Raw genomic sequence first — 45,198 nt, 5'->3', positions numbered from 1 at the left:
ACAACAGCGGCTACCCCATGCCAGCCACACCCGACTCCCCTGGGTGTCCCGATCTTACGAATGACCCGAATCAACCCACGAAGAAAGGTATGGACACCCCCCATGCACCTCGACCACGCCGTGACCTACCCCCACCGGCACACCCACGGCGCCGCCCCGCTCCGCGCCGACGGCACCCGGCGCGCCCTGCGCATCGGCCTCGGCGGACCCGTCGGCTCCGGCAAGACCGCCACCGTGGCGGCCCTGTGCCGCGCGCTGCGCACCGAACTGTCCATGGCCGTCGTCACCAACGACATCTACACCCGCGAGGACGCCGAGTTCCTGCTCCGCGAGGCCGTCCTGCCGCCCGAGCGGATCACCGCAGTCGAGACCGGCGCCTGCCCGCACACCGCCATCCGCGACGACATCTCCGCCAACCTGGAGGCCGTCGAGGAGCTGGAGGACGCCTTCCGGGAGAACGGCCCCCTCGACCTGATCCTCGTCGAGTCCGGCGGGGACAACCTCACCGCCACCTTCTCGCGCGGCCTCGTCGACGCCCAGATCTTCGTCATCGACGTGGCCGGCGGGGACGACATCCCCCGCAAGGGCGGCCCCGGCGTCACCACCGCCGACCTCCTCGTCGTCAACAAGACCGACCTCGCCCCCTACGTCGGCTCCGACCTCGGCCGGATGGCCCGCGACGCCGCCGCGCAGCGCGGTGAACTGCCCGTCGCCTTCCAGTCGCTGCGCGGACCCGAAGGGGTGGCCCCCGTGGCCGCCTGGGTGCGCGGCCGGATCGCCACCTGGACCGCACGGTGACCAGCGCACCACCCCTCTCCGCGCCCCGGGTCCCCCCGCACCCGGCGCCCACCCCCGTGCCCGTGCCCGCGTCGGGCCTGCGGGCCACCGCCCGCATCCACGCCGTCGCCGACGGGCGGGGCGGCACCGCCCTCCCGCTGCTGGCCGGCGAGGGTCCCCTCGCGCTGCGCCGCACCCGCGGGCCCTCGGCCGAGGCCCGGGTCATGCTGGTCGGCGCGATGAGCGCCCCGCTGGGCGGGGACCACCTCACCGTCGAGGCCACCGCCGGGCCCGGCGCGCGCCTCGCCCTCGCCTCGGCCGCAGCCACCCTGGCGCTGCCCGGCCGCGGCGGCGAACCCGCGCGCTACGACGTACGCCTGACCCTGGAGGACGGGGCTTCGGTGCGCTGGCTGCCGGAGCCGCTGGTGTCGGTGCGCGGCAGCGAACTGCGGGTACGCACCCGGGTCGTACTGGCCCCCACCGCCCGGCTGCTGCTCCGCGAGGAGCAGGTGCTCGGACGCGCGGGGGAGGACCCGGGCCTGCTGAGCAGCCGGCTCACCGTCACCTGCGGCGGCCGTCCGCTGCTGGACCAGGAACTCGCCTGCGGCCCCGGTGCGCCCGGCGGCTGGGACGGCCCCGCGGGCCTGGCCGGCCACCGGGCCCTCGGCCAGCTCCTCGTCGTGGACCCCGACTTCGCCGACGACCCGCCCGCGGCCCGGGTCCTGGGGGAGTGCGCGGTCGTGACACCGCTGGCCGGGCCCGCGGTCCTCGTGACGGCCCTGGCCCCGGACGCCCTGCGGCTGCGCGAGGTGCTCGACGCGGCCTGCCGTACGTACCACGGCTGAACGGGGGACGAATCAGGCACCGCTCAGCGGTACACGCCTTTCCGGTTATCGGGTTGGCAAAGAAGTCGATCGAGCTCTGTCGCCGGTCCCGGATCAGACGACAGGATCCCCCTGCACGCCGACGACCGAATCCGACCAACCCGGCCGCCCACGGCGGCACCTGACGCAGGGGGAACAACCACGTGATACGCAACGCGACGCTGGGGAGCGCCGCCACACTGATCACCGGCACATTGGCGGCGGGCCTGCTGCTGGCCCCGCCGGCCGCCGCGGCCCAGGCCGACAACGGCCCGAAGCTCCCGGAGGTGCTCGGCGTCCAGATCGCCGCCGCCCGCGCCGCCCGTACCGGGATCGACTGGAAGGACTGCCCCGCGGACTGGGGCCTGGAGAAGCCCATCCAGTGCGGCTGGGTGAAGGTCCCGCTCGACTACGCGAAGCCGTACGGCAAGACCATCGAGATCGCCGTCGACCGGATCGGCAACACCGGCACGAAGCAGGAGCGCCAGGGCGCGCTCGTCTACAACCCCGGCGGCCCCGGCGGTTCCGGCATGCGCTTCCCGCGCCGGGTCACCACCAAGAGCCCGCTGTGGGTCAACGCCTCCAAGGCGTACGACTTCGTCGGTTTCGACCCCCGCGGTGTCGGCCACTCCGCGCCCATCTCCTGCATCGACCCGCAGGAGTTCGTCAAGGCCCCCAAGGCCGACCCGGTCCCGGACAGCGAGGCCGACAAGCTCGCCCAGCGCAAGCTCGCCGCCGAGTACGCGGACGGCTGCAAGGAGCGCAGCGGCGAGATGCTGCCGCACATGACCACGCCGAACAGCGCCCGCGACATGGACGTGATCCGCGCCGCCCTCGGCGAGGCGAGGCTGAACTTCCTCGGCGTCTCCTACGGCACCTACCTCGGCGGGGTCTACGCGAGCCTCTTCCCGACCCACGTGCGCCGCATGATCGTGGACAGCGTGGTCGACCCCTCGCAGGACAACATCTGGTACGAGGCCAACCTCGGCCAGGACGTCGCCTTCCAGATGCGCTGGAACGACTGGCAGGACTGGGTCGCCAAGAACGACGGGGTCTTCCACCTCGGCGACACCCGCGCCAAGGTCGAGGCCAAGTGGCAGGAGCTGCGCGCCAAGGCGAAGGCCAACCCGATCGGCGGGATCGTCGGACCGGCCGAGCTCATCGGTTTCTTCCAGGGCGCCCCGTACTACGACTCCTCCTGGGTGCCCGTCGCCCAGACCTGGGCCGCCTACGCCGCCGGTGACGAGCAGGCCCTCGTCGACGCCATCGCCCCGGACATGACGGACACCAAGGGCAACGCGGCCTCGGAGAACGGCAACGCCGTCTACACCGCGGTCGAGTGCGCCGACGCCAAGTGGCCCACCAGCTGGGCCACGTGGAACCGGGACAACTCCAAGCTCCACGAGAAGTACCCGTTCCTGACCTGGTCGAACGCCTGGATGAACCTGCCCTGCGCGACCTGGAAGGCCAAGCAGAGCACCCCGATCGCGGTCGGCGCCAAGCGCGTGCCGCCGATCCTGATCGTCCAGTCCGAGCGGGACGCGGCCACGCCGTACAAGGGCGCGGTCGAGCTGCACCGCCGCCTCGCCGGCTCGCGTCTGATCACCGAGCAGAACGCCGGTTCGCACGGTGTCACCAGCCTGCTGAACCCCTGCGTCAACACGCGGGTGGACACCTACCTGCTGACCGGCAAGGTCGACGCCCAGGACGTGACGTGCGCTCCGCACGCCACGCCCGTCGCCCCGGCCCAGGCCGCCGCGCGCTCGCTCGACCAGGGAACGGGCAGCGCATGGCCCGCCCGTGAGGAGCTGCCGGCCGTCCGCTAGAGCGGACCGGCCGTACGGGAGGAGGCTCAGCGCGCGGAGCGCCGGGCCTTCTTCCGTTGGTCCTTCTTGCGCTCGGCCTCCTCCTCGGCCTTCACCTCGGCCGCGTACCGGTCGACGTACTCCTGGCCGGACAGTTCGAGGACGGCGTACATGATCTCGTCGGTGACCGCCCGCAGGATCGCCCGCTCGCCCTCCATGCCGGCGTACCGGGAGAAGTCCAGCGGCCGGCCGAAGCGGATCGTCACCCGCCGGATGTTCGGGATCTTCTGCCCGGGCGGCTGGATCTCGAAGGTGCCGACCATCGCGCAGGGGATCACGGGCACCCCGGCGCCCAGGGCCATCGCGGCCACGCCGACCTTCCCCTTGTAGAGCCGCCCGTCGTGCGAGCGCGTCCCCTCCGGGTAGATGCCGAGCAGCTCGTCCTTGGCCAGCACCGCCAGCCCCTCGCGCAGGGCCGCCTGTCCGGCGTTCTTCCCGGAGCGGTCCACCGGGATCTGTCCGGCGCTGCGGAAGAAGGCGGCGGTGAGCCGGCCCTTGACGCCGGGGCCGGTGAAGTACTCGGCCTTCGCGAGGAAGGTGATCCGCCGCTTGAGGATGGCGGGCATCAGGAAGTGGTCGGAGAAGGACAGGTGGTTGCCCGCGATGATCGCGGCACCCTCCGCCGGGATGTTCTCCAGGCCCTCGATCCGGGGCCGGAACAGCAGCCTCAGCAGAGGACCGATCAGCACGTGCTTGAGCAAGTGGTAGAACACCAGGCCGCTCCCGTCGATATCCCGTTGTCACCGCCATTTTACGGACGGTGAGTCACGGGCTGGAGGGGGCGGAGGGAACAACCTCAGACATTGCGCGAGGCGGCCATCCCGGCGGTCAGCAGCCCCAGCACCACCCAGCCGAACCACAGCCAGCCGTTGCTGCCGAGGGCCACGGAGTACGTGGCGACGGCCACCAGTGCGGCGAAGGTCATGACGGCCATCGCCTTAACGGATCCGGTCATGCCCCATGGTCGCGCGCGACAGGGTGGTTCCGCTACTGGCCACGCGCTTGGAGCGAGGCGAGATACGAGTTGTACGCCTCCAGCTCCTTGTCGCCGTTGCGGTCCTCGGCCCGGTCGGAGCGCTTCGCCGCCCGCTGCTCGGAGTGGTACCACTGGTAGACCAGGGCGATCAGCACCAGCACCGACGGGATCTCGCTGAAGGCCCAGGCGATCCCGCCGCCCCACTGCTGGTCGAGCAGCGGGTCGATGTCGAGGGAGGCCGGCGGGTTCGCGTACGTCCTGATCATCGGCTCGCTCGCCATCATCAGGGCGATGCCGAAGAAGGCGTGGAAGGGCATGCCGGCGAAGAGCTCCAGCATCCGCATCACGTAGCCGGGACGGTGCGGACCCGGGTCGATGCCCATGATCGGCCAGAAGAAGACGAGGCCGACGGCGAGGAAGTGGACCATCATCGCGATGTGCCCCGTGCGGCTCTCCATCAGGAAGTCGAAGAGCGGGGTGAAGTACAGGGCGTAGAGGCTCGCGATGAACAGGGGGATGGTGAAGGCGGGGTGGGTGACGACCCGCATGTACCGGCTGTGCAGCAGAGCCAGCAGCAGCTCGCGCGGCCCCTTGTGGCCGCGTGCGGCGGGCGGCAGGGCGCGGAGCGCCAGGGTCACCGGGGCGCCCAGCAGCAGCAGGATCGGGGTGATCATGCTGATCACCATGTGCTGGACCATGTGCACGCTGAACATGACCATGCCGTAGTCGTTCAGCTTGGTGCACATCACCAGGACGACCGTCAGCACGCCCGCGGTGAAGGCGACCGTACGACCCGGCGCCCAGGCGTCCCCGCGCCGGCGCAGCCGCAGCACCCCCCACCCGTACAGGGCGAGTCCCGCCAGCGAGCCGATCAGGAAGAACGGGTCGAAGGAGAACTCCAGCCCGCGTCCGAGAGTGAAGGGCGGCAGGTCCATGTTCATGTCCATGCCGTGCCCGCTGTGATCCATCTCTTCACTCCCTTGACCGTGGCGCCCCACCACAGTAATGCCGCCCCCGTACGCTCCTGCGCGCGGGGGCGGCCGTAACGGGCATACGGTTACAGAACCGTCTGGGCCTCGTCGTAGCGGTCGGCCGGCACCGTCTTGAGGGTCGAGGTGGCCTCGGCGAGCGGCACCATCTCGATGTCCGTGCCGCGCAGCGCCGTCAGCATGCCGAACTCGCCGCGGTGCGCGGCCTCCACGGCGTGCCAGCCGAAGCGGGTGGCGAGGACCCGGTCGTACGCGGTGGGCGTGCCGCCGCGCTGGACGTGGCCCAGGATCACCGGCCGGGCCTCCTTGCCCAGGCGGTGCTCCAGCTCCACGGCGAGCCGGTTGCCGATGCCGGCGAACCGCTCGTGGCCGTACATGTCGACGCCGCCCTCCTCCAGGTCCATCGACCCGGGGCGCGGCTTGGCGCCCTCGGCGACCACGACGATCGCGAAGCGCTTGCCCGCGGAGAAGCGCTCGCCGACGATCGCCGTCAGCTCCTCGATGTCGAAGGGACGCTCCGGCACGACGATGGCGTGCGCCCCCGCCGCCATGCCCGAGTGCAGGGCGATCCACCCGGTGTGGCGGCCCATGACCTCCACGACCATCACGCGCTGGTGGGACTCGGCGGTGGTCTTCAGGCGGTCCAGGGCCTCCGTGGCCACGCCGACGGCGGTGTCGAAGCCGAAGGTGACGTCGGTGGAGGCGATGTCGTTGTCGATGGTCTTCGGGACGCCGACGATCGGCAGACCGGCCTGCGACAGCAGGTTCGCGGCCTTCAGGGTGCCCTCGCCGCCGATCGGGATGATCGCGTCGAGGCCGAGGTCGGCGACGTGCCCGCGGGCACGCTCCACGCCGTCGCGCAGGTGCGCGGGCTGGACCCGGGAGGAGCCGAGGATGGTGCCACCGCGGGCCAGGATGCCGGCGACGGCGTCGAGGTCGAGCTTGCGGTAGTCCGCCTCCAGCAGGCCCTTCCAGCCGTCGAGGAAGCCGATCACCTCGTCGCCGTGGTCGACGACGGCGCGGTGCACGACGGAGCGGATGACGGCGTTGAGGCCGGGGCAGTCGCCACCGGAAGTGAGCACACCTATGCGCATGGCAGGAACGGACCTTTGCAACGTGGGCCGACGACCGGACCACGTCGTCCGGTTGGAACTACGGCCACCCTACAAGCGGTGGAGCAGTGGGCTGAACCATCCTCCACATGCTGGTCGTACGCGTCGTACGAAACCACGTCGGCCCGGTTCCCCCTAGGGAAAACCGGGCCGAACACATGATGGCGGGGCCGCCCCGATGAGCGGTCCGCCGGGCGCTACGCGGGCTGCGTCGCGGTGGCGATGCGCTCCGCGCGCAGCGCCTCGTACCACCGGTCGTCTATGGCCGGCAGGGCGTTCACGTCGAGGGCCAGCTTCAGCAGCAGGTCCGCGATCTGCGGGTTGCGGGCCATCACGGGGCCGTGCATGTAGGTGCCGAACACCGTGTCGTTGTAGGCGCCTTCGGTGCCGTCGCCGGTGCCGTTGCCGCGGCCCATGGTGACCCGGGCGAACGGCTTGGCCGTCGGGCCGAGGTGCGTCACGCCCTGGTGGTTCTCGAAGCCCGTCAGCTGCGGCAGGCCCAGCCGCGGGTCGATGTCGGCGAGGACGTCGCCGACGCACCGCTCGCCCTCACCGCGCAGGGTGACGACGTCCAGCAGGCCGAGGCCCTCTTGGCGCTGGCCCATGTCGTTGACGAACTCGTTGCCGAGGATCTGGTACCCGGCGCACACGGAGAAGACGATCGCCCCGTTCGCGACGGCGCGCTCCAGCCCGCCGTCGCGCAGCAGGCGCTCCGCGGCGAGGCGCTGCGGCCGGTCCTCGCCGCCGCCGATCAGGTAGATGTCGCCCGAGGTGGGGATGGGCTGGTCGCTGCGCACGTCCACGCGCTGCACGTCCAGGCCGCGCTGGCGGGCCCGGCGCTCCACGACGAGGGCGTTGCCCTGGTCTCCGTACGTGCTGAGCAGGTCGGGGTAGACCCACACCAGACGCAGGCTGTTGTCGCTCATGCTCTTGTCCTCTGCGTTTCTGACGGGCCTAGTTGCCGACGCGGCGGCGGACGTCCTGGAAGGCGGTGTAGTTGGCGATCAGCTCGATCTGACCGGGCGGCGCGAGCTGCACGGCCTCGTCGAGGGTCTCGCACACCCGGAAGTCCAGGCCCGCGACCTCGAGGCGGACCGCGAGGTCCAGCTTGCGGTCGCCGATCACGAAGATCGGGTGGCCGGCCAGGCGCGTGTAGTCCACGTCCCACAGCCAGGAGGTGTCCGTGCCGTCGGCGCCGCGCGCGTTCACGGAGAGGATCACCGGGGTCGGCGGCGGGTCGATCAGCGAAAACGTTTCGAGCCAGCCCGCCGGGTTCTTCGCGAGCAGCAGCCGCAGCTCACGGCCCTGGAAGTTGACCACGTCGTAGCGGCCGGCGACGGCCTGCACCTGGTACATCCGCTCCAGGGCGACCTGCGGCGGCACGCCGAAGACGGCGGCCACGGCGGCCGAGGTGGCGGCGTTGGCCTTGTTGGCGCGGCCGGGCAGCTGGAGGTGGATCGGCCAGGCCGAGCCGTGCGGGTCCAGCACGTGGTCCCCGGAGAGCACCCAGGTCGGGGTCGGGCGGCGGAAGCCGCACTCGCCGCAGAACCAGTCGTCGCCCGGGCGCTGCATGACACCGCCGCAGGAGGGGCACGACCAGGCGTCGTCCTTCCACTCCTGGCCGGCGGCGACCCACACGACGTTCTGCGAGGAGGAGGCGGACCACACGATCAGCGGGTCGTCGCAGTTCGCGACGATGACGGCCTTCGAGCCCTGGAGGCCCTCGCGCCACTTCTCCGCGAGCATGCGGGTCTCGGCCGCGCGGTCCAGCTGGTCGCGGGAGAGGTTGAGCAGGGCGATCACCTTGGGGGTGACGTCCCGGGCCACTCCGGCCAGGTACTTCTCGTCGACCTCGATGACGCCGTACTTGGCGTCCGAGCCGCCCGCCAGGGCCGAGGTGATGCCGGCCGGCATGTTGGCGCCGAGGGCGTTGGAGACGACCGGACCGCTGGCCCGCAGGGCCTCCGCGATCAGCCGGGTCGTCGTGGTCTTGCCGTTCGTCGCGGAGACGAGGACGACGTCGAGGTGTTGCGCCAGCGCGCCGAGAAGATCGGGGTCGAGTTTGAGTGCGACCTTGCCACCGATCACCGATCCGCTTCCGCGTCCCGCGGCCCGCGACACCGCCGCCGCGGCCTTGCCCGCCGTCACGGCCAGCTTGGCCCGCGGCGAAAGCGGCTCCGTGTTGCCTGCCATCGTCCCTTGTCCTCCTTGCGTCGGTCGGCCCCAGCCTATCCAGTACCGGCCGCAGCCTTGACCGCGGCGCCCCCGCCCCGCCGCGGATCTCCTCATATAGTCGCCCGTCGTACGCTTACGGCCATGCGACAGCGCCCCATTCCCGGTACCACCGGACTCGTCCGCACCATGAGCCTGTTGGGTGCTCCGGTGCTCCACTCCCCCTGCGCGGAGGTCACCGCGTTCGGCCCGGAGCTCGACCGGCTCATCGAGGACATGTTCGCGACGATGTACGCCGCGCAGGGGGTCGGCCTCGCCGCGAACCAGATCGGCGTCGGACAGCGGGTCTTCGTCTACGACTGCCCCGACGACGAGGACGTCCGCCACGTCGGGCACATCGTCAACCCGAGGCTGGTCGAGGCCGACGGGGACGAGTTCCTCGGGCCCGAGGGCTGCCTGTCCCTGCCGGGGCTGGAGGCGGGGACGGCGCGCTTCGACCGGGCGGTCGTCGAGGGGGTCACCTCGCGCGGGGAGCCCGTGCGGATCGTCGGTACGGGGTTCTTCGCGCGCTGCCTGCAGCACGAGTGCGACCACCTCGAAGGGACCGTGTACGCGGACCGGGTGACCGGCCTGCGAGCCCGTCGCCTGCGGCGGGCCATCCGCAAGACCCCCTGGGGCGCGGAAGGCCTGTCGAGCCTCGCCGGGGTCTGAGGCGCGTGGCCTGAAGATGGCCCGGCGGGGCCGGCCGGGCGCGGCTAGAAGCCGGGGCCGTCCACGCGGTTGCCGGCGGAGGAGAGGCGGCCCCAGAGGAGGTCGGTGAGGCCGGCGACGAGCTCCGCGCGTTCGCAGGGGCGTTCGCCGAGCCACCAGTCGCCGGCGGCGTGCATCATGCCGACGATGCCGTGGCCCCAGACCCGGGCCAGGCGTTCGCCGCCCGGGCCGAGGTCCACCCGCTCGCCGATCACCTCGGCCAGTTCCTCGCCGAGCCTGCGCAGCAGCGGCGCCGAGTGCAGGCCCACGTCGAAGCCGCGCTCCGCGCTGTGGGAGTCCTCGGCGGGGTGCATGAGGAAGCGGTAGACCTGCGGGCGGGCCTCGATGGCGGCGAGATACGTGTCGAGGGTCGCCTCCACCCGGCGGCGCCGCTCGGCGGGTGCGTCGAGCGCGGCCCGCAGCGAGTCGAGCAGGGCGTCGGTGTGCCGTACGGCGAGCGCCTGGTAGAGGCCCGCCTTGTCCCCGAAGTGCCGGTACAGGATGGGCTTGGTGATGCCGGCCTCGGCCGCGATGGCGTTCATGGAGGCTTTGGGGCCGTCCCTGAGCACGACCCGGTCCGCGGCTTCGAGCAGCTCCCGCCGGCGGCGTTCGGCCGCTCCCGGTTCGCCGGCCTGCTGAGTGGTCTCCATGACGTGTTTCTCTCCCCGCCCTTGCGATGTGCGTGACGCCCACGCAACGTAACACCCGGTGCACCCCGAGGATCGAATCGGCAGCCGTCCCGGTCGGAATCTTCCGTGCTTGACAGGCCTTACTCGCCGGTAACAGACTGTGCCTTCGTGGTGGTTACCGCTAGTAACCTCCGCAGCGACGAGCACAGACAGGTGGAGGGGACATGGCGGAGTTCACCATGGAGCTGAACGACGACCAGAAGCAGGTACGGGACTGGATCCACGGCTTCGCCGCCGATGTGATGCGCCCCGCGGCCGCCGAATGGGACGAGCGCGAAGAGACTCCCTGGCCCGTCATCCAGGAGGCCGCGAAGGTCGGCATCTACTCCCTGGACTTCTACGCCCAGCAGTTCTTCGACCCGACGGGCCTCGGCATCCCGATGGCGATGGAGGAGCTCTTCTGGGGGGACGCGGGCATCGCCCTGTCCATCGTCGGCACCGGACTCGCGGCCATCGGCGTCGTCGCCAACGGCACCGAGGAGCAGATCGGCACCTGGATCCCGCAGATGTACGGCACCCCGGACGACGTGAAGGTCGCCGCCTTCTGCTCCTCCGAGCCGGACGCCGGCTCCGACGTCGGCTCGATGCGCACCCGTGCGGTCTACGACCAGGCCAAGGACGAGTGGGTGCTCAACGGCACCAAGACCTGGGCGACCAACGGCGGCATCGCCAACGTCCACATCGTGGTCGCCGTCGTCGATCCCGAGTTGGGGACCAAGGGGCACGCCTCCTTTATCGTGCCGCCGAACACCCCGGGACTCTCCCAGGGCCAGAAGTTCAAGAAGCACGGCATCCGCGCCTCGCACACCGCCGAAGTGGTGCTGGAGGACCTACGGATCCCCGGGTCCTGCCTGCTCGGCGGCAAGGAGAAGCTGGACGAGCGCCTCGCGCGGGCCCACGAGCGCGCCCGCAGCGGCGGCGGGGAGCGCGTGAAGAACGCGGCCATGGCCACCTTCGAGGCCTCCCGGCCGGCGGTCGGCGCGATGGCCGTGGGCACCGCGCGCGCGGCGTACGAGGTCGCCCTCGACTACGCGAAGACCCGCACCCAGTTCGGCCGCCCGATCATCGACAACCAGGGCGTGGCCTTCCAGCTCGCCGACATGCGCACGCAGATCGACGCGGCCCGGCTGCTGGTGTGGCGGGCCTCCTGGATGGCGGTCGCCGGCCGGCCGTTCGACTCGGCCGAGGGCTCGATGTCGAAGCTGTTCGCGAGCGAGGTCGCCAAGAAGGTCACCGCGCAGGCGGTCCAGATCCTCGGCGGCAACGGCTTCACCCGGGAGTACCCGGTGGAGCGCATGCACCGGGACAGCGCGATCTACACCATCTTCGAGGGGACCAGCGAGATCCAGCGGCTGGTGATCGCCCGCACGATCTCCGGCATGCCGATCCGCTAGGCCGTCTCTTCCGGATCTTGCCTCGCCCGCAAGATCCGAAAGAGACGACCTAGGCACAAGGCCTCGGCGGGGGGTGCGGGACCCCGGGTCCCGCACCCCGGCCGGGGTCTCAGTGCAGCGACGTGAGGCAGGCGCTGGTGAACTCGTCGGGGCCGTACTTGGGATCGGCGAGGTAGTCCAGCGGGGCGCAGTGCGCGCCGGGCGTGTCCAACACGGCGGTGACCTCGTACTGGGCCCGGGACGAGCCGCAGGGCACGACCTCCAGGTCCTGGTCGGTCCAGCTGCCCTCGTTGCGCACGCACTGCCCCACGGACAGCCGCTCCGGGCCGTCGACCACCAGGCCGATCACGAGCAGTGCCTGGACGGCCAGGAAGACGAGCAGCACCGGTGCGAGGAGGAGCAGCGCCGGAGGCCGGCGCCACAGCGGTCTGCCCGGGTCGAGCGACGGGCGGAAGCCGCCCGCCGGGGGCGCCAGCTTGCGGAAGGCCGCCCGCGGGCCGAGGTTCATGAGCAGGGTCACCGGCGTGACGAAGAACGACAGCGGGCCCCACCAGCCCTGCCACAGGGTGTCCGAGGACATGCGGCGGTAGGTGGCGAGTCCGCAGTCGCGGCAGAACGGCCCGCGCTGGCTCAGGAACCGCATCAGCACGATCAGGCCCTGGTGGCCGCGTACGGTCGCGTGCGCGGCGGGCCAGGACCCGCACAGGGTGCAGCCGTACCGGCCCGGCTGCGGGTGGGCGGCGTACGCCCCGTACGGCTGCTGCGGTCCGGTGAACACGGGGCCGCCGGCCCCCTCGGGCTGCCGGGGTACGTAGGGGCCCGCCGGGCTGTACGGGCCTCCGGCGCCCTGCTGCGGCGGTGGCGGAGTGGCCACGGGGATTCTCCTCGGTCGCTCGGTGATCACCGGTGCGGTGATCACGGCACCCTAGCCCGCGACCTCAGGTCCGCAGCAGCCGGGCGAGGGCCCGCCCGAAGAGCAGCCGGCCCGCCGCCGCCACCACGGGGTCCAGGGCGCGGGGGAGGCCGCGCACGCGCAGGTCCTCGCGCCAGTGGACCTCGGTGCCCCCCGAGGCGAGGGGCCGGATCTCGATCTCCGCCCAGCCCGTCACGGCCCGGCCGCGCTTCTCCAGCCGGACGAGCCCCGGTGAGCCGCCCGCCGGGGGCTGCCAGACCACGACCTCCATGGGGTCGTCGAAAGTGATCCTGCCCACACCCGTGCGGGCCGTGAAGATCGTTCCGACGCGCGTCGGGGGCGCGGTGGAGATGATCGTCCGCGTGAGGGGGACCTGCGCGCCGTGGCGCTCCCAGTCGGTGAGCCGAAGCCAGGTCTCGGCGGCCGGCCGAGACGTACGGTGAATGATCCGGATACCGGGCATGAGCGCATGGTAATCGGGCATACACACCCTGAACTGGACGACGGATATGGGTTCCGTCCGGGGGTGGCGATCGGCAATACTCACCAGCCACCGTGGATCGCGGAATCGACCGGGTGACCACCGGCCCTCCCGCCCCACTTTGCGAGGAGGTGCGCCATGTGCTCCCACCAGCCACCCTGCCCATCCGCCGACCGCGCCGATCACGACGCCGCGCGCATCGTGGCCTCCCATCCCGAACAGGGCTGGAGCCTGCTGTGCAACGGGGTCGTGATGTTCGACGACACCGGTGAACTGCTCCCCGACCGCCGCACGGTGGAACCCCGCCGCCCGGCCCTGGTCTGAGCGAGGAGGCAGCATGCGCCAGCAGCTGATCCGCAAGCCCGTCCCCAAGCCCGCCCCACGAGACCTGGACCTGCGCACACCGTCGGGCAGACCCCTCCCGTACTGACGGGAGCCCCGACGAAGCCCATCCGGTACGCACCGCGTCCACCGGCCGCTGATCAGCCGGTGGACGTCGCCGCGCCGCCCAGGAACGCCGTCTCGTACGCGGCGTCGCCGATCGCGGCCCGGGCCCGCCGCTCGCCCTGGTCCCGCAGGGCCGTCAGCGAGGGAGAGCCCATCTGCGGCCGCCCCACCGAGCGCCACCAGGCGTGTCCGGTGCCCAGCAGCCGCGCCGCCAGTTCCCCGTCGCCCAGCCCGGCCACCGCCGCGGCCAGTACGTCCAGGCCCAGCGCGATGCCGATGCGGTCGCCCAGCAGCCGTTTGCCGGAGAGCATCGCCCGCACGTGCCGGGCCGCCTCCCCGTGGTCGCGCAGGCCCAGCGCGGCCACCGCCAGGATGTAGTCCGCGTACGCCCGCAGCCAGCGCTCGCCGAGCTCCGCGCACGCCTCCCGCAGGGCCCGTGCCTCGTCGGCCGCCTCCTCGAACCGCCCCTGGTCGCACAGGGCGTAGCCGGTGGCCAGCTTGCACAGCAGCCAGCCCGGACCGCTCGTCCGCCCGCCGTGGCCCGCCCTGGCCCGCGGACCCGCCAGCCCCAGCGCCCGTACGGGGTCGCCCGGCATGAGGACCGCCACCGCCTGCAGGTAGGCCGCGCGCAGCTCCCGTTCGGGGTCCGCGAGCCGGGCCGCGCCCCGCGTGCACTCCTCGGCGATCCGCCCGGCGGCCTCCATGTCGCCCTGGAGCAGCAGCGTGAGCCCGAGGGCCCACTGGGCCTGGTTGTACGCGGCCCCCGTGGGCGCGGCGGCCCGCAGGGCCCGTTCCAGGAAGCCCCGGCCCTCGTGGGCGTGTCCGCAGGCGAACCAGTGGAACCACAGCGCCCCGGCCATCTCCAGGGCCGCCGTCGGGTCGGCGGTGAGCAGGTGCTCCAGCGCGGTGCGCAGCTGCGCCTGCTCGGCGGTGATCCTGCGGTACCAGTCCACCTGTCCCGGGCCGAGCCAGCCCCGGTCGGCGGCCTGGGAGAGCGCCGCGTACCAGTGGGCGTGCCGGTCGCCCAGGAGCCGGGCCTCGCCGAGTTCGCACAGCCAGTCCTGCCCGTACTCGCGGATCGTGTCGAGCATCCGGTAGCGGGCGCCGGCGCCCCGCTCGTCGGTGCGCAGGACCACCGACTTGGCGGCCAGCCCCGCCAGGACCCGCTCGACCCGCGCGGCGGGCAGCGGTCCCCCCGCGCAGACCGCGCGGGCCGCGGCGATGTCGAAGTCCCCGGTGAAGACCGAGAGCCGGGCCCACAGCAACCGCTCCAGCGGCTCGCACAGTTCGTGGCTCCAGCCGATGGTGGTCCGCATCGTCTGGTGCCGGGGCGGCAGGGCGGCGCGGGAGCCGGAGAGCATCTCGAAGCGTCCGCCGATCCGCTCGGCCGTCTGCTCCAGCGTCCACAACCGCAGCCGGGCGCCGGCGAGTTCCAGCGCGAGCGGGATGCCGTCCAGGCGCCGGCACACCTCGGCCGCGAGGGCGGTCCGTACCGGGTCCGTGAAGACGGCCGCCGTCCGCGGGGTCGCGGCGAGGGCGCGGGCCCGGAAGAGGGCGAGGGCGTCGCTGTCGGGTCCCTCGCAGGGCAGCGGCCGGACCTCGACGACCTCCTCGGTCGGGGAGCCGAGCGGCTCGCGGGAGGTGATCAGGACCGTCAGCCCCGGTGCGGACTGCAGGAGTTCGCCGACGAGGTGGCGGCAGGCGGCCACCAGGTGCTCGCAGGTGTCGAGGACGAGGAGGAGCCGCCGGCCGGCCATCCACGCGCACAACTCCTCGTCGAGCGGGCGCGGGGAGTGGTCGGCGAGGCCGACGGCGTGCGCGACCGTCGCGGTGAGCAGGCCGGGATCGCGCAGCGGGGACAGCTCCACCCACCAGACGCCGTCGGGTCGGGACTGGCGGCGATCGGCGACGGCCCGCAGGGCGAGCCGGGACTTGCCGACCCCGCCCACCCCGGTGAGGGTGATCAGCCGTCGTTCCAGTAACAGGTCTCCGAGCAGCCGGAGTTCGCGTTCCCGGCCGACGAAGCTCGCCGGTTCCGGTGGCAGGTTCCCCCGCGTGCGGGAGCCCGGCGGGGGGTCGTCGTCCGCGGAATCTGCCTGATTGTCATTGACCGAGTACTCACCGAACACGGATGTATTGTGCGTGATCTTCTTATCCCACCGTGCCGTTCGGGCCGGATCGGTGTCGTAATTTCACGCCACGAGGGTGATCCGCCGTTCCGCGGAGAAGGCGCCCCAGTTGCCGTCGGGCAACCTGGCCCGCAGTTTGACGGCCCATTCGGTGCCCGTGGGCTCCGCCACCGTGAGCCGGTGCTCCACCCGTCCGGCGGGCACGGCGCCCGCACCGAACTGGATGACGGTCGTGGCCCGTCCGTTGACGTACAGCTCGTACTCGGTGGTCTCGCGGCCGGTGTCCGGGGCGGTCCAGGCGAGGGTGACCGCCCCGGGAGAAGCCGCCGCGACGAAAGCGGAGGGGGCGGTGCCGGGACCGTCGCCGGAGGCGGGCGGGGTCGTCACGTCCACGGCCGGTCCGTCGGGGGAGGAGTTGTCCGCCCCGTCCCGGGCCCGGACGGTGAAGGTGTAGACGGTGTCCGGCTGGAGGCCGCTCAGGGTGGTGCCGCTCTCGCCGTGGCCGACGGTGTGGATCCGGACGCCGCCCTGGTAGACGTCGTACGCCGTCACGCCCGTGTCGTCCGTCGCCGGCGTCCAGGACACCCAGGCGGCCCGGGGGCCGCTCGCGCGTCCGGTGGTGGCGGCCGGAGCGGTGGGCGCCGCGCGGTCCTCGGCCTTGGCCGCCGGGGTGGTCGCCCGGACGGCGGGGGCGGGCTCGGAGAGGTTCCCGGCGGCGTCCTCGGCCCGGACCGTGAAGGCGTAACCGGTCTGCGGGGCGAGGCCGGTGACGTCCACCATCGTCTTCTCGGCCGGGAGTTCGCGGACCAGCCGGTCGCCTTCGAAGACCCGGTAGCCGCTCACCCCGTCCCGGTCCGCCGCGGTGTCCCACATGACGTGCACGGTGGTGGCGCTGCCGGCCTGCGCGGTCAGTCCGGCCGGGGCGGGCGGGGGCCGGGTGTCGGGTGCGGTGCAGGCGGTCAGGTCGGTGAGGCCGGTGAGGGCCAGGCAGAGGGCGAGCGTGGGGGCGTCGCTGCGTCGCACGGGGGTGCCTTCCTCCGCTCCGTAAAGGTCTAGACATATATGGCACGGAGGGCGGGAGCCCGGCAAGACCCCTGCGGTCGGTCGTCGGGGATGTGCCCCGGTTCGTCTTCTTCCGATCCTGTCTGGCATTATTGCGAGCTCTTTGCAATAGCGGATGATTTTGAACAGGGATGTGCAGAGCATGACGGCCCGGACAGTACGGGGAGCGGCCGGCGCGACGCTGGCCGCCGCACTCATCACGGGCGTGGCGGCCTGTTCCGGCCCCGGCGTCGGCGCCGCGGCCGCCGACGCGGTGGTGGTGGGCATCGCCACCGAGCCCGAGAGCCTCAGCCCGCTGCTGGGCTACGGCAAGGACGGCAATTCGAAGATCTTCGACGGACTGCTCACCCATGACGCCGACATGAGGCTGAAGCCGGCGCTGGCCGAGGCCCTGCCGGAGGTCTCCGCCGACGGCCGCACGTACACCTACAAGCTGCGCCCGGGCGTGAAGTTCAGCGACGGAGCGCCCTTCTCCGCCAAGGACGTCGTCTTCACCTACCGGACGATCCTCGACGCCAGGACGAACAACGCCTCCAAGACCGAGCTGGACGCGATCGAGGGCGTCGAGGCGCGCGGCGAGGACACCGTCGTCTTCACCCTGAAGTACCCCTACGCCCCGTTCGCCGAGCGGACCGTGCTGCCGATCGCCCCCGAGCACGTCGCGGGCGCGCAGGACGTCAACAGCGGCGACTTCACCACCCGGCCCGTCGGCACCGGCCCGTACGTGCTCACCGCCTGGTCCAAGGGCGAGAAGCTCAGCTTCAGGGCCAACCCCGGCTACTGGGGCGGCGAGCCCGCGGTCAAGAAGTTCACCATGGCCGTCGTCAAGGACGACGACGTGCGCGCCACCCGGCTGCGCTCCGGCGAGCTGGACGGGGCGATCCTGCCGCCCCGTCTCGCCCGGGGCTTCGAGAAGGACCCCGCGCGCAGCACGTACGCGGCGAAGACCTTCGACTACCGCAACGTGACCCTCCCGACGCACCACCAGGTCACCGGCGACGTGGCGGTCCGGCGGGCGCTGGACATCGCCGTGGACCGCACGGCCATGGTCGACGGGCTCCTGGAGGGCGCGGGCAAGCCCGCCTTCGGCCCGGTGCCCGGCGACAGCCCGTGGTTCACGGCCGGCACCGAGCGCCGTCACGACCTCGACGGGGCGAAGAGGATCCTCGACGAGGCCGGCTGGAAGACGGGCGACGACGGCATCCGCGTCAGGGACGGGGTCCGCGCCTCCTTCCCGCTCTGGTACACCTCCGGCGACAAGATCCGCCAGGACCACGCACTCGCCTTCGCCTCCGACGCGAGGAAGGCCGGCATCGAGGTCAAGGCCGAGGCCGGCACCTGGGAGGTCATCGAACCGCGGATGAAGACCGACGCCGTCCTGGCGGGCGGCGGCTCCCCGGCCGACCCCGACTTCGACCAGTACCTGCTCCTCGCCTCCTCCCTCGGCGGCGACGGCTTCAACAACATGGCCCGCTACGACAACCCGGCCGTGGACCGCGCCCTCGACGAGGCCCGCAGGAGCGGCGACCCGGCCGCGCGCAAGGCCGCGTACGACACCGTGCAGCGCGAGCTCGTCAAGGACCCCGGCTACGTCTTCCTCACCCACATCGACCACCTGTACGTCGTGAACGACCGCTGGGAGGGGCTCACCACCCAGGTCGAGCCGCACGACCACGGCCTCGGCTCCGGCCCCTGGTGGAACGTCGAGAGCTGGAAGCCGAGGGCCGAGTGAGCCTCCCCTGGGGGCCGATGGCGCGCATGGCGGGGCGGCGGGCCCTCCTCGCCGCCCCGGTCCTCCTCGCCGTCACCTTCGGTGTCTTCGCCATCGCCGCGCTGTCCCCCTTCGACCCCGTGAAGGCCTACGCCGGCACCGCGGGTCTCACCGCCTCGCAGGCCGAACTCGACCAGCTCCGGGTCAACCTCGGCGTCGACCAGGCCCTGCTCCCGCGCTGGTGGGACTGGCTCGGCTCGGCGGTCACCGGCGACCTCGGCACCTCCTCCGTCATGCGCCGGCCCGTCGCCGACGTCATCGGGGAGCGGGTCGGCTGGTCGGCGCTGCTCGCCGCGTGCGCGTTCGCCGTGGCGGTGTCGGCGGGCACCGTGCTCGGGGTCCTGGCCGCCCGCCGGCAGGGCGGCCCGCTGGACCGGCTCGTCTCCTCGCTCGCCTACACCCTGGAGGCCGCCCCGGCCTTCTGGCTGGGCCTGCTCGCCATCTGGTTCTTCTCGGTCCGGCTCGGGGTGCTCCCCTCGGGCGGCCTGACCGACGCCGGCAGCGACACGGTCACCTTCGGGCAGGTCGCCTCGCACCTGGTGCTGCCCGCGCTGGTGCTCGGTGTCTCCCAACTGCCGTGGTTCTTCCTGTACGTCCGCCAGGGCGTGGCCGACGCGCTGGCGGAGGACCCCGTACGCGGGGCCCGCGCGCGGGGTCTCGCGGAGCGGCGCGTCCTGCTCGGGCACGCGCTCCGCTCCGGCATGCTGCCGATGCTGACCCTGATCGGCTCCCGGGTACCCGAGCTGATCACCGGTGCGCTGCTGGTGGAGACCGTCTTCAGCTGGCCGGGCATCGCGGCGGCGACCGTACAGGCGGCCACCTCGGTGGACTTCCCGCTGCTGGCCGCGCTCACGGTGCTGGCCACGGCGGCGGTGCTGGCCGGGAACCTGCTGTCCGACCTGCTGTACGGGCTGGCCGACCCGAGGGTGGGCTTCGATGGCTGAGCCGTCGACGGCTTCGGCGACGTCCCCGGCCGGGGTCGGGTGGCGGCCGGCGGGGCGCACCCGGCGCTCCACCCGCACCCTGCGCGTGCGCACGTCGGCGCTCGTGACGGCGGTGATCGTGCTGACGGTGCTGGTCGTCCCGCCGCTGGCGCAGCTGGACCAGCAGGCGGTCGACCTGTCGGCCAGGCTCCGACCGCCCTCGTGGGCGCATCCCTTCGGCACCGACGACGTCGGACGCGACCTGCTGCTGCGGTGCGTCTACGGGCTGCGGGTCTCCCTCCTCGTCGGCCTGGTGGCCGCCCTCGTCGCCACCGTGATCGGTACGGCGGTGGGCGCGGCCGCGGGCGCCCTGGGAGGCTGGACGGACCGGCTGGTCATGCGGGCCGTGGACACCCTGTCCTCGATCCCGCACCTGCTCCTCGGCATCTTCGTCGTGGCGATGTTCCGGCCGGGCGTGTGGCCCGTGGTGGTCTCCGTGGCCGTGACCCACTGGCTGTCCACGGCCCGCATCGTCCGCACGGAGGTCCTGTCCCTGCGCGGCCGCCCCTACGTGGACGCGGCCGTCTCGGGCGGCGCCTCGCGGCTACGGGTCGCCGTACGCCACCTGGTGCCGGGGGTCCTGCCGCAGGCGGGCCTGGCCGCGGTGCTGATGGTCCCGCACGCGATGTGGCACGAGTCCGCCCTGTCGTTCCTGGGCCTGGGGCTCCCCGCCCACCAGGCGAGCCTGGGCAACCTTGTGCAGGGCGCCCGCGGCTCGCTGCTCGCCGGCGACTGGTGGCCCACCCTCTTCCCCGGCCTCCTCCTGATCGTCCCGACGCTGGCCGTCGCCGGACTCGCGGGCGCCTGGCGCGAGCGCCTGAACCCCCGCCGCCGCTCGGAGCTGACCCTGTGACCCCGCCTCCCGTGCTCAGCGTCGAGCAGCTCTCCGTCCGCTTCCGCATGCCCGCGGGCCGCTACGTCGAGGCCGTCACGGACGCCACCTTCTCCCTGGGGCCCGGAGAGTGCCTCGCCCTGGTCGGCGAGAGCGGCTGCGGCAAGTCCGTGCTCGCCTCCGCGCTCCTCGGCCTGCTCCCGGGCCATGCCGAGACCGCCGGATCGGCCCGGCTCGCCGACGGCCTGGACGTGCTCGCCGCCGACGAGCGGACCCTGGCCCGGTCCGTACGGGGCCGGCGCGTCGGCCTGGTCCCGCAGAGCCCGGCCGCGCACCTCACCCCGGTCCGCACCATCCGCGCCCACCTGGAGGAGACGGTGCGCGAACTGGCCGGCGGCGCCGGCCCGGCCCCCGGACCCGGCGGCTCGGAGCGGCCCGCCCGCCGCGGGCGGTCCGGCAGGGCGGCCGTGCTCGCGGCGGCGCGGGCGGCCGGCGAGCGGGCCGCCTTCCCCGCCACCCACCTCGACCGCCACCCGCACGAACTCTCCGGCGGGCTCGCCCAGCGGGCCGCCACCGCCCTCGCCCTCGTCGGTGACGCGCCGCTGCTCCTCGCCGACGAGCCGACCACCGGCCTCGACCGCGACCTGGTCCGGCGCACCGTCGACGAGCTGCGCGCCCACACCCGTGAGGCCGGCCGCGCGCTGCTGATGATCACGCACGATCTCGCGGCGGCCGAACGGATCGCCGACACCGTCGCGGTCATGTATGCCGGGCGGATCGTCGAAATCGCCCCGGCCGGAACCTTCTTCGGCCGCCCCGGCCCTCGTCACCCGTACGCCCGGGGCCTCCTCGACGCCCTCCCCGAACGCGCCTTCGTCCCGGTGCCGGGGGCTCCGCCCGAGCTGGGCGCGCTCCCGGCGGGATGCGCCTTCGCCGCCCGGTGCGCGGCCGCCGACCAGACCTGCCGCAGCCGGCGGCCCGTGTTCACCGAAGGGGTGGCCTGTCACCGTGCTTGAGCTCAAGGACATCACGGCGGGCTACGACCGCCGCGGGCCGGTGGTCCGGGGCGCGCACCTGACCCTGCGGCCCGGCGAGTCCCTCGGCCTGCTCGGCCCGAGTGGCTGCGGCAAGTCCACCCTGGCCCGGGTGGCGGCCCTGCTGCACCGTCCCGACCGCGGGACCGTGGCGTTCGACGGCCGCCCCGTGACCGGCTTCTCCCACCGGGCCCCGCGCTCCCTGCGGACCGCGGTCGGCGTCGTGTTCCAGCAGCCCCGGCTCTCCGCGGACCCCCGCCTCAGGCTGCGCGACCTCGTCGCCGAACCCCTGCGCGCGACGGGTCGGCGCGGGGAAGCGGCCAGAAGGGTGCCCGAGTTGGCGGAGCGGGTCGGCCTCGGCGCGGACCTGCTCGGGCGCCGCCCCCACGAGGTCAGCGACGGCCAGTTGCAACGCGCCTGCCTGGCACGGGCCCTGGTGCTGCGTCCGCGCTGGCTGGTCTGCGACGAGATGACCGCGATGCTGGACGCGTCCACCGCCGCGGCCCTGGTCGCGGTCGTCGAGGACTACCGCGCCGAGAGCGGGGCCGGACTCCTCGCCGTCGGTCACGATGCCGTGCTCCTCGGGCGCTGGTGCGGCCGTACGACCCACTGGAACGAGATCGTCAAGGACTGACCGCTCGTCACGGACGGTCAACACCCGTACGGCGGACACGTGTTTCGCCCGAAGGCACCCCCTCCTGCGCCACCATGGCGGCGAGTAAGGAGGTTTCGATGGTGATTTCCCTCTCCGTGGTCGTCTTGCTCCTCATCCTCGCCTGGATCTTCCTGCGCAGCGGCGGGCTCAAGTTCTCGCACGCGCTCGTCTGCGCGCTGCTCGGGTTCTACCTCGCGAGCAGCAGCATGGCCGCGACCATCCACGACGGACTGACGGCCACCGCGAACGTGGTCTCCAGCCTCCACCCCTGACCCACGTCGTCCCCTCTCCGAAACGGACGACCTTGATCGACTGTTGCGCCTTCGTGAATCATCCGGCGCATCCATGGACTCCTCGGACCCCGCGATCTAGCGTCTGGCCGCGGCGCGATGTCAGACGCAATGTCAACAAGTCCGAGAGACAGGGAGGGAGTCCGGATGTTCCGAAGAGCGCTGAACTGCGCCGTGGTGCCGGTCGTCGCCGCCTTCACGGTGATGTACGGCGGCTCGCCGGCCCAGGCCGAGGAGATACCCAAGGCCCCCGGCCACCGCCTGATCAGCCACTACGACGGCAGCCCCGCGGCTGCCGCGCCGCTGCCCGGCCAGGCGCCGCCGCAGCACCCCCACCTCGCGCCCAACGGCCGCAGCGGCATGCACTCCGACGCGGCCGGCAGTGCCACCTCGCCCTGGTCGGGTCCGCTGGGCAGGAACCCCCAGGTGACCAGTGAGAGGATCGCCGCACTGGGCGGCGAATGCGCCACCGCCACCTTCGACACGGGCGGCCGGCTCGTCACCGTGTGCGGGACCTTCACGGGCTTCAAGGTCAAGCTCCTGGAGCCCCGTACGCTCGCCACGCTCGCGGAGTACCAGCTCCCGCAGCGTTCTTCGACGGTCGAGGCGATCACCTCGCTCGACTTCGCGAAGATCTTCAAGGACACCTCGGGCGGTGCCTACTTCTACCTGGACGACCAGGACCGCGCCGTGCTTGCCGACTCCCGCCAGCACATCCTGCGCCTGGCCCACTCCCGGAACCCCGACGGGAGCTGGAAGTTCACCGTCGACGACGACTGGGACCTCACCGGCCAGGTCCCGCACGACTGCGTGACCTGGACCAACCTGTGGCCCAGCGGCACCTGTGACCCCGTGACCTCCGTCATGCCCGACTGGGACGGCCGCATCTGGTGGGTCACCCGCCAGGGCCGGGTCGGCACCGTGGACCCGTCGACCTCGGTGATCCGCTCCCTCCGGCTGCCGGGCGAGGAGATCCAGAATTCTTTCTCGGTCGCCCAGGACGGCGTCTCCATCGTCTCCGACCACGCGCTCTACAGCTTCCGCGCCGCCGCCGACGGCACCCCCGAGGTGCAGTGGCGCCAGACGTACGACCGCGGGACCGCCGCCAAGCCCGGTTCCGTCAACCAGGGTTCGGGAACCACCCCGGACCTCTTCGGCAACGGCTACGTCGCCATCACCGACAACGCCGACGACCGGATGAACGTCCTGGTCTACAAGCGGGGCGCGGACGTCCCCGCCGACCAGCGGCTGGTCTGCGAGGTGCCGGTCTTCGGCTCCGGCGCCTCGACCACCGACAACTCCCTGATCACCTGGGGCAACAGCATCGTCGTCGAGAACAACTACGGCTACGAGAACCCCACCACCCTGCTGCTGGGCAAGTCGGTCGTGGGCGGCGTGACCCGCATCGACGTCCGGGCCGACGGCAGCGGCTGCGACACGGTGTGGGAGAGCGCGATCCGCGCTCCCTCCGTGGTCCCGAAGCTGTCCACCGCGAACGGGCTGCTCTACTTCTACGAGAAGGAGCCCAACTTCTGGGGGATCGACGGCTGGTACCTGACGGCCGTGGACTTCCGCACCGGTGAACGCCGCTGGCGGCAGTTGGTCGGGACCGGCCCGCTCTACGACAACAACTGGGCCCCGATCACGCTCGGCCCCGACGGCACCGCGTACGTCGGCGTCTTCAACGGAATCGTCGCCGTCCGCGACAGCTGACCGACGGACTGCCGGCCTCCGGAAATCCCCGGAGGCCGGCGGGCGAACACATCACGCCGAGTCTTCGCATGAAGTCCGACAATTCGCGGGACGGACCCCGGCGTACCGCCGGTCACGCCATTACGCTCTTCCCCGAAAGCGCCCGTGACCTTCCACCATCACGGGCGACCGGCGGGCCCTTCGGCCCTCACAGGGGGAATCATCTCGTGACGCGTTTACGCCAAACCCTGGTCGCCGTGTGCGCCATGTCCCTGACCTTCGTCACCGTGTCCGCCAGCGCTTCCGCGGACAGCCGGGCGACCGTGTCCGCGGAGGCCGACGCAGCCGGCTCCGCGACGGAAGCCCGCCCCGGCATCCTGGGCACCTGGTACAACCAGCTCGGCTCGACCATGGTCGTGACCCGGGCCGCGGACGGCGGGTTCACCGGGACCTACGAGTCCGCGGTCGGCAACGCCGAGAAGCGCTACGTCATGACCGGCCGCTACGACGGCGCCCCGGCCGACGGCACCGGGACCGCCGTCGGCTGGACCGTCGCCTACCGCAACGCCTACCGCAACGCCCACTCCGTCGCCACCTGGAGCGGCCAGTACGTCGGCGGAGCCCAGGAGCGGATCGTCACCCAGTGGCTGCTGAGCTACGGCACGACCTCCGCCGACCAGTGGAAGTCGACCTTCCTCGGCCACGACGAGTTCACCCGGGTCAAGCCCTCCGCCGCCGACATCGAGAAGGCGCGCCTGCAGGGCGTCACCTCTGCGAATCCGCCGGCCGTCGACGGGGAGTGATCCGGCCGCACGGCCGAGCGTGTGATCCGCCCGCAGCAAGCAGGATTCCGCGGCGGGCGGGTCGCGCATGTCGTCGCCCGGCCGGGTGATCTTGGCGCAAAACCCCTGTTGGCCTGCAAGTTCCGTTGTGGGAGTGTGGTTCGGACTCCGGTTCGCGTGGCCTTCGGGACCCGTGCCATGATCACTATTCGGCACTGACCAGCCGGGGGCAGGGGGTTCGTTTCGTGTTGGGCAAGATCTTGACGTTGGCGCTCGGGGCGTTCGCAGTGGGAACGAGCGGCTACGTCGTCACCGGCGTACTGCCGCAGCTGAGTGCGGAACTCTCGGTGCCGCTGTCCACGGCGGGACTGCTGACCACGTCCTTCGCGGTGGCCTACGCCATCGGCTCCCCGCTCTTGGCCGTGGCCCTCGGCGGATGGCGACGCCGCCCGCTGATCGTCGCCGCCCTGCTGGTGGCCGCGGCCGGCAACGCCCTCGCCGCGGTGGCACCGGACTTCGGCGTCCTGATGGCCGCCCGGATCGTCACCGCCGTGGGCGCCGCGGTGTTCACCCCGGCGGCCACCGCGGTCGCCGCCGAGCTCAGCGGGCCCGAGCGCCGGGCGCGCGCGGCGGCCTGGGTGTTCGGCGGCCTGGTGACGGCCACCATCGTCGGCGTCCCCGCGGGGACGCTGCTCGTCGGACCGCTCGGGTACCAGGGGGTCTTCTGGCTGGTCGCCGCCTTCTGCGCGGCCTCCGCGCTGGCGGTGGCGGTGGCGGTGCCCGAGGTCGCGGCGCCCCCGCGGGTGACGCTGCGCCAACGCCTCGAGGTCGCCTCGGACACGAGGGTGGTCACCGTCCTGGGGATCACCCTCGCCGCCAGCCTCGGGGTGTTCACCGTGTACACGTACGTGGCGCCGGTGCTGGCCGAGACCGTCGGCGCGCACGGCACCGGGCTGAGCCTGCTGCTGTTCGGCTACGGGATCGGCGGTGCGATCGGCAACGTACTCGGCGGCGTCGCGGCCGACCGCTACGGCTACCGGGTGCCGCTGCTGGTGGCCGTCTGCGGCAGTGTGCTCGCACTGTCGGTGCTGTCCGCGGTGCACAGCACGGCGATCACCGCCGTGCTGCTGTTCGTGTGGGGCGTCTCCAGCTGGGGGTTCAACCCGCCGGTCCAGCGCCGGCTGCTCGAACTGTCCCCGGCCGCCGGCAGCCTGCCGCTCGCGCTCAACGCGTCGGCGCTGTACCTGGGCATCGGACTGTCCGGTGTCCTCGGGGGGGCGGTCCTCGACCACGTCGGCATCGGCGCGGTGACGCTCACCGGAGCGCTGCTGTGCTGCGTCGCGGTCGTGATCCAGCTGCTCTCCGGCCGGCGTTCCGCGCTGCAGCCGTCCCGGTAAACCTCTCCCTCTCGGCAAAGGACGACGTCCGTGCGCGAACTGAACAATGTGGTGGGAATCCTCACGGGGGCCTCGCGGGGCGTCGGCGCGCACATCGCCGAGCATCTGGCGAGGGCCGGTGTCCGATTGGCACTCGTCGCCCGCTCGGAGGAAGGCCTGCGGGCGACCGCGGAAAGGGCCGGCCGCTTCGGACCGAAGCCGCTCGTGGTGCCCGCCGACGTCTCCGACGAGGAGGCGCAGCGGCGGATCGTCGAAACGGTCCACCGTGAACTCGGCCCGCCCGGACTGCTGGTCAACAACGCCGGCATCGAGCACATCACCCGGTTCCAGGACGCCTCGGTGGAGAGCATCCGGAAGGTCCTCATGGTGAACCTCTTCGGTGCCGAGGCGATGACCAGGCTGGTGCTGCCGCACATGCTCGACGCCGGGCGCGGGCACGTGGTCAACATCGGCTCCGTGGGCGGACGCACCGCCTATCCCTACGCCACGATCAACTCCTCGGCCAAGCACGGTCTCGTCGGCTTCACCTGGTCCCTGCGCGAGGAGCTGCGGGGGACCGGGGTGGGGGTGTCGGCGGTGTACCCCACGCTGATCGCCGACGTGGGCATCTCAGCCGGCTGGCAGGCGGGCCGCCGGCCGCCGCTGCTCGGCCGGGTCGGGCCCGACGAGGTCGCGCGCGCGGTGCTGAAGTGCGTCAGGGAGAACAAAGTGGAGATCACCGTGGCTCCCGTGATGGAGAAGGTCGCCGACGTGGTCAGCGCCCTCTCGCCGCGGCTCACCGCCTGGATCGCCCGCAACGGCGGGATCTATTCCTACCTGCGCAAGGTCGCCGACGCGCAGGCCACATCGCAATGACAGCTGAACCAGCATGACCCGCTGGTTGATTACGGGGGACTGATGTCCGAGAAATCCGCTGTGCCCATTCCCGACCAGGACGAGGGCCTGAACCAGATACGAGACCTGCTGGCCGAGGTCAACAGCGACTACGACCGCTGGGTCGATCCGCAGGAGCCCTTGTTCCTCGACTCGCTGGACGCCGTCCGGTTCAAGTCCGCCATCGACACCGCGTGTACGGTCGACCTCCCGCTGGAGATGTTCTTCGGCCCCTGCACGCTCGAAACGCTCGCCGCGGCGCTGCCCAACCATGGTACGGACGGCGGGTCCGTCCCGCAGCTGGTTCCGGCACCCGAGCGCGACCACGAGCCCTTCGGCCTCACCGACGTCCAGCAGGCGTACTGGCTGGGCAGCCGGGGATTCGACCTCGGCGGGCGCTCCGCCCACTTCTACGTCGAGGTGGACCTGTTCGCGGCGGACCGCGAACGCGTCGAGGAGGCCTTCAACACCCTGATCGGCCGCCACGGAATGCTGCGGGCGGCGCTGCTCCCCGACGGCCGCCAGCAGGTGGCCCCCGAGGTGCCGTACTACCGCTTCCGCCACGGCGACCTGAGCGGGCTCCCGGAAGCCGACGGCCGATGTCGTCTCGACGAGACCCGCGAGGAGATGGCCGCCCAGGTCTTCGACCCGCACACCTGGCCGCTGTACGACATACGCACCCACCAGATCGACGCGGGCCGGCTCCGCCTCCACATCAGCATCGACCTGCTCTTCGCCGACGCCGGCAGCATCCAGGTCCTGCTGGCCGAGTGGATCCGCCTCGTCCTCGACCCGGACTCCCTCGGCCCGGCCCCCGCGGTGACCTTCCGCGACTACCTCGACGACGTCGCCGCACACCGTGCGCAGCCCGGCCACGAGACGGCCCGCGCGTACTGGTCCGACCGCCTCGACTCGCTGCCGCAGGCCCCCGAACTGCCCGTCCGCACCCTCGCCGACACCCGGGCCCCGGCCTTCGTACGCCGCGAGCGCCGGCTGCCCGGCCGGGTGTGGCGGCAGATCAGGGACCGCGCGAACGCCCTCGGCGTCACGCCCTCCGTGCTGCTGTGCGCCGCCTACGCGCAGGTCCTGCGCACCTGGAGCCGCACCTCCCGCTTCACCCTCAACCTGACCCTCGCCGACCGGCCTCGCCGACACGCCGACATCGACCGGGTGATCGGCGACTTCACCAGCACCATCCTGCTGGAGTGCGACCTCGGCGGCGCCCCGGACCTGGCCACGGTCGCCGGCCGGCTCCAGACGCAGCTGCGGCAGGACCTGGCCCACGCCCGGTTCAGCGGTGTCGAGGTGCAGCGCGAGCTGGCCCGCCGCGGCGACGGCACGCAGGCACGGATGCCCGTCGTCTTCACCAGCCTGCTCCGCGAGCAGGACAGCCTCGGCTCCCTCGAAGGCATGGTCTTCGAGACCGTGTACGCCCTCTCCCAGACCCCGCAGGTCTACCTCGACAACCAGGTCGTGGCCCGCGGCAGCGATCTGCTGATCAGCTGGGACGCCGTGGAGGAGATGTTCCCCGACGGCGTGCTCGACGACATGTTCGCCGCCTACCTGGGACTGGTCGAGCGCATCGCCGAGCAGGACACACCCGCGCCGGTCACCCTGCCGTCCCGGCAACTCGCCGTGCGCGCGGCCGTGAACGACACCGCCGGCCCGCTGCCCGACGAGCTCCTGCACGCGGCCGTCGGCCGGCAGGCCGCCGCGCACCCCGACGCGCCGGCCGTGATCACCGTCGACGCCACGCTCACCTACGGCGAACTCGACCGCCGCGCCGACCAGATCGCCCGGCGGCTGCGCGAGCTCGGCGCGGAGCCCGACGCCCTGGTCGCCGTCCTCATGCACAAGGGCTGGGAGCAGATACCGGCCGTCCTGGGAGTGCTCCGCGCCGGCGCGGCCTACCTGCCGGTGGACGCCGGCCTCCCGCGGGAGCGCATCGACCAGCTGATCGAGGCGGGCGGGGTGACGGTGGCCCTCACCCAGCCCGGCGCGTACGTGCCGGCGGGCGTCACGGGCCTGACCGTGGACCGGCAGCCGTGGCCGGACGTGCCGGAGGGACCGGTCGAGACCCCGGTCACCGGCCCGGACGACCTCGCGTACGTCATCTTCACCTCGGGGTCGACCGGCCGCCCCAAGGGCGTGATGATCAGCCACCGCTCCGCGGTGAACACGATCGACGACATCACCACCCGTTTCGCCGTCGGCCGCGGGGACCGGGTCCTCGGACTGTCCTCCCTCAGCTTCGACCTGTCCGTCTACGACGTCTTCGGCGTGCTCGGAGCCGGCGGCGCGCTGGTGCTGCCCGCGCCCGGCGAGGCGCGCGACCCCGGCCGCTGGGCCGCGCTCGCGGACGAGCACCGGGTGACCCTCTGGAACACCGTCCCGCCGTTGCTCGAACTCCTGGTGGAGCACTGTGAGCAGCATGGCGGCGGATTCCCGCGCTCGCTGCGCACGGCCCTGCTCAGTGGTGACTGGATCCCGCTGACCCTGCCCGGCCGGGTCCGGGCCGTCGCCTCCGGCGGCCCCGAGCTGATCAGCCTCGGCGGCGCGACCGAGGCGGCGATCTGGTCGATCTGGCACCCGATCGACCGCATCGACCCCGAGTGGCGCAGCGTTCCCTACGGCACCCCCTTGCGCAACCAGACCTTCCACGTGCTCGACGCCGATCTCACCGACAAGCCGGACCACGTCACCGGCGATCTCCACATCGGCGGTGCGGGCGTGGCCCGCGGCTACTGGGGCGACCCCGAGCGCACCGCGGCGCAGTTCATCGTCCACCCGGTCACCGGCGAGCGCCTGTACCGGACCGGCGACCTCGGCCGCTACCTGCCCGACGGCACCCTCGAACTGCTCGGCCGGGACGACTTCCAGGTCAAGATCGGCGGCCACCGGATCGAGCTCGGCGAGATCGAGGCCGTCCTCGCAGGCCACCCCGGGGTCAAGGCCGCGGTCGTCGTGGCCCAGGACGCCAAGCGGCTGATCGGCTACGCCGTACCCGAGAGCGGGGCCGCCTTCGCCGACGACGAGCTGCGCACCCACCTCGGCGCCAAGCTCCCCGCGTACATGGTCCCCGCCGTCGTCATGACCCTGGACCGGCTCCCCACGGGAGCCAACGGCAAGCTCGACCGGCGCGCGCTGCCCGTGCCGGAGGCCGTCGCCCCGGGAGCGGAGCCGCCCGCGACCCCGGCCGAGGAGGCCCTGGCCCGCGCCTGGGCCTCCGTACTGCCCGTGGAGACCATCGGCCGCCACGACGACTTCTACGCCCTCGGCGGGGATTCGCTGCTCGGCGTACGCGCTGTGGCCAAGGCCGCCGAACAGGGGATCCACCTCACGCTCGCGGACTTCTTCGCCCACCCGACCGTCGCCGGGCAGGCGGGGCGCGCGACCGACCGGCCGACGGCCGCCGCGGACCAGGGCGAGATCACCGGGCGGGCCGGGCTCTCGCCCAGCCAGCTCTGGTTCTTCGAGCAGGACTTCGCCGAGGCCGACCACTGGAACGGCATGTGGCCGGTCTTCGAGCTGGACCGGCGGCTGGAGCCCGGGCCGCTGCGCGCGGCCCTCGCCACCGTGCTCGCCCACCACGACGGGCTGCGCGCCCGGTTCCGCACCGAGGAGCAGGGACCGTACGCGGAACTGCCCGGCGTGCGGCAGCCGGCCGACTCCAGGGTCACGGAGGTCGACCTCCGGGGAACCGCCGACGCCGACGTCGAGGCGGAGATCGCCCGGCACGTCGCCCTCCGCAACGGCGAGCTCGACCTGGCCGACGGCACGACCGTCCAGCTCACCCAGTTCGACCTGGGCCCAACGCGCCGGCCCCGCCTCCTCGTCAGCGCCCACTGGCTGGTCATGGACTACTACTCCTCCCGGGTGTTCTACGAGGACCTGCGCACCGCCTACTTCGCCCTCGAGCGCGGCGACGAACCGGTCCTGCCGCCCAAGACGGCCTCCCTGCCGCAGGCCGCGGCCCGGCTCCACGCGTACGCGGCGAGCGAGGAGGTCACGGCCGAGCTCCCGTACTGGAGCAGGCTCGCCGACCTCGCACCGCAGCCCCTGCCCGTCGACCACCGACTCGGCCCCAACACACAGGCCTCCGCCGTCCGCCTCTTCACGGAGGTGACCGGCGAGACCTTCGACGCGGTCGTCAGCGGGCTCCCGCGCACGCAGGGCGCCGAGATCCGCGAGGTGCTGCTGACCGCGCTCGCCCGGGCCGTGACCGCCTGGACGGGACAGCCGGAGCTCGTCGTCGAGGTCGAGGGCCACGGCCGCCAACGGGCCTTCGGCTCGCTGGACATCTCCCGTACGGTCGCCCGGTTCTCCACGCTGTCGCCGTTGGTGCTGCGCCCCGGCGACCTCGCCTCCGTACGCGGGCAGATCCGGGAGATGCCCCACCAGGGCGTCGGCTACGGCCTGTTGCGCCACCTGCATCCCGACCCCGCGGTACGGGCGCGCATGGCCGAGGTCCCCGTGCCCGAGATCGGCTTCAACTACTGGGGCGACGTCAGCGAGTACTTCACCGGTGACGCCCGCCCGGTGGTGGACTCCTTCGGCCACCACCGCAGCGACCTCGGCCACCGGACGAGGACGCTCGACCTGATGGCGATGGTGTCGGACGGCACCCTGCGCCTGGTGTGGACGTACAGCTCCCACCTGCACGAGGAATCGACGGTCCGGGCCCTGGCCGACCGCTTCATCGAAGAACTGCACACGCTGGCGCGGAGCGCCGGATGAACGGGGAAGAGAAGATCATGGAACACCCGCGTCCCGAGGACCTGTTCGGCGCGGTGACCGTGCCCGAGGTGCTGGAACTCGCCGCCACCACCCCGCGCGGGATCACCGTGGTGAACCGGCAGCTCGACCAGACGCCGATGCCGTACGCGCTGCTGGCCGCCGGTGCGCGGCGGGTGGCCGGCGGACTGGTCCGGGCGGGGGTGGCCGCGGGGGACCGCGTGGCGATCGTCTCCTCCACCTCGCCCGGTTTCCTGCTCAGCCTGTTCGGCGTCTGGCGGGCGGGCGCCGTGCCCGTCATCCTGCCGCTGCCGCACCGGCTGTCCGACCTGCCGGAGTTCGTCGCCGAGATCAACCGGCGGCTCGACCACGTGGACGCGCGCTGCGTGGTGGTCGCCGACGCCTTCGGCGACTTCGTCACCGGCCGGATCAGCGGCGACCGGCCGGTGCTGACCTGCGGGGAACTGGCTTCGGAGCGGGAGGAGATCAGCGGGCCGGTCCGGACCCGGCCCGAGGACCTCGCCTATCTGCAGTTCACCTCGGGCACCACCGGCCTGCCCCGGGCGGTCGCGCTCACCCACCGGCAGATGCTCACGAACGCCGCGGTGTGCTGCGAACGGCTCGAACTGGTGCGGGACCGCAGCGTGCACGTCAGCTGGCTGCCGCTCTACCACGACATGGGCCTGATCTCCGTGCTCTCGGGCATGGCCTACCGGATCAAGATGGTGCTGCAGCCGCCGGAGGACTTCCTGGCCCGGCCGGACTCCTGGGTGGACGCCCTGTCCCGGTTCCGGGCCACCAGTACGGTCGCCCCGAACTTCGCCTACGGGCTCGCCGCCCAGGGCATGCGGCTGCGTCCCCGGGAGCTCGACCTGTCCCACCTGGAGGTGTGCGGGGACGGCGCGGAACCGATCCGGGCGGCCACCCTCGAACAGTTCGTGGAGGCGGGCGCCGCGTACGGGCTCCGGCCGCAGGCGATGACCCCGATGTACGGGCTGGCCGAGGCCACCCTGGCCGTCGCCATGGGAGAGGCGAGCCGCCCGCTGGTCTGGGACCACGTCTCCCGGGAGGGACTGCAGGCGGGCGCCGTCGCGACCCCCGTGCCCGCCGGCGCCCCCGACGCCCGCGCGCTGGCGGTCTGCGGACCCCCGGTGCCCGGGGTCCGCATCGAGATCAGGCAGGAGGACGGCGAGCCGCTGCAGGAGCGCCGGGTCGGCGAGATCTGGGTGCACAGCCCCTCCCTGATGCAGGGCTACTGGGAGGACCCCGAGGCGACCGCGGCCGTCCTGCGCGACGGCTGGCTGCGCACCGGCGACCTCGGCTACCGGACCGAGGACGGGGGCCTGGTGGTCTGTGGCCGCGTCAAGGACATGATCATCGTCTCGGGCCGCAACCTGTACCCCGAGGACTACGAGCACGTCGCGGCGAAGGTGGAGGGCGTACGGCCGGTCTGCGCGGCCTTCGCGGTGCCGGACACCGAGCGGATGATCGTGGCCTTCGAGACCGCCAAGGGCTTCGACAACCACGGTGAGCTGGCGGCCCTGGTGATGAAGCGGCTGCGGGAGCACCTCGGGCACGCCCCCGACAAGGTCGTGGCCCTGGACAAGGGCGCGATCCCGCGCACCTCCTCCGGCAAGGTCCAGCGCGCCCTGACGCGGGAGCGCTACCTGACGGGGAAGCTGCCGGTCCTGGCGGAACTCGCCCGCTGACCGCCGCCGGCAACCGGGCCGGCCACCGACGCGATCGCGGCCGCCCCGTACGGGACGGCCGCGATCGGCGTCTCACCACCGCGCCGCGATCAGCGGCGGCGGCGCACCACGAGCCGCGCGCCCCGCGAGGGGATCAGCGTGACGTGGTGCGCCTTCTGCTCCTCCGGGGCGGCCCGGTCGGGCCGGATCTCGTACCGCAGGAGCACCTCGCGCAGGGCCACGGTCGCCTCGAGCAGCGCGAAACCGGCGCCGATGCAGCGGCGGGCGCCCCCGCCGAACGGGATCCACGTGTGGGCCGGCGGCTGCCCGTCGAGGAAGCGCTCGGGGCGGAACTCGTCCGGCTGGTGGTGGTAGGCCGGGTCCGACTGCACCAGACCGATGGCGGGCATCACGGTGGCGCCGGCGGGCAGCCGGTAACCGCCGACCGTGAGCGGCTGCGTCAGCTGCCTGGCCACCTCGTACACCACGGGCTTGAGCCGCAGCGCCTCCTTGGCGACGGCCGTGAGGTAGGCGTCGTCGCCCTCGTCCGCCGCGCGCTGCGCCCGCCTCAACTGCTCCGGCTCGCGGACCAGTTCGTGCAGCGCCCAGGCCAGCCCGGTGGCCGTGGTCTCGTGCCCGGCGAGGAGCAGGGTGATCAGCTGGTCGCGCAGCTCCGCGTCGCTGAACCCGCCGCCCTCCTCGTTCTCCGCCGCCTGGAGCAGCCGCGACAGCACGTCGGTCCGGCTGTGCAGGTCGGCGGCGCGGCGCCGGTCGGAGATCTCCGCGTACAGCAGCTTGTCCAGGCCCCGCTGGAGGGCGATGTGGCGGCGCCACGGCCCGAAGCGCTGCAGGAGCGGGTAGGGGAGTCCGAGCAGGGTGACCGGGCCGATGTCCGCGATGCCGCGCACGAGCGGGCGCATCCGCTTCAGCCTGGCCTCGTCGGTCACCCCGAACACCACCTGGAGGATCACCTCCAGGGTCAGGGCCTGCATGCGCTCGTGGGAGCTGAAGACGGTCCCCTCGGGCCAGCCGTCCACCTCCGCCCTGGTCAGCTCGCCGACCATCTCCTGGTAACCGGCCAGCGCCGCACCGGTGAACGCGGGCATCAGCAGTCGGCGGGACCTGCGGTGCTCGGCCTCGTCGGTGAGGAGCACCGAGTGGTCACCGAGGGCCGGACCCATGATCGCGTTGCCCTCGCCGGCGTGCAGGACCTCCACCGGACCGCCGAACACGGTCTTGATGTCCTCCTGCTTGGTGAGGATCACCAGGTGGCGGGTGGGAGTGGTCAGCCGCAGCGTGAACACGTCCCCGTGGATGCTGCGCAGGGCCGGGAACAGCCGGTGCCGGTACTGGGCGAACAGCAGGGTCTGGACCACCGCGGGCAGGCGCAGACCGGGCGGCCGCTTCGTCGAGCCCGTTTCGGATAAGCCTCTGGCAGTCGACACTTCATCAATACCGCTGGTCATTGCGGAAATCCCCCTCGGTGAACGAATCTCTGCGTTTCATTCGAATGCACATGTGGTCCCGACTCACGCTAGCAGCCGGGTCGACGGGCAGAAATGGCGGAAGTGCGGTTCCGGTCGTTAGGGTCCTGAGGTGCTCGAACTGATCCTTCCGGCCGCCGTGGCCTCTGCCGAGAGCTTTGCCGACGTATCCGAATCCACGCTTCTCCCGGCGGAATTGGAAGCCCTCGGCGGAGCCCGCCACGAAGGGCGCCGCCGGGAGTTCACCACCGTCCGGCACTGCGCCCGGCGCGCCCTGGCGGAAATAGGCGTACCGCCCGTGGCGGTGCTGCCCGGTGAGCGCGGGGCGCCGGTGTGGCCGCGCGGGGTGGTCGGCAGCATGACGCACAGCGCCGGGTACCGGGCCGCGGCCGTCGCGCGCAGCACGGACGTACGGGCCGTGGGCATCGACGCCGAACCCCACGAGGCGCTGCCGCCGCGGGTACGGGGAGCCGTCACCCTCCCCGAGGAACGGGAGCGGCTGGCCGACCTCGCCGCCGACTGCCCGCACGTCCACTGGGACCGGCTGCTGTTCTGCGCGAAGGAGGCCGTGTACAAGGCGTGGTTCCCGATGACGGGACGCCGGCTGGGCTTCACCGACGCCTCGGTCGCCTTCGACCCGGCGGCCGGAACCTTCCGCGCCGAGATCGTCGGCCGGGCCGGTGCGGCCGGGGCGGCGGAGCGGACGGGGGCCGGGGAGCGGATCGGGACCGGGGAGCCGCCCGCGCCCCTCCTGTACGAAGGACGCTGGGCGGCCACTGCCGGGCTGCTCCTGGCCGCGGTCGTCGTGCCGCCGGCCCCGCCCTCAGGGATCGGCCGGATCGCGCCATCCGGCCGCCGAGTTGAGCGGTGACAACAAGGCGCCCAGGCCGACGAGCAGGCGCAGCAGGCCCGCGATCGCGATGATCAGGTACATGTTGTGCCACCGCTGCTCCAGCACACCGCCCAGCACCGAGGCGACCGGGATCGACATGAAGGCGATCATCCGGGTGGTCGCCACCACCCGGCCCAGCATCGGCGCGGGCACGGTGCGCTGGCGCAGGACGAACCAGCTCACCATGTTCACGGTGCCGATGCCGTAGATCAGCGCCCACAGCACGGAGATGCTGACGACGTCGCGCAGCGGGATCAGCAGCACGATCCCGGCGCCCGCGAGCACCGTGCCCGCGATGACCACCCGGCCGGGCGCGAAACGGCGCCCCAGCCACGGGCAGACGGCGGCCCCCAGCACCGCACCCGCGCCCTGCGCGGCGAAGACCACCCCGATCAGGCCGGGCGACATCGCCTGGTAGTCGCTCAGGTAGTAGACGAGGTTCGCCTGCACCAGCCAGGTGCCCAGATTGGCGAGGGCGAACAGCACCGCCCCGCTCAGCAGGGGCCGGTTGTCCCGGACGATGTGGACCAGGGAGTCCCTCACCTCCGCCCGCAGGTCGCGGCGTACCGGCTGCGCCCCCGGCGCGGCGGGCGGCTTCGACCGGGTCCGGATGGCCACCATGGCCAGGGCCGACACGGCGAACGTGCCCGCGTCGGCCCAGATCGCGCCCTCGTAGCCGACGGCCGCGATGAGCACGCCGGCCACGGCGGGGCCGGCGAGGCTCATCACGTTGTCGCCCATCTGCATCCAGGCGTTGGCCCGTTCCAGGTCCTTGTCGCGGACCAGGTCCGGCACCATTCCCTGGAACGCCGGGTAGTACAGCGGTTCCACGCACGCGAGCAGGAACGCCGCCAGGTAGACCAGCAGCACCGACGAGGACCCCGACGTCACGATGAGCGCGAGGATCCCCGCGAGCACCGTCGCCGCCAGGTCGCCCACGACCAGGATCCGCCGGCGCTCGAACCGGTCGGCGATCACCCCGCCCGGCAGCGAGAGCAGCAGCAGCGGCGCGTACTCCAGCGCGTACACCACCGCGGTGTTCAGGGCCGACCCGGTCAGCTCGAACACCATCAGCGGCAGCGCCAGCCGGTAGATCCAGTTGCCCAGCCCGGACACCACGAAGGCGAACAGCAGCAGCTCGTACGGGGCGCCGAGCCGCCGCTTCGCGAGCGCCGCGCGGACGTCCGTACTCATCCGGCCACCGCGCGCACCAGGTTCAGCACGGCCGTCCGCCGCGGCCGCAGGTAGAAGTGGTCGCCGGGGAACATCCGCAGCGCGAACGGGCCGCCGAGGTGTTCCTGCCACGCCTCCAGCTGCTCCAGGGGGATCCCGTCGTCGGTCCCGCCGAGCACGGTCGCCGGCACCGGGAGGGGGCCGCTCGCCTCCGGCCGGTACGTCTCGATGACCTCGTAGTCGGCGCGGAAGTACGGCAGGACCATCCGGCGCAGCTCGGGGTGTTCGCGCAGCTCCGCCGGTACCCCGCCGTGGCGGCGCTCCACGACGTCCAGGAACTCCTCCTCGGGCAGGTCGTGGATGCTGCCCTCGTGCGTGACCAGACCGGGGGCGGGGCGGGCGGAGAGGAAGAGGTGCCGTGGTGCGGGCCCTCCCGCCTCCACCAGCGCCCGGGCCAGCTCGAACGCCACCAGCGCGCCGAAGCTGTGCCCGAAGAACACCGTGGGCAGGTCCGTCCCGATCTGCCCCGCCAGCTCCTCCACCAGGGGGCGCATGCGGGTGTGCGGGCGCTCCCCGACCCGTGCTCCCCGGCCGGGCAGCTGGACTGCGCACACGTCGACGTCCTGCGGCAGGTAGCGGTGCCACCGCGTGAACTCGGAGGCGGACCCGCCCGCGTGGTGGAAGCAGTACAGCCGTACCCGCGGGTCCGTACGGTGCTCCCCGCGGACGGACCAGCGCGGTTCCTCGGCGTCGCGCACGGGCGTGCTCATCGGGCTGCCTCCGTCTCGCGGCGCAGCTGGGCGGCGAGCGCCGAGATGGTCGGGAACTCGAAGAGCATGCCGATGCTCAGCTCGATGCCCAGCCGGTCCCGGACCTCCGCGATCAGACCGACGGCGCTGAGCGAGTCCCCGCCGAGGTCGAAGAAGTCCGCGCCGTGGTCGATGGAAGCCATGCCGAGGGCGGCCCGCCAGGTCTCCTCCAGCATCGCGGCGATGTCCTGGCCGCCACCACCGCCACCGCCACCGCCGGCGGCCGGTGCGGACGCGGGCTCGGGGACCGCCTGCGTCGGGACGGCGGCTGCGGCGAGCGGTGCCGGTGCCGGCGTCGGAGCCGGAGCCGGCGTCGGAGCCGGGGCGGGGGCCGGGGCCGGGGCGGCGGGGGTCGCCACCAGCGGCGCCCGCACGGTCTCCGGGGCGAGCGGCGCCCCGTCGCGGTACGGACGTACCGTGACCTGCCGTGCCGGGCGGCCGCCCAGGACGTCGAACAGCAGGGCGACGCCCTCGCCGGGCGGGATGCCGTCCGAGGACGGCAGTCCGGCCGGCTCCGCCGCGGGCCGCTCCTCGGCCGCGTCCGAACCGAAGGGGTTGCCCTCCACGCGGCGCATCGTGAAGCCGCGTACGGAGACCGCGACCACCCCGTCCGGTCCCACGAGGTCGATGTCCGCGACCAGGACGCCGCCGTCACCGCCGCCGCGCACGTGCCGTACGTGGCTGGTGAACTCGCCGGGCAGGTCGCGGTACACCGTGACCGTGCCGTACAGCAGCGGCAGGTGGTGGGCGTCCTCACGGCGCCGGGTGAGCGCCGTGGCGCTGTCGAGCAGCGCGGGGTGCAACGGATGGCGGTCCAACTCGGCGTGGTGGCGCCCGTCGAGGGCGAGCGAGCCCAGCTGCTCGTCCGCCGAGCGGCGCAGCTCGGTGACGTTCAGCCAGTGCGGCCCCAGCTCGGCGAGGTCGCCGGCGCCGGACGCGTCGACGGTCTCCGTCATCCGCGCGGACACCGCCGCCAGGTCCACCTCGGGCGCCGCCGCTCCGGCGGCGGCGCCGATCCGGCCGTCGCAGTGCACGGTGGAGCCGGTACGCACCGAGAAGGCCCAGGCGTCGTCGCCGCGCGGTTCGAGAACGACCCGGACCCGCTGCGAGCCGTCGACGAACAGGGGGCGGCGGAAGACCACGTCGGCCAGCCTCACCGGCACGCCCGCGAGCCGCGGACACACCGCGCGGGCCCCGCGGACCACCAGGTCGAGGTGGCCGGTGCCCGGCAGGACCGCGCGCCCGGCGAACCGGTGCTCGTCGAGCACCCAGTCCTTCTCCGACAACTCCTCCTCGTACACCAGGCCTTCCGGGTCCGCCGGGCCCTGCGGCGTACGGCGCTGCTCCGCGGTCCACGCGGAGAGGGGTTCGCCGCTGCCGGGGTCCACGGTGGAGCGCGCGGCCATGCCGACGCTCGCCCAGCTCGGCCAGTTCACACTGACGCAGCGCTGCCGGGAGCCGGAGGCGTGCGCGTCGAGGAACGCGTTGGCCGCCGCGTAGTCGGCGCTGCCGACCAGCCCGGAGATCGAGGCGCGGCTGGAGAAGGAGGCGAGGAAGTCCAGCGGGGGCCGGTCGGCGAACACCCGTTCCAGCACGAGCGTGCCGCGCAGCTTGGGCCACAGCACCGCCCTGACCTGCTCCGGCGTACGGAAAGCGATCATGCCCTCGCCGGGCAGCCCGGCCGCGTGCAGGACGCCGTGGACCTGCCCGGCCGTGTCCTCCACCCGCCGTACCAGGGCGCGCACCGACTCCTCGTCGGTGACGTCCCCGCACTCGGCCAACACCGTCGCGCCGAGCTGCTCGATGGCGGCGACCTCGCCGACGGCCGCCTCGGTGAGGCCGGAGCGGCCGACCAGGACGACGGTGGGGGCGAGACCGGTCTCGGCCAGCCCGCGGGCGACGGCCAGGCCGAGCCCGCCGAACCCACCGGTGATCAGGTACGTCCCGCCCGGGCGGACCGGGGGTTCGGTGGCCGGCTCGTGGGGGATCGGCACCTCGACGGGAACCCAGCGGCGGTCGCCGCGCAGCGCGACCACCGTCGGCCACTGCGGCTCCTGCACCTGCTGGGTGATCAGGTCCGCGTCCGTGCCCGGCGACACGTCGAGCAGCATGCACTGCGCGCCGGGCACTTCGAGCGGGACGGTCCGCGCCAGCCCGGCGAGCGCCGCCTTGGCCGGGTTGACGGTCTCGCCACCGGAGACGTCGGCGGCCTGCGCGGCGAGCAGCAGGAACCGGGCGGGCCGCCGCAGCCGGGAGTGCCGGACCACGGCCTGGACGAGGGCGTACGCGCTCTCCACGCCCGCGACCGCCTGCTCCTCGACGGTGTCGGGGGTGGCCTCGGGCCAGGGCTGCGCCGCGAGGGCGTGCACGTAGACCGCGGGCTCCTCGCCCCGGGCCAGCAGACCGTCCAGCACGGACCGGAGGCTGTCCGGGCGGGCGGGCACCACCCGGTGTCCGGCCCGGCCCAGTACGGCCGTCACGTGGCGGGCGGCCTCGGGGTCCGGCGGCAGCAGCGCCAGCGCGACGCTGCTGCGGTGGCGGGGCGGACGCGTCCCGGTGGGCAGCTCCTCCCAGCGCATCACCGACAGCGGGGAGGGCGCGGTCCCGGCGCCCTGCGCGGGCGCCGCATCCCGCCCGGGCTCCGGCGCGGCGGGCGCCTGCTCCCGCGCACCGGCCCGCTCCACCTGCTCCGGTTCGGGCACGGCGGCCTGCGGTGACTGCGCCGCGGCCGGCGCGGCCGGCTCGGACGGCGCCGGCGGGCTGATCCAGTGCCGCTCCCGCTGGTACGGATAGGCCGGCAGCGAGATCCGGCGGGCCGGCCGGGCCGGTCCCACGGCCTCCCAGCGCAGGTCGTGGCCCTCCGTCCACAGGGCTCCGGCCGCCGCGAGGACTGCCTCCCGATCGCTCCCGGCCGGCCCGAGACCGGGTACGGCCAGGCTGTCCGTGCCGTGCCTGCGCGCCAGCGTGGACAGGGCGCGTCCGGGGCCGGCCTCCAGCGTCGTGAGGCGCTGCCCGTCCAGGAGCCGCTCCAGCGCGGGCCCGAAGTACACCGGAGTGGTGAGCTGACCGGCCCAGAACGCCGGGTCCACGGCCTGCTCGTCGGTCAGCGGCAGCCCCGTGGCCGCCGAGACCACCGGGATCCGCGGCGCCGACAGGGACACTCCGTCGAAGGCCTCCAGGAAGCGTTCGGCGGCCGGGGACATGGCCGGGCTGTGGAAGGCGTGCGAGGTGGCGAGGAGCTTGCACTGCACGCCGTCCGCGCGCAACCGCGCCTCGACCGCGGCGATCGCGTCGGCGGGCCCCGCGAGCACGCTCTGCCGCGGCCCGTTCACGGCCGCGAGCACCACGCCGTCCACGAGGAGTTCGCCGGCCTCCCGCTGCCCCAGGGACACGGCGAGCATCGAGCCGGCGGGCATGGCCTGCATGGCCTGCGCCCGCGCGGTGACCAGCCGCAGCCCGTCCTCCAGGCTCGTCACGCCCGCCACCACGGCGGCCACCAGCTCCCCGACGCTGTGGCCGAGCAGCGCGACGGGGGAGACGCCCCAGGCCCGCCACATCGCCGCCAGAGAGCAGCCGACCGAGGCCAGGAGGGGCTGCGCGTACTCGGTGCGCCCCAGCAGTTCGGCGGCGTGCGGCCCGCGCCAGGCGGGTTCGAGGTCGAGTCCGAGGCCGGCCACGATGTCGAGGCACTGGCGCATCGTCTCGGTGAACGCCGCGTCGTAGCCCATCAGTCCGGCCGCCATCTCCGGGCGCTGGGAACCCTGCCCGGGGAAGAGCAGCGCGACCGGACGGGCGGCCGCCCCCTCCGCCGGGCGGATCACGTCCCGGCCCTCCGCGTCGGAGAGCAGGGTCACCGCCGCGCGGGCGGAGCCGGCGACGGCGGCGCGGCGCTCCCGGTGCGCGGTCCTGCCGTGCCGCAGCGTCGCGACGGTGTCCACGAACCCGTCCTCGCCCTGCCAGGTGAGGTGCCGGGCGAGCCGGCTGCGGACCTCCGCCTCGGCGGTCTCCGTACGCGCCGACCAGACGAGCAGTTCGGGACCGTCGGCCGGGGTGCCGGCCCGGGGCGCCGGCCCCTGCTCCAGCAGGACGTGCGCGTTGGTGCCGCCCACGCCGAACGAACTCACGGCGGCGGTCCTCGGCCGGCCGGTCCCGGCCGGCCACGCGTCGCGCCGGCCGACGACGCGGAAGGGGGTCGCTCCCAGGTTCAGCTTCGGATTGGGCTCGGTGAAGTGCACGGTGGGCACCAGCTCGCCGTGCTCCAGGCAGAGCACGGTCTTGATGAGCCCCGCGACTCCGGCGGCCGGACCGAGGTGGCCGATGTTCGACTTCACCGATCCGAGCGCCACGCTCGCCGGGTCGAGGCCCCCTTCGGCGGCCAGGAATCGGTACGCGGAGGTGAGCGCCTCGATCTCGATCGAGTCGCCGATGTCCGTGCCGGTGCCGTGGGCCTCGACGTAGTCGACGTCCCCGGGCGCGAGTCCGGCGACGGTCATCGCCTCCACCACGGCGCGCATCTGCCCGTCCACGCCCGGCGCGCTGAAACTGACCCGGTCCGAACCGTCGTTGGTGACGGCCGAGCCGCGGATCACCGCACGCACCGGGTCCCCGTCGGCCAGCGCGTCGGAGAGCAGCTTGAGCACGATGACGCCGCCGCCGTTGCCGAAGACGGTGCCGTTGGCCTTGGCGTCGAAGGGGCGGCACACACCGTCCTGCGAGTAGATGCTGCCCGGCGCCCAGCGGTAGCCGTGCGCGTACGGCAGCTCGATCTCCGTTCCGCCGGCCAGCGCCACGTCGCACTCGCCCGAACGCAGCGCCTCGCAGGCGAGGTGCACGGCCACCAGCGAGGTGGAGCAGGCGGTGGCGACGGACATGGCGGGCCCGGTCAGGCCGAGACGGTACGAGGCGGTGCTGGCGACGTAGTCGTTGTTGTTGTAGATGTCCAGGGACAGGGCACCCGCGCGGGCCGCGAGCTCCTTGTTCGCGCGGATGTTGAACTCCGCGTACCGGTTGGAGGCCGCGCCGCCGTACACGCCGACCGTGCCGGGCACGGCGAACGCGTCGTAGCCCGCGTCCTCCAGGGCCGAGTGCGCCAGCTCCAGGAAGAGCCGCTGCTGCGGGTCGCGCATCGACGCCTCGCGCGGCGTCATCCCGAAGAACGCCGCGTCGAACCGGTCCGCGTCCTCCAACAGCGGGATCCGGCGTACGTAGTGGGGGTCCCGGAGGTGCCGCTCCTCGACACCCGCGGCCCGCAGCTCCTCGTCGCCGAGGGTGCTGAAGCAGTCCTCGCCCTCGGAGAGGGCCAACCAGAACTCCTCCAGGTTCGCCGCACCGGGGAACCGTCCTGCCATACCGACGATCGCGACGGGCTGGGCCGTCCGGTCCTGTTCGTGCATCTCGTGCTGCTCCGGCGGGTTCATCGCTGCGTGGTCCTCTTCTGGTCGTTCATGCGCCGGCGCACGGCTCGCCGTGCGAGGGCCGTACCGGTCAGGGCGGCGCCGGACGTGGCGGTCGGTGTCGTGCGCGGCGCCGCGGCGGGCTGCGCGGTCCTGGGCGCGGCGGCGGCGTCGCCGCGCAGGTACCGGGCCAGCAGCCGGGGGTTGGGGAAGCGGAACAGGTCCACCACCTCGACGGTGAGGCCCCGCGCCCGCAGCCGCTCGTGCATCCGCAGCAGCGACAGCGAGGTCAGACCGGCGTCGAAGAAGTTCGTGGACGTGTCCGGACGGACGCCCGGCACGTCGCCCTGTACGTCGGTCGCCGCGCCGAGCTGCTCGCGCAGGGCGGCCACGATCACGTCCTCGGTGGCCGAGGCCGGCGGCCCGGCCACCGGTGCCTCGGGAGGTGCGAGGGCGGCCACGGCCGCGCGTACGTCGACCTTTCCGTTGTGGTCGAGCGGGAGTTCGTCGAGGACGACGATCCGGCCCGGCACCGCCCAGGCCGGGAGCACCGCGCCCAGTTCGTGGCGCAGCTCCTCCCCGAGCACGGGGTCGGCGCCGGGCGCCGCGACGAAGGCCGTGATCTCCGTACCGGAGACCACGGCGACGCACTGCGCCACCGCGGCGTGCGCGCGCAACGCCGCCTCGATCTCCGCCGGCTCCAGTCGGTGGCCGCCGACCGACACCTGGCGGTCGCGCCGCCCGACGAACTCGATCTGCCCGTCCGGCGTGTACCGGCCGAGGTCGCCGGTGCGGTACGCCGTCACCCCTGGCACCCCGTACGGATCGGGCCCGAACGGCGACGGGTCCTGCACCGGGTCGGTACCGAGCGCCAGCCCGCGCCCGCGCACCACGATCTCCCCGAGCTGCCCGACGCCCGCCCCCTCGACGAGCAGTTCGCGCCAGGGGCTGCGGGCAGCCAGGGGAACGCCCGCCCGGTCGCGGCGGCGGCGCACGGGGTCGCCCGCCGGGTCGCGCCAGCGCAGCCAGGAGCTCAACTGCGGGGTCTCGGTGGACCCGTAGCCGTGGTGGATCTCCGCGGCCGGGGCGACCCGCCGCAGCTCCCGCGCCACCGGGTCGGTGAGCAGCGCCCCGGAGAGCACCACGTGACGCAGCCGGTCGAGCCGCCGGCCCGTGCCGCGCGCCGCCGAGGCGAGCAGCCGGACCAGGCCCGGGGTGGCGTGCAGGGCCGTGATCCGGTGCTCCGCCAGAAGGTCCACGAGCGCCCCGGGCTCGGTGCCCGCGGCCGGGAGGTGCAGGGCCGCACCGCTGGTCAGGGGCACGAGGATGTCCCGCAGCACCGGGTCGTGCCCCGGCGCGGACAGCATCAGGAAACGGTCCTCGGGGCCGGTCCCGAACTCCTCGCGGTACCAGTGCAGGGCCTCGGGCAGGGCGTCGCGCGGGGCGAACACCACGCTCGGCTCCCCGGTGGTGCCCGAGGTGCACAGCGCGTGCCCCCAGTCGACGGGCACCGCCTCCGTGGCCGGACGCGGCAGGTCCGGGCCGGTCAGCACCGGAACCGGCCAGTCGGCCCCGTCGCCGGTGAGCACGGCCTGGGCACCGGACCCGGAGAGGGCGGCCAGCAGGCGCCGGGCGGGCAGGGCGGCGTCCACCACGGCGACCGCGCACCCGCAGTGCCAGGCCGCCAGGAGCTCGACGACCGTCCCGGGAGAGCGGTCGGCCGGCAGCAGCACGGCGCGCCCCGCCCAGCCGGCCGCACGCAGGGCCTCCGAGCGCGCCAGGACCCGGCCGTGCAGTTCCCCGTACGTCATCCGGCCGCCGGGGAAGCTCAACGCCACCTGGCCGGCGTACCGCTCGGCCGCCCGCCCGAAGGCCTCGGTCACGCTGGTGAGGGCCGGGCGCGGGGCGAGTTCCGCCGGCGGCCGGTCACCGCCCAGCGGCCGGCCCGCGGGGGCCCGGTCGAGGTCGGCGGGGGCTTCCCGGAGGAGCCGGACGACCTGGTCGAGCAGGTGTCCGGCGGTCTCCGCGTCGAAGACGTCCCGGGCGTGGACCAGTTGGAGCCGGTATCCCGCGTCCCCGTCGCCGTCCCCGTCCCCG

The 45,198-nt window shown here is 73.3% G+C and carries 35 protein-coding genes (1 of these 35 cut by a window edge); 19 read left to right on the top strand and 16 right to left on the bottom strand.

Features of this window, described 5'->3' with window-relative positions; all coding sequences use genetic code 11:
* Positions 1–102 precede the first annotated feature (102 nt).
* The 3 genes from ureG to ACFYP3_RS25490 all read left to right on the top strand — a co-directional run bounded on the left by ureG (position 103) and on the right by ACFYP3_RS25490 (position 3,466).
* Positions 103–798 (top strand): urease accessory protein UreG, encoded by a 696-nt coding sequence (gene ureG / locus ACFYP3_RS25500; RefSeq protein WP_388836767.1) that lies wholly within the window; start codon positions 103–105, stop codon positions 796–798.
* 62 nt (positions 799–860) lie between these two features.
* Complete coding sequence (locus ACFYP3_RS25495; protein ID WP_388836776.1) at positions 861–1,622, top strand: urease accessory protein UreD; 762 nt, start codon at positions 861–863, stop codon at positions 1,620–1,622.
* Between the two features lie 182 nt (positions 1,623–1,804).
* On the top strand, positions 1,805–3,466 hold the full coding sequence (locus ACFYP3_RS25490; RefSeq protein WP_388836764.1) for an alpha/beta hydrolase: 1,662 nt from the start codon (positions 1,805–1,807) through the stop codon (positions 3,464–3,466).
* A gap of 26 nt (positions 3,467–3,492) precedes the next feature.
* Here the strand turns inward: ACFYP3_RS25490 and ACFYP3_RS25485 are convergent, their stop codons facing one another.
* From ACFYP3_RS25485 to ACFYP3_RS25460, 6 genes are all read right to left on the bottom strand, one after another.
* The gene (locus ACFYP3_RS25485) at positions 3,493–4,218 is read right to left on the bottom strand and encodes a lysophospholipid acyltransferase family protein (protein ID WP_388836761.1); all 726 of its coding nucleotides are present in this window, start codon (positions 4,216–4,218) and stop codon (positions 3,493–3,495) included.
* A gap of 83 nt (positions 4,219–4,301) precedes the next feature.
* Entirely contained in the window at positions 4,302–4,460 is a 159-nt protein-coding gene (locus ACFYP3_RS25480; protein WP_030711544.1) for a hypothetical protein, read from the bottom strand.
* Between the two features lie 32 nt (positions 4,461–4,492).
* The gene (locus ACFYP3_RS25475; RefSeq protein WP_388836759.1) at positions 4,493–5,449 is read right to left on the bottom strand and encodes a cytochrome c oxidase assembly protein; all 957 of its coding nucleotides are present in this window, start codon (positions 5,447–5,449) and stop codon (positions 4,493–4,495) included.
* A gap of 89 nt (positions 5,450–5,538) precedes the next feature.
* On the bottom strand, positions 5,539–6,564 hold the full coding sequence (locus tag ACFYP3_RS25470) for a 6-phosphofructokinase (RefSeq protein ID WP_030711550.1): 1,026 nt from the start codon (positions 6,562–6,564) through the stop codon (positions 5,539–5,541).
* Between the two features lie 215 nt (positions 6,565–6,779).
* Positions 6,780–7,508 (bottom strand): type 1 glutamine amidotransferase, encoded by a 729-nt coding sequence (locus tag ACFYP3_RS25465; protein WP_388836757.1) that lies wholly within the window; start codon positions 7,506–7,508, stop codon positions 6,780–6,782.
* Between the two features lie 28 nt (positions 7,509–7,536).
* Positions 7,537–8,775, bottom strand: coding sequence for a MurT ligase domain-containing protein (locus tag ACFYP3_RS25460; RefSeq protein ID WP_388836755.1), 1,239 nt, complete (start codon positions 8,773–8,775; stop codon positions 7,537–7,539).
* 123 nt (positions 8,776–8,898) lie between these two features.
* Here ACFYP3_RS25460 and def point away from each other — a divergent pair, with 123 nt between their 5' ends.
* Positions 8,899–9,465, top strand: a complete 567-nt coding sequence (def, locus tag ACFYP3_RS25455; RefSeq protein ID WP_388836752.1) for a peptide deformylase — start codon at positions 8,899–8,901, stop codon at positions 9,463–9,465.
* A 44-nt stretch (positions 9,466–9,509) separates the two neighbouring features.
* Here the strand turns inward: def and ACFYP3_RS25450 are convergent, their stop codons facing one another.
* Positions 9,510–10,154 carry a TetR family transcriptional regulator gene (locus ACFYP3_RS25450; RefSeq protein WP_388836749.1) on the bottom strand — a complete coding sequence of 215 codons (645 nt, stop codon included), beginning with the start codon at positions 10,152–10,154 and terminating at the stop codon, positions 9,510–9,512.
* Between the two features lie 203 nt (positions 10,155–10,357).
* Between ACFYP3_RS25450 and ACFYP3_RS25445 the strand changes: the two genes are divergently transcribed.
* The gene (locus ACFYP3_RS25445) at positions 10,358–11,587 is read left to right on the top strand and encodes an acyl-CoA dehydrogenase family protein (RefSeq protein WP_388836746.1); all 1,230 of its coding nucleotides are present in this window, start codon (positions 10,358–10,360) and stop codon (positions 11,585–11,587) included.
* A gap of 109 nt (positions 11,588–11,696) precedes the next feature.
* On the opposite strand, the gene ACFYP3_RS25440 is transcribed toward ACFYP3_RS25445, so the two are convergent.
* Together ACFYP3_RS25440 and ACFYP3_RS25435 are read right to left on the bottom strand one after the other, a co-directional pair.
* Positions 11,697–12,461 (bottom strand): hypothetical protein, encoded by a 765-nt coding sequence (locus ACFYP3_RS25440; RefSeq protein ID WP_388836743.1) that lies wholly within the window; start codon positions 12,459–12,461, stop codon positions 11,697–11,699.
* Between the two features lie 64 nt (positions 12,462–12,525).
* On the bottom strand, positions 12,526–12,963 hold the full coding sequence (locus ACFYP3_RS25435) for an SRPBCC family protein (RefSeq protein ID WP_388836740.1): 438 nt from the start codon (positions 12,961–12,963) through the stop codon (positions 12,526–12,528).
* Between the two features lie 156 nt (positions 12,964–13,119).
* Between ACFYP3_RS25435 and ACFYP3_RS25430 the strand changes: the two genes are divergently transcribed.
* The gene (locus ACFYP3_RS25430; protein WP_388836738.1) at positions 13,120–13,305 is read left to right on the top strand and encodes a DUF5999 family protein; all 186 of its coding nucleotides are present in this window, start codon (positions 13,120–13,122) and stop codon (positions 13,303–13,305) included.
* Positions 13,306–13,463: 158 nt separating this feature from the next.
* Here ACFYP3_RS25430 and ACFYP3_RS25425 read toward each other — a convergent pair whose 3' ends face one another.
* Entirely contained in the window at positions 13,464–15,557 is a 2,094-nt protein-coding gene (locus ACFYP3_RS25425; protein ID WP_388836735.1) for an ATP-binding protein, read from the bottom strand.
* A 63-nt stretch (positions 15,558–15,620) separates the two neighbouring features.
* Positions 15,621–16,580: a fibronectin type III domain-containing protein gene (locus tag ACFYP3_RS25420; RefSeq protein ID WP_388836732.1), complete on the bottom strand. Its 960-nt coding sequence runs from the start codon at positions 16,578–16,580 to the stop codon at positions 15,621–15,623.
* A gap of 181 nt (positions 16,581–16,761) precedes the next feature.
* Here ACFYP3_RS25420 and ACFYP3_RS25415 point away from each other — a divergent pair, with 181 nt between their 5' ends.
* From ACFYP3_RS25415 to ACFYP3_RS25360, 12 genes are all read left to right on the top strand, one after another.
* A complete protein-coding gene (locus tag ACFYP3_RS25415; protein ID WP_388836729.1) occupies positions 16,762–18,351 on the top strand; it encodes an ABC transporter substrate-binding protein in 1,590 nt (529 codons plus the stop codon).
* A gap of 17 nt (positions 18,352–18,368) precedes the next feature.
* Positions 18,369–19,334, top strand: a complete 966-nt coding sequence (locus ACFYP3_RS25410) for an ABC transporter permease (protein WP_388836726.1) — start codon at positions 18,369–18,371, stop codon at positions 19,332–19,334.
* Entirely contained in the window at positions 19,327–20,226 is a 900-nt protein-coding gene (locus ACFYP3_RS25405; RefSeq protein ID WP_388836723.1) for an ABC transporter permease, read from the top strand. Before ACFYP3_RS25410 ends, ACFYP3_RS25405 begins: the two co-directional genes overlap by 8 nt.
* 47 nt (positions 20,227–20,273) lie before the next feature.
* Positions 20,274–21,221 carry an oligopeptide/dipeptide ABC transporter ATP-binding protein gene (locus ACFYP3_RS25400; protein WP_388836773.1) on the top strand — a complete coding sequence of 316 codons (948 nt, stop codon included), beginning with the start codon at positions 20,274–20,276 and terminating at the stop codon, positions 21,219–21,221.
* Complete coding sequence (locus tag ACFYP3_RS25395) at positions 21,214–21,873, top strand: ABC transporter ATP-binding protein (RefSeq protein ID WP_388836721.1); 660 nt, start codon at positions 21,214–21,216, stop codon at positions 21,871–21,873. The genes ACFYP3_RS25400 and ACFYP3_RS25395 overlap by 8 nt, the downstream gene beginning before the upstream one ends.
* A 98-nt stretch (positions 21,874–21,971) precedes the next feature.
* Positions 21,972–22,166 carry a hypothetical protein gene (locus ACFYP3_RS25390; RefSeq protein WP_030711593.1) on the top strand — a complete coding sequence of 65 codons (195 nt, stop codon included), beginning with the start codon at positions 21,972–21,974 and terminating at the stop codon, positions 22,164–22,166.
* Between the two features lie 165 nt (positions 22,167–22,331).
* Positions 22,332–23,897, top strand: a complete 1,566-nt coding sequence (locus tag ACFYP3_RS25385; RefSeq protein WP_388836718.1) for a hypothetical protein — start codon at positions 22,332–22,334, stop codon at positions 23,895–23,897.
* 206 nt (positions 23,898–24,103) lie between these two features.
* Positions 24,104–24,679 carry a streptavidin gene (locus ACFYP3_RS25380; RefSeq protein WP_388836716.1) on the top strand — a complete coding sequence of 192 codons (576 nt, stop codon included), beginning with the start codon at positions 24,104–24,106 and terminating at the stop codon, positions 24,677–24,679.
* Positions 24,680–24,903: 224 nt separating this feature from the next.
* Positions 24,904–26,055, top strand: a complete 1,152-nt coding sequence (locus ACFYP3_RS25375; protein WP_388836713.1) for an MFS transporter — start codon at positions 24,904–24,906, stop codon at positions 26,053–26,055.
* Positions 26,056–26,085: 30 nt separating this feature from the next.
* Positions 26,086–26,910 (top strand): SDR family NAD(P)-dependent oxidoreductase, encoded by an 825-nt coding sequence (locus ACFYP3_RS25370; RefSeq protein WP_388836710.1) that lies wholly within the window; start codon positions 26,086–26,088, stop codon positions 26,908–26,910.
* A 60-nt stretch (positions 26,911–26,970) separates the two neighbouring features.
* Positions 26,971–31,665 (top strand): amino acid adenylation domain-containing protein, encoded by a 4,695-nt coding sequence (locus tag ACFYP3_RS25365; RefSeq protein WP_388836707.1) that lies wholly within the window; start codon positions 26,971–26,973, stop codon positions 31,663–31,665.
* Positions 31,662–33,371, top strand: a complete 1,710-nt coding sequence (locus ACFYP3_RS25360; RefSeq protein ID WP_388836704.1) for an AMP-binding protein — start codon at positions 31,662–31,664, stop codon at positions 33,369–33,371. The genes ACFYP3_RS25365 and ACFYP3_RS25360 overlap by 4 nt, the downstream gene beginning before the upstream one ends.
* 89 nt (positions 33,372–33,460) lie before the next feature.
* Here the strand turns inward: ACFYP3_RS25360 and ACFYP3_RS25355 are convergent, their stop codons facing one another.
* On the bottom strand, positions 33,461–34,795 hold the full coding sequence (locus ACFYP3_RS25355; protein ID WP_388836701.1) for a cytochrome P450: 1,335 nt from the start codon (positions 34,793–34,795) through the stop codon (positions 33,461–33,463).
* Positions 34,796–34,946: 151 nt separating this feature from the next.
* Between ACFYP3_RS25355 and ACFYP3_RS25350 the strand changes: the two genes are divergently transcribed.
* Positions 34,947–35,705 carry a 4'-phosphopantetheinyl transferase gene (locus ACFYP3_RS25350; protein WP_388836699.1) on the top strand — a complete coding sequence of 253 codons (759 nt, stop codon included), beginning with the start codon at positions 34,947–34,949 and terminating at the stop codon, positions 35,703–35,705.
* Here the strand turns inward: ACFYP3_RS25350 and ACFYP3_RS25345 are convergent.
* The 4 genes in view from ACFYP3_RS25345 to ACFYP3_RS25330 are tightly spaced (each overlapping or abutting the next) and all read right to left on the bottom strand, a layout consistent with a single transcriptional unit that may run on beyond the window.
* Complete coding sequence (locus tag ACFYP3_RS25345) at positions 35,658–36,920, bottom strand: MFS transporter (RefSeq protein WP_388836696.1); 1,263 nt, start codon at positions 36,918–36,920, stop codon at positions 35,658–35,660. The two genes, ACFYP3_RS25350 and ACFYP3_RS25345, sit on opposite strands and share 48 nt — an antisense overlap.
* Complete coding sequence (locus ACFYP3_RS25340) at positions 36,917–37,669, bottom strand: thioesterase II family protein (RefSeq protein WP_388836693.1); 753 nt, start codon at positions 37,667–37,669, stop codon at positions 36,917–36,919. Before ACFYP3_RS25340 ends, ACFYP3_RS25345 begins: the two co-directional genes overlap by 4 nt.
* On the bottom strand, positions 37,666–43,125 hold the full coding sequence (locus ACFYP3_RS25335) for an SDR family NAD(P)-dependent oxidoreductase (RefSeq protein WP_388836690.1): 5,460 nt from the start codon (positions 43,123–43,125) through the stop codon (positions 37,666–37,668). Before ACFYP3_RS25335 ends, ACFYP3_RS25340 begins: the two co-directional genes overlap by 4 nt.
* On the bottom strand, positions 43,122–45,198 hold the 3' end of the coding sequence (locus tag ACFYP3_RS25330) for an amino acid adenylation domain-containing protein (RefSeq protein ID WP_388836687.1). Its footprint extends 3,023 nt past the window's final position; the window shows 2,077 of its 5,100 coding nt (coding positions 3,024–5,100); its start codon lies off the right edge, out of view; the stop codon is at positions 43,122–43,124. Before ACFYP3_RS25330 ends, ACFYP3_RS25335 begins: the two co-directional genes overlap by 4 nt.

The organism is Streptomyces sp. NPDC005533 (assembly GCF_042871845.1).
Taxonomy (GTDB): domain Bacteria; phylum Actinomycetota; class Actinomycetes; order Streptomycetales; family Streptomycetaceae; genus Streptomyces.
This window is presented reverse-complemented; position numbering and strand designations above follow the sequence as displayed.

Bases quoted from the DNA above. Each gene is read 5' to 3' on its own strand.
- ureG (WP_388836767.1), top strand. From the start codon at position 103: ATGCACCTCGACCACGCCGTGACCTACCCCCACCGGCACACCCACGGC.
- ACFYP3_RS25480 (WP_030711544.1), bottom strand. From the start codon at position 4,460: ATGACCGGATCCGTTAAGGCGATGGCCGTCATGACCTTCGCCGCACTG.
- ACFYP3_RS25475 (WP_388836759.1), bottom strand. From the start codon at position 5,449: ATGGATCACAGCGGGCACGGCATGGACATGAACATGGACCTGCCGCCC.
- ACFYP3_RS25470 (WP_030711550.1), bottom strand. From the start codon at position 6,564: ATGCGCATAGGTGTGCTCACTTCCGGTGGCGACTGCCCCGGCCTCAAC.
- ACFYP3_RS25465 (WP_388836757.1), bottom strand. From the start codon at position 7,508: ATGAGCGACAACAGCCTGCGTCTGGTGTGGGTCTACCCCGACCTGCTC.
- ACFYP3_RS25460 (WP_388836755.1), bottom strand. From the start codon at position 8,775: ATGGCAGGCAACACGGAGCCGCTTTCGCCGCGGGCCAAGCTGGCCGTG.
- def (WP_388836752.1), top strand. From the start codon at position 8,899: ATGCGACAGCGCCCCATTCCCGGTACCACCGGACTCGTCCGCACCATG.
- ACFYP3_RS25450 (WP_388836749.1), bottom strand. From the start codon at position 10,154: ATGGAGACCACTCAGCAGGCCGGCGAACCGGGAGCGGCCGAACGCCGC.
- ACFYP3_RS25445 (WP_388836746.1), top strand. From the start codon at position 10,358: ATGGCGGAGTTCACCATGGAGCTGAACGACGACCAGAAGCAGGTACGG.
- ACFYP3_RS25435 (WP_388836740.1), bottom strand. From the start codon at position 12,963: ATGCCCGGTATCCGGATCATTCACCGTACGTCTCGGCCGGCCGCCGAG.
- ACFYP3_RS25430 (WP_388836738.1), top strand. From the start codon at position 13,120: ATGTGCTCCCACCAGCCACCCTGCCCATCCGCCGACCGCGCCGATCAC.
- ACFYP3_RS25415 (WP_388836729.1), top strand. From the start codon at position 16,762: ATGACGGCCCGGACAGTACGGGGAGCGGCCGGCGCGACGCTGGCCGCC.
- ACFYP3_RS25410 (WP_388836726.1), top strand. From the start codon at position 18,369: ATGGCGCGCATGGCGGGGCGGCGGGCCCTCCTCGCCGCCCCGGTCCTC.
- ACFYP3_RS25405 (WP_388836723.1), top strand. From the start codon at position 19,327: ATGGCTGAGCCGTCGACGGCTTCGGCGACGTCCCCGGCCGGGGTCGGG.
- ACFYP3_RS25400 (WP_388836773.1), top strand. From the start codon at position 20,274: ATGCCCGCGGGCCGCTACGTCGAGGCCGTCACGGACGCCACCTTCTCC.
- ACFYP3_RS25390 (WP_030711593.1), top strand. From the start codon at position 21,972: ATGGTGATTTCCCTCTCCGTGGTCGTCTTGCTCCTCATCCTCGCCTGG.
- ACFYP3_RS25385 (WP_388836718.1), top strand. From the start codon at position 22,332: ATGTTCCGAAGAGCGCTGAACTGCGCCGTGGTGCCGGTCGTCGCCGCC.
- ACFYP3_RS25360 (WP_388836704.1), top strand. From the start codon at position 31,662: ATGAACGGGGAAGAGAAGATCATGGAACACCCGCGTCCCGAGGACCTG.
- ACFYP3_RS25345 (WP_388836696.1), bottom strand. From the start codon at position 36,920: ATGAGTACGGACGTCCGCGCGGCGCTCGCGAAGCGGCGGCTCGGCGCC.
- ACFYP3_RS25340 (WP_388836693.1), bottom strand. From the start codon at position 37,669: ATGAGCACGCCCGTGCGCGACGCCGAGGAACCGCGCTGGTCCGTCCGC.
- ACFYP3_RS25335 (WP_388836690.1), bottom strand. From the start codon at position 43,125: ATGAACCCGCCGGAGCAGCACGAGATGCACGAACAGGACCGGACGGCC.